Genomic DNA, 57,671 nt, shown 5'->3' with positions numbered 1-57,671 from the left:
GAGGAAATGGCATCCTATGGCTCAGGATTTTCAAATTGGCTCGATTTAATGCTCAATTACACAAATCCATATTATGAAGTTGTTGCAGTAGGAGAAAAAGCTTTTGAAAAGCTCTCTGAAATCAATCAATTCTACATTCCAAACAAGCTAGTTGCCGGAAGTACTACACCAAAAGGCTCGCCATTATTAAAAGATCGATACCTTGACGACAAAACAATGATATATGTCTGTGTGAACAAGAGCTGCCAACTACCTGTAACAGACACCAACGAAGCATTAAAGATGATTTCAAAGTAAATCACTCAAGTTGGAAACAAATTTTAAATTTCCGTTACCCTCACATTAACACTTTCAGTTTTAAATGATTATCCATACATTTGATTAATAATTTAAAACACACTTATATGGAACTACAAAAATGGGTAGACAAGGGATATGACTTAATTGTAAATTTTGGCCCAAAGGTTATTGGAGCAATTGCCATTTGGCTCATTGGATCTTGGGTGATAAAGATTTTGTTCAAAGCCACCAAGAAAATTTTAGACAAAGGCGATTACGATATCAGTCTCAAAAAATTTCTTTTAAACCTTCTTAATTGGGCATTAAAAATAGTTCTTATAATTGTTGTTCTGGGCACTGTTGGTGTTGAAACCACATCTTTTGCTGCCATTATTGCAGCAGCAGGTTTAGCTGTTGGTTTGGCACTTCAAGGATCACTCGCAAATTTTGCAGGAGGTGTTTTAATCATGATTTTCAAGCCCATTAAAATTGGGGACTTAATTGAAGCTCAAGGAGAAATAGGAGTTGTTAAGGAAATTGAGATTTTCACCACAAAACTTATTGGCCTTTCCAATAAAGAAATCATCATCCCGAATGGTTCATTGTCCAACGGAAACATTATCAATTACACCTCTTTGGGTACTAGACGTGTGGATTTGGTTTTTGGAGTGAGTTATGATGCCGATATCAAGGCCACCAAGGAGGTCCTAATGAACCAATTGACTTCCCATCCAAAAGTAATAAAAGATCCGGCACCGTCTGTAACCGTTTTGGAGTTAGCAGATAGCTCGGTGAATTTTGCCGTGAGGCCTTGGTGCAAAACCGAAGATTACTGGACTGTATATTTCGATGTTATGGAAAGTACGAAAGAAGCACTTGATGCTGCAGGTATTGAGATTCCTTACCCACACAGTGTGGAAATTCACAAAGAAGGCTAAACTAAGATTTAGGCTTTAAAGCAATAAAATCCTTTAAATAAAAAGGTTCAAAATAAGCGACATCTTCGATGTCGTTTTTTTTGAGCTTATCATGAGCTAACGCCCCCATTTCCTTGGCCGATGGCAACTTCCCTTCTACAAAAACTGCATTGGGATGCGAAATCAATTCCTTTGTTTTGGCTACGCCATTACCGACAAAGTAAACCGGTCCCTTTTCTAAATATTCTGCATAGGAATCGGCATTTAAAATTTCTGCTTGTACTTCTCTAACAACTTGGTGATCTTTATCTAAAATAGCAGAATACACTTCCAACCGGCGCGCATCCAACATGGGGACAATCATCCCTTCATCTGTCTGCACCTGTCTTGACAAAGCTTCTAAAGTAGATACAGAAATTAAAGGTTTGTCCAAAGAAAAACATAGACCTTTGGCTGCCGAAACTCCAATTCTAAGTCCTGTATACGATCCAGGCCCTTTGCTAATTGCTATGGCATCCAATTGGGAGGAGGTAATTTCTGCCGATTTTATAACCTCATCAATAAACACATGTAGCGATTCGGCATGGGAATAACCTGCTCCATTATCTTCCTTTAAAACCACGGTTTTCCCTTCCTTGGAAATTGCCACGGAACAATTTGTGGTTGTGGTTTCTATACTTAATATCAACGACATGTCTTCTTCTACAATAATTATTCTACAGGCTTCCCTTCCCCTCCTTGGATTTCTATTTTATCTCCTGGCTTTAGGGTTTTGGAAACTATATTATAAGGTCCTGTAATGATTTCTTCTCCTTCTGAAAGCCCTTCTACAATTTCGATATTGGAATCGTCCTGAATTCCAGTTTTTACAACTTTCAATTTGGCTTCATCCTTGTTTCTAATAAAAACACATTCAAATTTTTCATCCAGAATACTGCTTCCCATTTTTGGCGCATCAGGCCCCTTAGTTGAACTCGTGTCCGTTTTAATTACGATGGCACTAATAGGCACTCCAACCACTTTGTTTTTTTTGGTTGTAATAATGTCTACCGTTGCGGTCATCCCAGGTCTAAATGGCGAAAAATGCTCTGGCTTTCCTTCAGTTAAATCTTGATAGGATTCCTCCAAAATTCTCACCTTTACCTTAAAATTAGTAACTTGGTCTGCGGTTAAATCACCTTCAGCTGAATTGGCAATTTCGGTCACAATCCCCCTAAATTCCTTTTTAAGATACGCATCTACTTCCACGATTGCAGAATCCCCGATTTGAACTTTTACAATGTCATTTTCATTCACATCGACCTCAACTTCCATGTTGCTCAAATTGGCTACCCGCATAATTTCAGTACCAGCCATTTGTTGGGTTCCCACAACGCGTTCTCCCAATTCAACATCCAACTTAGAGATGGTTCCACTCATAGGAGCATAAATGGTGGTTCTGCTTAAATTATCCCTGGACTCATTAACTGTGGCCGCTGCACTTTGCACATTAAAGAAAGCCGACTCTTTACTGGCCTGAGCTACTTCATAGGTAGAAATGGCTTTATCCCAATCGGACTTGGATATGATTCCTTTTTCAAAAAGAATTTTATTTCTATCGTAGTTGGCCTTGGCTTCTTTTAAGGATGCTTCCGCTTGGCTTAAACCTGCTCTGGAATTTTGTAGTGTTGCTTGCGAACGGTTTAAATTAGACTGATAAATATCTGGATTGACGCGCACCAAAAGGTCTCCTTTTTTCACTTGTTGACCTTCTACTATTGGCAATTCGATAATTTCTCCAGAAACCTCACTAGACAGTTTCACTTCAATTTCTGGTTGGATTTTCCCTGTAGCCGAAACGGTTTCTACAATATCCATTAAGGCTATTTTTTGTGTTTCCACAATTTTGAAATTTCCCTGCTTACCAAACCAGCCCATTTTTTTTCCAACGATTAAAACGACGGCTAATGCTATGATTGCAAGAAGAGCAATGAGTCCTTTTTTACTCATAAAATCTAATTAATTTGGGTGATTGGAATCCCAAAATAGAATTCCAGAACTTTGAGTTTAAATATGTAATCGTATTTGGTTCTAATAACTTGCGATTGTGAATTTTCATACTGCGTTCGCGATTGGTTAAAATCAAAAGCGTTAGACAGCCCTACATTATATCTTTCCTTAGAATACTCAAAAGCCAATTGTCTCGCCTCTTCCGTTTTTTCCGCCGCTTCATAAGCCTTTTTGGCATTCTTGGCATCATTATACGCTTGATAAACGTCAGATTCCAAATCTAGCTCTGTTTGCTCCAATTGGTACTTTGCTCTTTCAACATTCACCTTACTGCGCTTGACATTATTTCGAGTTGTAAATCTATTAAAAATTGGAACATTTAATTGAAACCCGATAGCAGTACCATCGAAAATATATAGCTGATCCAAAAATACAATTTCTTCTCCAGTAAATGGATCTATTTGGGTACTTGACCAACGCGTATTATAACTTAAAAAACCAGATAGTGTTGGGTAATAGTTTGAACGAGCTAAAGCTAGATCCTTCTCTGCAATGAGCAAACTTGTCTCGGCAATATTAATATCGTTAAGTTCTACTTTTGCCTTATCCGCAATGGTTTGTGCGTTTTCATTTAATATTCCCTCAGAAATAATATCATATTCATCATCAATGATATCAAAATTCTGATAGTCCTTTATTTGCAATAATTGTGCTAATCCTAGTTTTGATATAAACAATGTATTTTCTGCCGCAATAATTTCTTGTTTTTGCGTCGCATCGGTGGCTTTAATCTCCAAAAGATCTCCCTCTGGCAAGGTTCCCGCATTGACCATTTCCTGTGTACGCTGCAAATTTTCTTGGGTAATCACATTTTGAGCTTGAAGCACTTTGAGCTGTTCTTTATTAAAAAGAATTTGCAAAAAGGCGTTTGCTACAAACAAGGATATGTCATCCTTCATCTTATCCAAGGAATATTGGGTGGACAATTGGTTCAATTTTGCTCTTTGAAGACTTTTCCAATTTTGCAAACCTGCAAAAATATTCACACCAGAACTTACACCTCCTGAAGCTGATTTAAACGTTTCATTTTCGAATTGGTTGGTTGCTGGGTTAATGTTGGCCCCTGTATTAATATTATAGGAGGCCGATGCGCTCAAGTTTGGAAAAAAGTCTGAAACAGCCTGACTTTTATTAATATCGGCCACTTCCAGGTCTAATTCTGATTGTTTAATTGAGATATTATGCTCTAGTGCATATTCTACACATTCCTCTAGCGTCCATTTTTTGCCTTGGGCTTGCGCTAAAATTGAAATGAGTGCTATAAATAGGAAAAACTGTTTTTTCATAATCGAGATATAAGTCTAAGTAAATGTTAAAGTGTTACAAAATTTTCGAATTAATTTTGAGCATATTGTGGCGCCCCCTGTAATTGGTTCCACACCTTAATTTTATCCTTTTTTGCAACACCGCTTTTCACTTCAACATATATACCATCGCTAATCCCCAATTCTACATCTTTCCGTTCAAACTTCTGGTCTCCCGTTTCAATTTCCACGTAAGGTAATTTTGTTTCTTTATCATACTGCACCAAGGCCTCCTTTATAGCCAATACCTTTTCGGCCTTATCCAAAATAATGGCCGCATTGGCGCTCAAACCTGCCCTAATAAAAGTAGAGTCCATTTTTGTGAGAGTCCCTTTAATCTCAAATTGAATAGCGCCATTTTCTTCTACACCTTTTGGAGCAATATAATCCAAAACAGCATCGAATTCCTCATTCTCAATCGCGCCAACCGTAATCTCTAAAGGCAAGCCTTCTTTTATTTTTCCTACCTCGCTCTCATCCACCTTTCCTTCAAAAATCATTTTCTTTACATCTGCCAAAGAGGCAATAGAAGTTCCTTCGTTAAAATTATTGGCTTCAATTACCTGATTCCCCACTTTTACCGGCACATCCAGAACCATGCCCGAAACTGTCGCTCTCACCTGTGTTTGGGCAATATTCCCCAAACCACTGGTTGTTCCAGTTTTGATGATATCGTAATTTTGCCTGGCCGATGTTAAATTGATCTTAGCCTGCTCAACACTCTGCTTGGTTTGCAGGTAGGTATTTTTTATGCTTTCAAAATCATTGGCAGAAATCACGCCTTTGTCAAATAATGCTTTCTGCCTGTCATAATTGGCCTGCTGGGTTTCTAAATTGATTTGAGCCGTTTGCAGAGCCGTTTGGCTAGTAGCAATACTATTTTTGGCACTTGTCAAAGAAGACACATTTGGAATGACACGAATTTGGGCTATCAAATCACCCGACTTAACGTATTCGCCCGCTTCAATGAATATCTCCTCAATAACCCCAGAAATATTGGGCTTTATCAATACTTCTTCCTTTGGAACAATACTCCCTGTCGCCACCGTTTTTACAACTATTGTCTGCTCACTAGGCCCCTCGGTAGTATATTTTATAGGATCTTCCTGATTCTTTTGCCATAAGTAATATAAGGCTGCAGAAAACGCAACCACTATAAACATGAGTATAATTACGGTTCTTGTTCTTTTCATCTTTTAATGAATTTATTCGGTTTGTTAGGATGTTTCAATTTTATTCTATTCTCAATGCATCAACTGGCTTCATTTTAGTGGCACTATTGGCAGGAATTAAACCAGCCAATATTCCAGATACAACCAATATGATCAATGCGGTAAATACCACGGTCATGTTTACACTTGGATTCGCGAAATTCTCAACGGGTCCACCGCTGTCCAACAAATAATTCAGTAGCCAAATCATAAAAGCGGAAAACGAAATTCCAACCATACCAGACAAAATCGTTAACAAAAGGCTCTCCTGAAGTATTTGCCCCTTAATGGTCCAAGGGCTGGCTCCCAAAGCTCTGCGCACCCCAATCTCTTTGGTACGTTCCTTAACCACAATGAGCATGATATTACTAATGCCAATAATTCCAGACATGAGAACCAAGGCACCAACAAAATACCCTACAACGGTTAGAATAGTAAAGAGCCCATTTACTCGCTCAAACTGTTCCGACAAATCCCAATGCCCTATCGCCCTATCGTCCTCAGGTGCAACTTTATGTCTTGATTTCATTAAATCGAATATCTGCTGTTTTACAGAGGTAATGGTAATACCATCAACTGCTGTAATAGCCATCCAACCTACATTATCTCCCCTATTAAACGCGTGACCAAAAGTGGTAAAAGGGATGTAAACCGTATTGGCATCCTGTTCGCGATCGCCTTGGCTGTTGCTCATTTTAAAGGTCCCCACCACCATAAAGTTCACTCCATTGATTTTGATATAGGACCCCAAGACTTCCTCCCCTTTATCATATAAACCTTTTACAACGTCTGTCCCTATTACGCACACCTTGCGTTTGGTATTGATATCGGAATAGCTAATGAACCGACCCTGCAGGATATCCATGGGTTGTTGTTTGATGTATTCAGGATAATCACCATAAATCTCAAAAGCTCCTGTTTTGGTACCTCTCGTTACATTATTGGAGCCCCGAAACCCTCCCAATTGATTTCTTGGAGACACATACTTTAAATTGGGCACTTGGGTCTTTATGGCCTCGACATCTCCCAATTTATAATTAAAGTTACGCCCTTTAGGCATTCCTTTATAGGGTATGGAGGTTGTCTGGGTCCACATAAACATGGAATTTGTGGCAAAGTCCCCAAAATCTGCAGTGACCCCATTTTTGAGTCCATTGGTTAAGGCCAGTAGCAATACCAATATAAAAATACCCCAAAAAACCCCGAAAGCCGTTAAAAAAGTTCGGAATTTATTGGTAGCAAGCGCCTGTAATATTTCGTCCCAACGATCTTTATTAAACATATTATTCGTCCCTTAATGCCTCTATAGGTTTAATTTTTGCCGCTCTATAGGCCGGTATGAATCCAGCCAAGGCTCCCGCAAATACCAGAATAAACACGGTAGTAATGGCGATATTGAAATCTACTTGAGGATACTTTATAAAATCACTCTCTACCTGTGGACCGACCGCCTCTAACAATGTTAGACCTAATATCAGCCCAAACAATCCGGAGAACATCGTTACAAAAACAGCTTCCTGAATGATCATGCCAATAATAGACCATGGCAATGCCCCCAAAGCTTTTCTAATTCCAATTTCCTTGGTGCGTTCCTTTACAATAATGAGCATGATGTTGCCCACACCCACAATGCCCGCAATAATGGTCCCTATTCCAACAAACCAAAACACCGCTTTAATGGTATCAATAAGTTTATATATCTTTTTGGCTTCCTCGAGGGTATTATAAACTCTGACTGCTCCGGTATCATCTGGAGCTACCGTGTGCATTTGTTTGATTTGCGATTCAATTTCTGTGGAAATATTTTGCGACAAGGCAACCGCCTCAGAAAAATTATCGGACATCTCTACAGTGAACAACATGTTTCGAATATTGTCACCTATATTAAAGACCTTTTGCGAAGTAGATATCGGTATGTAGGCCTGATCTTCTTCCCTATCTCCACCAGGATCTGAAAAGACACCAATCACTTTAAAATTCATACCATACATTAAGATGTTCTTATCTATGGGATCCTCATCCTTAAATAAATCCCGTTTGAGTTTATTCCCAATGACTGCGACCTTTTTGGCCTCTTCAAGATCTGTTTGATTTAAGAAACGTCCATTTAAGATATCGGCATTTTCAATAAATTGATGATCGGGCATCACTCCCCTTATACGATAACTTCCCGTCTGGTTTCCATAAGTCATAGTTACCCCCCACATTCCGTGAAGTGACGATTCATATTCCAAGTAATCTTTATACTTGGCGGAAACCATATTAAAATCGTTGTTCTTTAATTGGACATAACGCCCAGGATTTAGGCCTTTGTATTCTTTTGTAGTTCTATTGGTCCACACGGTTATCATATTGGTAGCATCCCTTTGGAATTGGGACGTCACCCCATTTTCGATGCCTTTACTGAACCCTAATAAAATGACAAGTATGAAGATTCCGGAAGCTACCGAAAGCCCGGTTAAAAACGTACGAAGTTTATTTTTTCGTAACGTTTCAAAAATTTCCTGCCACCGTTCAATATCAAACATATTAAGAAGCTCTTACCTGTTTTACCAAACTATCGTCTATAATCACGCCGTCTTTAAGGTTCACAATTCGCTTGGTCATATTTGCGATATCGTGCTCGTGGGTCACCACCAGAATTGTTTTGCCCTCATCGTTGATTCCCTGAATCAATTCCATAACCTCATAGGAAGTCGTGGTATCCAAGGCCCCTGTAGGCTCATCGGCCAATAACACCTTAGGATCACTAGCCAAGGCCCTAGCAATGGCCACCCGTTGTTTTTGCCCTCCAGAAAGTTCACTTGGCAAATGGTTGGCCCAAGGGCCCAAACCAACTTTCTCCAAATAATGTCTGGCCTTATCTATGCGCTCCTTCCTTTTCACACCTTGATAGTACAAAGGCAAGGCAACATTGTCTAAAGCTGTCTTGTAATTTATCAAGTTGAAGGATTGAAAAATAAACCCAAGAAATTCGTTTCTGTATTTGGCAGCAATTTTCTCGTTGAGATTACTGATAGGAAAACCATCCAAACGATATTCACCTGAATCTGCTTCGTCAAGCATTCCCAAAATGTTCAGTAGCGTAGACTTCCCAGATCCCGAAGACCCCATAATGGAAACAAGCTCTCCCTCTTTTACGTTAAAATTGATTCCCTTTAACACATGAAGACTATTGCTCCCCATGTGGTAAGACTTGTGAATATTATTTATTTCAATCATAAACAGACAGTTAACACCTATACAATGTTACATAAAAGTTAAAACCTTTTATACTAACAAACTGTTAAGAATTACTTAACTAAGTATACTATTAAGACTGAAATGATTAAAAAATGTTACAGTAAAATGAAACTATTTTGATTTTTGGGTACGAAAGAATTTATAATAGATAATAAAACCAAGCCCTCCTATTAAGATATATGGAATGGCCATAAGATATACAATCCCATTGTTAACGCCTTCCGCCGCCGATAGACCTTCCTCACTTTCCAACACAGCGCGACACATGGCACATTGTGCAAAGGAGTCTAACGACAACAACAAACCAATACAAAAGATTGTCCATTTAGATTTCATAACTACGCGTAATATGGTGAAATCATTACATACACCACTACCCCCGTAATGGCTACATATAACCACATAGGAAACGTGATTTTAGCTATTTTCTTATGCCTTTCAATATTATTGGTAATCGCCCTTACATAAGTAATCAAAACAAATGGAATGATCACTATTGAAAGGATTATATGCGTTATCAAAATAAAATAGTAGACATAAGCTATGGGGCCTTCCCCTCCAAATTTTGTAGAATCGCTGGTCATGTGGTAAGCTACATACATTACCAAAAACAGTACGGAAAGAATGATGGCAAACTTCATTAATCCTTCATGCAAGCTCACCTTTTTCTTTTTAATGGCTAAAAATGCCAATACCAACACCAAAGCGGTTACCGCATTGATAGCTGCATAAATAGGAGGCAAGAAGGTTAAAGGCTCCACGTCGAACCCCATTTTTCTAAGGTTGACACCAAAAAGGGCCGCCACTGCCAAAGGAATCGCAACCGATAAAATTACAATCCACTTATTATATTTCTTTTCCTCTAAAACTTGTTGATTACTCATATCTAACCACTAATTGATAGCTATATTCTATTCTTGTAATAATTGTACGATGTCTTCCTTAAGCATTGTGATTTGTTGCTCTTGCCCCTCATCGTCTTTTTGTTCTGTCTCAGAAATTATCCCGTTGTAAAAAATCAATGGGTTTCCAGCAACCACTCTTGAACGGATAAACCCATTTTTGTCGATCAAAGCAAAATTGCCTGAATGTTCAAAACCGCCAGCCACGTCATCATTTTGCCCGGTATACAGGTTGAACCCAATATTGGCCAAGTCGTAAATAGCATCCTTATCTCCTGTCATTAAATGCCAATTTGGATTGGTAATACCGTAATTATCTGCATATGTCTTTAAAACTTCAGACGTATCGTGCTCTGGATTGATGGTAAAGGAAGCCACTCCAAAATCTTCAAATTCCCTGAATTCATTTTGAATCTGAACCAAGTTCTTGTTCATTTTTGGACATATGGATGGGCAGGTGGTAAAGAAAAATTCCACCACATACACCTTTCCTTCATAGTCCTTATTGCTAATTTGCTTCCCATTTTGATCCACAAAACTGAAATCTGGCACCTTTTTAGGCGCTCCATTAATGTTCAAAAAAGCCAATTCGGAAGTTGCAACTTCTTTTTCTTTGGTTTTAGCATGATCACTTCTACTCTCGTGTCTAGTGATATCTTCATTGCTAATTCTATCCACAATTTTTGGAACAAAAATGATTCCAAAAACCAAGATGATAAAGGCGATCCCTACATATGAATAGTTTGTTTTATTGCTCATCGTCATGTTCTTTTAAATCGTTGGCGCGTCTTTGGGTAGAATCGTAATTCCCCTTTCGGCGCTCGCGGTATTCTGTAAACAAAATTCGTAAATCTTCGGCACTTAACTTGTTTTTCAACTCAGCAACTTCAATTGCATTGTAAGAATATAAGGGATAAGGCTCTAAATTCTTTTTATTTTCCCAATCTTCCCGGTCATCCATTCTACCGCGCTGTTTTAGATCAGTATCTACAATAAAAACTTCTTCTGTTGAAAGGTTTTCATTCAACTGCAAATCCGATTTCAAACTACTAAACACCTTTTGGATACTAGGTTCGTCAAGTGTTACAAAATGCCAAAAACGCATATCTTCGTAGCTCGCAATTTCCTTGAACAATTCTTCGGCTTCGTTTTTGGCTTCTGGTGTAACCAAAATAACTATTTGAAACTTTTTAAACCCCTTGAATTTGTCATAGACCAATTCCTTAAGGTTTAAGGCAGGCGTAGATTGTTCCTTTGGATGCTTTCCAAAGAATCCCAACACTGTTAAATGACCTTTCAGTTGGATATCTGAATCGCTTCTTTGAGGTAAATCCACAACATTCTCATGAACGATTTCCAAAGTATTGTAATTATCGTTTGAAAGCGATAAAACCAGAACAAACATCACTGGAAGCAAGAAGAGAATTCCCAATACCAGATTACGCTTTACTTGATTGTTTTTCATGGGTGCAAAAATAAAAAAGACGGTTGAATAACCGCCTTTTTTATATCTATTTAACGTTAAGCAACGTTCTTAAAAATCATTTTTGATATAACCTGAAGAATACACCCCTTGAATGTAATCTCCTTCGGTTAAAAGGATGAAAGCCAAGTAGCAAATCAAGAATACTCCCGTCCAAACTACCGCTCTCCTCAATCCCGAAGTTTCATCTCTCATGTGCATGAAATCCCATGTAATGTAATACGCTTTCACAAGGGTAAGGATGATGAATACCCAGTTTAGGAGTTTCATTCCTATAACCTTCACCATGAACATTTCAGGCTTATAGATACCTAAAACAACTTCTACAGCTGTAATAATGGAAAGCAAAATCAATACTCCCCAGATCTTTTGGGTGTTAGATTTAAACTTAACTAATCCTCTTAAAATCTCTAATTTATGTGCGTGTGCCATTGTAACTATTTTATCTAAATTAAACTAGGTAGAAGAATGTAAATACAAATACCCAAACCAAATCTACAAAGTGCCAGTAAAGTCCAACTTTCTCAACCATTTCGTAGCTTCCTCTTCTCTCGTAAGTTCCCAAAATAACATTGAAGAAAATTATGATGTTAAGTACTACACCAGAGAATACGTGGAATCCGTGGAATCCTGTAATAAAGAAAAAGAAATCGGCAAATAATGGAGATCCATATTCGTTAACGTGAAGGTTAGCTCCTTCAACCACCATTTTACCATTAGTTTTAAGTGCTTTTAAAGACGCTTCTCTTGTTAACACTGTCTTGTGCCCGTGTTCATCAAGTGTTTGGGTTCTTACCAAAATATCACTGTGAGATTCCAATCCTTTTACGACTTCCTCTACGGTATAACTTGGCAAAGAAGATTCTCCAACAAACCAAAGTCCATTTTTGTTTTCATGAGTTGTACGCTCAGAGTGTTCTGCCACCACAAAGTCACGCAATGCTACACGCTCTCCTTCAGCATTTACAAATTGAAGAATGTTTCCTCCTTTTGTTTGTACTGCTCCATAGTCCCCTTGAATAAAGGTCGCCCATTCCCAAGCTTGCGATCCAACGAAGATCAAACCACCAATAATGGTCAAGAACATATAAATAGTCACTTTAGACTTCTTCATATGGTGCCCAGCATCTACAGCCAATACCATAGTTACGGAAGACATAATCAAAACAAAGGTCATAAAAGCAACGTAAATCATTGGCAATTCCTGACCGTGTAAAAACGGAACGTGAGTAAAAACCTCATCCGCTATAGGCCAAGTCCCAATGAATTTGAATCTTGAAAATCCATAAGCTGCCAAAAATCCAGAAAAAGTTAAAGCATCCGAAACGATGAAAAACCACATCATCATTTTACCATAACTTGCCTTAAGAGGCTCATTTCCACCTCCCCAAGTTTTGCCTTCTGTACCAGTATTCACTACTGTAGTATTCATATTAAGCGTTTATTTTGTTAAAATTTGCACAAAAATAATCATTTTATCCATCTAACGAAACTTCGCTTTCATATTTTCAAAACAAATGCTTGATAAAGAAAGGGAATTCCTAAAATGGGATAAAAGTCAAATATATACTATCCTATATAATTTAAAAATAAAAATAGGAATATCCATAAGATATCTACAAAATGCCAGAAAGTTGCAGACAGTTCTACCCCTAGCATTTCCTTTGAAGAATACTTTTGTTTAAAATGGTTATAAATTACCACCAAAATTGAAAGTAAGCCAGCCAATACGTGTGCAATGTGAGCAGCGGCAATGATGTACACAAAGCTCATAGTTACGTTGCTAGTAGGACCTGTAAAATTATAACCTAAATCGATGATTTGGGAAAACCCCAATATTTGACTGTAAATAAAAACTACGCCCAACACAAAAGTTAAACATAGCATTAAGGTAGCCAAGCCCCTATTATCCTGTTTTAAGGCTCGTTTCGCCAAAATGAAGGAAACACTACTTAATACAATAATTACAGTACTTACAATAAATGCACTTGGCAACTGAAAATCATTGAGCCAATCGGGGCGGCTCTTACTCACAATTACAGCACTTGTTAGACCAGCAAACGACATAAACAATGAAATGATACCAAACCATAGCATCATTTTTTTGGCTCTTGCGTTTTTCTCTTGAAAGGTTCCTTCGGTTAAATCCATTTATCTTAAAAATTTGTCTATAACGTAAACTATCTGTAATAAAGTAATGTATGATACACTGGCCAACATTAAATCCCTGGCCGCTTTTGCCGTTCTTTTCTTAAATAGGTCGAATGCAAAATGTAACATTACAAGACCTAACAACAACACAACAATGGCCGCGACTATGGAAAGTTTCAAATCCCCTGTAAACCCAAACACCGGAATAATAGACACTAAAATGGTCCAAACAGTATACATGATGATTTGTACGGCCGTGCCTTTATCGCGTTTCCCGGTTGGCAACATAAAGAAGCCTCCCTTTTTGTAATCCTCAAATAAGAACCAACCAATGGCCCAAAAGTGAGGAAACTGCCAAAAGAACTGCAAGGCAAATAAAGTACCTGGCTCAATTCCAAAGTGATTTCTAGCGGCTACCCACCCCAACATAAACGGAATGGCACCCGGTATGGCCCCAACAAAAACCGACAATGGTGTTTTAGTTTTTAAAGGTGTATAAACACTGGTATATAAGAATATGGAAATGGCCCCATACATAGCAGTTCTTGGATTGATAATATATAAGGTGATAATCCCTAAAATGGTAAACAATGCTGCTATTACAAATGCCGTATTAACAGTCATACGCCCGGCAGGAATGGGTCTATTTTTGGTACGGTCCATCTTGGCGTCCAAATCGCGTTCAATAATCTGATTAAACGCATTGGAAGCTCCCACCATAAAATACCCACCAAAGGCCAAAAGTATTAAAGTGGTCAATTCTATCCTTTCGGCACCCAACAAGTACCCTGCTATGGAAGAAAAAACAACACTAACCGAAAGTCTTATTTTGGTGATTTCCTTAAAATCAGAAAATACTGAACTTATTGAAACTGAAGAATTTTTAATACTCAAACCCGTAAAATTTGTCGCTGTAATTTTTGCGTGGGCAAAGATACTTTATTAATTCTTATTGGACAATGCCGTTCTTTGGTTTATTTTGAAGCCTTTAGAATGGGGAATCGGAAAGTTCTATAACCATATTTTTGCCATAATAAGTACAAAAGAAAAGCCAACAAAAACAAGCATTGGCTTTAATCTAGCTTTAGGGAGCTCTCCTCGCTTTATCAAAAGGGTAGAAATACCCAATACAAATACTAAGGACAAAAACGAAATGATGAGCGTTGAATTGCCTTCTCCAAAATTGGAAGGAGACACTGCAAACATATTAAACATTACGATGCCGAAAATTAGCTTTTTTAGGCTTGAGGAGGAAGCGTTGGTTAGTTTTATCATAAGGGAAACGAATTACATTTTCAATGATACAAAAAATTTAGAAATCGTAATACCAATTGAACAAATCTGTTCTCACCCCTAGACTAAACCAAAATGTATCTCTATTGGCTAAGTCTGCCGAATTGGTTTCAGGATTGAAGTTTCTAAAACTAATATTGGTAAACAACTTCAAATTACTCACCGGATTGATAATGTATCCTGTTTGTAATTCGGCATTGAAACTATTGGTTGTAATCCCCTGCCCCACTTCCACGCCTGTATCAAACGGCCGTTCATTGTAATTGCGATAGATATCACCCCCATAGCTAAAACTGTCTTCTTCGGTATTGTAATCGAACCCACGCTTTCCAATAATGAATTTGGCATCTGCAAACCAACGTCTGTAGTTATAACGACCTATGATGACAAGCTCACTAAAATTGGCTCCCCACAGGTGGGCCATGGATTGGTTGTTATGACCGTAGTTCAATACAATGGTGTTATGTGAATAGGTATAAGGTCTCACACGGTTGTATTCCAACTGAACCATTAAATTATCTACTTTGAAAGCGTTGAAATATTTCATCCCTATTTGATATCCGAACTTGTTTTTCCAGCTTTTGTTTCCGCCCTTAACGTCTCCTAAGGAAAATTCGTCAAGAATAAACTGGCTGTAAAGATTCACCTTGTTGTTCCATTTGTATTTGGCCGAAGCCCCTACAATAGCATTCCCAGCACCTTGACCCGATTCAAACTCAAGCGCCCTAAAAAAGATAATTGGGTTTAGATAGTTGATATCAAATCCACGTCCGTTGGTATCGGTCCACAACACCGATTCAAAAAAACCAAGGTTCAATCGTTTGGACACATTCCAACTCAAATAATGGTTGGCCATATATTTGGTCAAAAAAGACTTATCCTCAATAATCTCAGGACGCACATCTTTTAACCACATCCAAGTATTGGTATATTTTATTTTCCAAAACTTCGTATTCAGCTTAAAAAAGGTATGCGGACTCGCCACATCACTTTGGAAAAGGGAGCGATACCCATCTCCTATAAAATTCTTTCCGTGCCCAAACTGCACATTAATGAACTTTGCAGGCGCATAGGACAAGTATGCTTCGGCCACAGGGTAATCATAGCCTCTATCCTTAAAGGCTTTTCCAATACCCCTACCCGGAACAATGGCGGGATCAGGCCCAAAAGCTTTTAAGCTTTCGGCATAATCATTAAAATATTGCGCAAATCTCCCTTGACTTTCATAGACTGAAGTTGAAAAGTTCAAGGTCTTCCCTAAACCTCCCTGCACAATCAATCCACGCGTGTTGTTATAGGTAGAATTGAAATCGGCCTCAGTGTCTTTTCCTACTTGCAAATCAAAAATTGGATCGATGACAAACCAATAGTCCTTTCCCTGCACCTGAACCAAATGCTCATCCCAAAGTTTTCTACCCCACCAACCATCACTTCCTTTGGCCAAGGATTCCTTTTCAGCCTTAAAATCATAATAAGGCGCCACCTCAGCATATACAAAAGGCTTAGCTGCCGTATGACTGTTAGTTCCCAAGACATTCATTTGACCATCAAAACGGGCATAATAGGCATGGGTAAAAGGAATGTTTAACTGACTGCTGTATTCCAACTTTTCATACGGTACAATATCATTATTGATGCTATCGTATTCTTTGGAAATGGTTTCGTTTAAATCGACCGCACTATGTAACTTTTCCGTCTGTGTGTAAACCTCATTTGAGATTCCTTGAGGGTTTACCAAAGGAATTTTTACAGAAATGGAATATTGAAAATAGGTTGGATTACCATTATAAGTTCCAGGAGAAACTTTTGGCAATTCCCCAAATACACGCTTCACTTCTTCCTCCAAACTTTCATACACGGCATCTACATACAGTACTTTAAATTCCCCTTCAGCATTCACTTCAAACAAAACTTTAATATCACCTTGATAGTTCTCCTCCTGAACTATTTCAGGTACCTGAAAATTATCGAAGATATACTGGTTGATTTTATTGTTGAAACAAATTTTGAGATTGTCTATAGGTTCGGTTTCACATCCAGGAAAAACGGGAGATTTTTGATAGGCTTCTGTATTTTGGGAAAATCCATAAACACAGAAAAACATAAAAAAACAGAGTGTGATGCGCTTCATAAAATTCGGTCGGCCTTTGATGGTCGAAATATACTACTTTTTCAAAAAACGCCATTAAAAAACCGTTACCCAATACGGAGTAACGGTTGAACAACATACTAACAACTATTTAATTTTTCACCTGAAATATAATGGGCAAAGAATATATAACATCAACAGGTTTGTTCCTTTGCATTCCAGGTGTCATTACAGGAATTTTATTAATCACTCTTTTGGCTTCATTTTCCAATTCCATACGAGGGGCCCTTGCCCTGATATCCTTAACTTTTCCTGTCTTTCCCACTTTAAATTCAACATAAATCTTTTGAATACCATTTAATCCCAAATCCCGAGCAATATCAGGAGAGAACTTTCTGTTTACCAATTTGGCTATTTTCTCCGACATGCATTTTTTCCGGGCATCATTTCCTTTAGCTTTTTCACACCCAGGGTACACAGGCACCGATTCTATAAATTCGAAAGGCAAAGGAATGTCATCAACAACCTTATAAACATTAAGAGATTTTGCATCCACAACCTCATCACCTACATTTTGCTCTGAAGTTGTTAAAATTTGCACGGGAAGATCCTTAGACATATTATCCTCAATTTTGGGAGGCTCAGTGATTAACCTAGTTTCCACTTTAGGCTTCTCCTCCCTTTGCTGAACAGGCTCTTGGTACACTTTAAATTCCTGCATGACGAATTCGTCTGGAGCTTTCTCCTTGACCATTGCTTTTTCATACTTTGGAATCTTGGTTTCGAATTCCATTTCAAAAAGGCCATATACCCCCAAAAGACATAGAATTAACCCGATTTGAAAATACAGGGTTGAGTTTTTTTGTAAATTTACATCGTGCTTTTGTGATTTTGCGACACTTGAAGTGCTCTGGCCAGCACTACAAGTCTTTTTGTTAAAATTTTTCATAATATTGAATTTAAGATGTTAATATTATGCAAAAACACAATAAGCATACCAAAAACAAAAAACCCGCCTAAAACTTAGACGGGTTTTTTAATATTTTAAAATTAAGTAGTCTTAATCCTGAACTTGGAACAAGATAGGTAAGGAATATGGTACTGTTACCGCTTTACCTCTTTGCATTCCTGGTTTCATTTTAGGAAGCAAACCAATCACACGTTTTGCTTCTTTTTCCAAACCTGGGTGCGGCGCTCTTGCCATGATATTTGTAATCTCTCCGTTTTTGTCGATCTTAAAGATTACGTTGATACGCTGTCTTCCTGAAAGCCCAAGCTCACTAGCTAAATCTGTATTAAACTTCTTATTTACAAACTTGCTAATCTTTTCAGACATACAAGCCTTTTTAGCATTGTTTCCTTTTTCTTTTTCACATCCAGGAAATACAGGTACGTTTTCAATTACAGCAAAAGGAACCTCGATATCCTCTTCTACCTCTTCAACAAATACCTCTTCAACTTCAACAATCTCCTCTTCTTGACTTGATTCAGAAGATTCAATTACCGTTTCCTCAACTTCCACTTCATCCTCTACTACCTCAATAACTTCGGGAGCTGCTGGTGGTGGTGGCGGTGGTGGGGGTGGTGTTTTAAGCTGATCAGTAATTGGAATTTCCTCCTCCAATTCCTCATCCATGGTCAATTGACCTATGTCAATTGCTGCCTTATCGTACGTTTTGTAGTTAATTGCCAAATTGGTTAGCAACAACATTAAAGCCAAGCCCACTGCGAAATAAATCGAGCTATTTCTGCCTACGTCGGCCTTGGTATTTTTTTTCGGTTCCATATCTTAAAACATTTAAGAATGCTAAAATAACCAATTAATAGTTAAAAAAGCAAGCGATTATTTTAATTTAACTTAAGGTTCACCATAAGCTTTATGATGATTGCTCCTACTACAACTCCAATAAAATTGGCTAACATATCATAGACATCTAAGGTTCTAGTAGTTGAAAGCGTTTGTTGTAACACCTCAATAATAATGCCATAAAGCACAATTATTGCACCTGACACCAAAATTTTGTGTTTTAGTTGCGTTTGCCTGAAAAAATTAAAACTTATCAGCATAAAAACAACATAAGCTCCTAGGTGGTACAACTTATCATCAAAAGATGAGCCTAGACTTGGCATTTTGTGAATGTTCATCAGGCTCAAAGAGGTTAATGCCACTACATAAGCCAGCAGTAGTATTAACGCAATTGGCTTAGGCACCGATGAGCGCTTTATAATCTTCAGCAGTCATCAATTCTTCTAATTGGGCAAGGTCTGAGCATTTTACCTTGATCATCCATCCGTCTCCATAAGGATCGCTATTCACTAGCTCTGGAGCATCTTCCAAGACTTCGTTGAACTCGATAATCTCACCAGACACTGGTAAAAACAAATCAGATACAGTTTTAACGGCTTCAACAGTTCCAAAAACTTCTTCCGCTTCCAAAGTTTCGTCCAAGGTTTCCACTTCAACATAAACAATATCTCCCAATTCGCCTTGCGCAAAATCTGTAATTCCTACAGTTATAACATCGCCTTCTACTTTAACCCATTCGTGGTCTTTAGTGTACTTTAAATCTGCCGGTATATTCATTTTGTGTGTAATAATTAATTGGCACAAAAATAATTTTTTAAAACCTGAATCACCTAATTTTCTCTGACTTTTTTCAGCAGAAAGGAACTATGTTAACTTAATTTCCGAAATTATACCTCAACGTGATTCCAGACCTAATGGTTGTTTGTGGGAATGCTGTTGAAATAGCGTAGTCTGAGAATGAATAATCAAAATAGAAAATACCTGTAAGGTATTTACTAAAGGCATAATCGGCCTTATACTTTACCCCCCACAAGGTCTGTCCTGAGGTTACTTGATTATTATCTAAATCCAGATATCTTATAATAGTCTTGTTATCTCTTACAGACACATCCAAAGACATATTTAAATCACTTTTAATAATCTGTTGTGGTCCTGCAAGTTTAGAACGTATACGCACATCCTTGAAACGGTACCCTAGTCCAACTATATATTCCTGACCTTGGATTTCTGTCATCAAATTATTGTCAAAACTTAGGGAAAGGATGCGGTCCTTCTTAATCTCTCCCAAAATCTTCACCGAATTCTTCATTTCAAAATCAATACGAACCAAAGGACTAAACTGTTCCTCTAAATTGATATTACTATATAACGTTTTGCTCTTGAAGTTGCCCGATTGGTTAAATACATCCGGATCTTGACTATCATATTCCAAAGTTGGATCGGCAGCGACATAATCTAAATTGGTTCGGAATTGGTTAATTGTATAACTAGAGCGATAACCATGAGTAATTGAGAAACGCTTGAAGTTCTTCTTGAACCACTTCATCTTCATAAACCCTGTATACTTCAATTGCCAATTTGGAATTGGGAAATCCCTAAATGCCGATAGTTTTACATTATCTGGATTGGATCCTGTATAGGCAGATACAAAGGCAGGCAACAATACAGCCTGACTGTTCTTACCAAAACCTAATGGATAGCCTTCTGCATCCAATTCATACGTATTGTTACCATAAAACTCCTGTGCCAATCTATGAGCAATCACCATACGATTAGCTCTAAAATCGTTAAAAGCATCCGACTGAGTCTCGTCACTGGTGCTAAAGGCTGTTTTTATAAGCGCTGTGGAAATATTAAAGTTTCCATAGGAGTTTTGGATCAAGGAATTATAGTCTAACTCTCCATCATTATCCATGTCTTCAACCCTAAAGTTTTCGGTCATGTTTTCAGAATAGAGTCTTCCTCCGGTGATATCAATCTTTAAATCTGGAATCAATTCTACATTGGCAGAATAATCTAAGGTCTGGTTTGTCAACTCTGTATACTGCTGATTGAAGTTAGGGAATACAGTCAACCAACCATTTCGCGCCGCCATGTCCCTAATGTCTCTTTGACTTCCAAAAGTGTAACCAAAAGTAGGCTTGGTGGTCCCAATAAAACCAGGTGTTCTTGTATAACCCGGTAAATAGGTTCCATTATTTTCAGAATAATTTATTTGAACTCGTTTCACCATAGTCAGCACATCCACTGCAGCTCCCACTACTTTACTTTGCTTCTTATTGGATTGGTTACGGGCGTCGGCTCCATTCACAACCCTCTTACCATCCTTGCCTCTTGTTTGCGGCTGCCTAGTGGTACGTCTGGAGCGCTTTTTAACCAAGCCCAAATAACTGTAAAGTTTCTCCATATTAAGGGAGGAATTTATAGCATGGGTATTGGCGTTTTGTATAGAGTTCCCCAAATCGTAATAGTTGGTTACACCATCCTCATTGGTATACTCAAAATTAGTGTTCAAATCCGAGCCTTTTTGCCATTGAAAATCGCCTGTATAAGAATAGGTAGCATTCAAGAAGCTCAAAGTTGGAATTTTATTCAACGGAATTTCATAGTTCAGCTGGAACTGTTGGTTCTGGATATTTGGATCTCCTAGATCGAAGAAGCCATCCCAAACATTTAAACTTGAGTCTTGTCTTCCGTTGATTTGATCATCAATAAAATAATTTCGTACAATGTTGTTATTGGATGCATTGAAATTAAAACTCAAATTATCGGTAACATTATAATTTAAGGCATACTGAAAATCGAAGGTATAGTTTCTTCGATACAATTCTTCAAGTCCAATATTATTACCGGTAAGTTCAACCTCTCTAAATTTCTGCTTATTGAACTGGCGGATAATATCTGTATTCACCGAGAAACTTGTTGGCATTACATTCAAGTTGAAATCTTTAAGAATCCTCCAATACTTTCCTGTAAACAAGGAATCGTTCTTTTTAAAAGGCTCCACTTTTTTAGGGGCAAAATTGTAATTGTAGTTCACTCCGGCCCTTACCCTTTGGTCTAAGGAATTCTCAATCTCAAAATCCCGATGCTCCACTTTATTGTAAGAGTAATTGAAAGTTAAGTTCTCAGGATCATACAAATGAGGCTTGGCCTCTGCCGCCCGTTGCTTCTTCACCCCAATAAAATTGATGCTCTTACGCTTGGTATAATCTTCAGACTGCTCCCTGATCTGTTTCTTTTCATCTTCGGAAGTGGCAGCATCCAAACGTGACTCCAAGGTAAGGTCGTTGTAATATTGATCATATTTAGGGGTAATCATTTCTTCTTCTTGCCCATAATTGAATGGTACCTGAATCCCCCATTTTTTAGGCAGCAACTGTCCAAGGTTCACATTAGTCACCACATTGTACTGCTGAACATCTTCCCTACTTCTTTCATTCGGTCTTTGTTCCACCGAACCAAAACCAGAAGTACTTTGTCTTCCCGTAGCACTTACATTGGCAAAATCGGCCACATTACCATCCACTCCAACAACGGCAGCCCAACCACCTTCGTTATGTAAATCGGATAGGCGAAGCTCATTGAACCACACCTCACCGCAGACATCATAACCGGAACCTCCAGTTTGTGCCGAGCTAATGTTTTTAAGCCCTACCATTAACACCCTAATGTCTCCAAAATTAGGATTTCCTTTAATGGCGATACGCTGTTGCCCTGCTGTATATTCAGAAAACTCAGGAACCGGGTTCTCACTTACCTCACCATTATCTACATTATAGAATGTTGGATCGTCATTACTTAAAGACCCGTCAAAAATTCCTTTAGATTTAATTTGTTGCAATAGCTCCAAAGGCAAATTGATCTCATTTTCTTCCGGCCATACTTCTGTGGCCGAAATACCTCCCGAAGATACTTGCAACGGTACTTCAATTTGATAGAAGTTATCGGTAAAATCATTACCCATCCTGATGAATCCAACCAAGTCGTTATCATTCAAAGTACCGGATTCCCCATTTTCGGCATGCATAAACATTCGCAGTTTTTTGTACTGACGCATGTCTATATTAATATTTTTGAATACCCCTTTGGAATCTGTTGCCTCCAATTGGCATGTCTTTACTACAAGCGACTGCTCATTTTGGCGTACAATATTGTTGTTGTTATTCAACTCTTCCAATTCCACTCCTGGTGGCAACACATAGTTACCTTCGTTTTCTTGAAGGCCAACAACTCCTGTACTAAATTCCAAGTTTGGACTTTCATTGGTTGGATCATTATCCAAGTCTCCCGTAAAACGACGCCAATCACTACGCACCAAATCCAAGGTAGCAAAACGCAATACAGTAGGTTGGGTAAATTCCTTTAAATACATACGGGCAAATCTCACCGATCTAATATCGGTAATACCACCAACGGCAACTCTATCAGACGCGTTGATAGGAATTCTAAATTGATACCAAACCACTTCTCTGGTTTCACCATTAGGCAAGGTTACTTCACGGGTTTTGATATCGTTGATTTTTTCGTTGTTCTCGTTTAAAGTGGAAGGCTTGATATCAATGTTATATTCAAAATAACTATTGATCGTGTTCATGGTATTATCCCTATTGATATCCTCCACATCTGGTTGGGTTGTTGAACCTCTATTAGTATCGGTAAAGGTTTCCGGTGAATTCCCTTCTGTACCGTTATACTTTTTATAGCGCTCAAAAATATCTCCTTCCGTATTTAGGAAGTAAGTATAGTTATCCTTCGCAGGATCTTCCCCAAAGTTTCCAGCTACTCCCAATTCACTCAACATTTGGGCTTCTTCAATATCGTCGTAACCATCGTACCCAACATCTTGGTTGGTACGCTCCTGGCCTGTTGTGGCAAATGTATAGATCAAGGATTGGTTCTGCGGAACGACGTATGGTTTGTCAACAGACAAGTTGTTCTGAAGAAATTCAATATTCCCATCTTCCGGCAATCCATTCTCAAATTGCTTTTTACCGTCCTTAAGAATATCCTCGGAAATATTCCCCAAGTTGATACTTAAGGTACCTCCCGGATTTGATGGGTTATCCAAGAATGGATCCTGAACCCAGAATTCTATATATTCAACATTCGCCTGCTCAAAATCGGTAGAAGTAATCTGTCTGGTAATCCCCGCCCAAGAATCCATCGGGTTATCCAATTCTCCATCGGCAGCAGAATCTTCAAAGTTATACGGTCCACGTTCCGAAGGATAGTAAGCCAAATCCAAGGTATAGATTACCGTACTTTGGCCCTGGACCAAATCTACTTGAGGGAACACCTCATCTATAAATACCCTTCTGGTGTAAAGGTTAGAGATATCGTCGTCATTAATTCCGCTAGGCCTCTGTGTGCTATAGAAAATAGGGTCAATGGTATACCAGTTCAAAAAGGCACGGTCAAAACCATTTTGCAAGCCGTTGTCATCTTCACCTCCAAATCCAGGGTAGTTGCGACCAAGTCCAACAGGCCTACTCGACAGGTACCATGTCAATGGTGACAATAAATCGATAGCGCCTTGTGTCCCTTCAAAATCATCTACATATGAAGTTGCTTCATTGTTGAAATCGGTTCCCTTTGGAGCCCCTGGCAACAAATAGGCGAACTCGCCCCTTACCGACATATTGGATGGCACATCCGTATCGATGTTTGGTAATTTGTTAACCATTCTAGTCAAAAATGGCACTTCGGTAGAATAGTTACCGTTAAGCCCCAGAATAGTATTATTGATAGGCTCTGTATTGTAATTGGCCTTTTGGGTAATTGGGCGCTCACTTAAATTCAAGAAAGTTCCACCCAATACAAAATTTTCATTGAATTGATGCTCCACATTCACCCCTGCAAAGCGTCTTGTTTGTTGTCCAAAAACCGCATTGTTTTCAACGGATACATTGATAGGCGTATTCGACGCTTTTAAGGCCTCATCCAAAATTTGAACACGCCCCAATTGGTAGTTCACCGTATAATCGATTCCTTCCACTAACACACGTCCACCGGCAGTTACCACTACAGAACCTCTTGGCACATTGAAAGCTCCCAATGGAATTCCGTCACCCCCCGAAGACTTAAAACGCCCTTTAAGCTGGAACTTGTTCTTTTCAGATTCGTCCAAGGCAGCCGTTTTGGTTTGCTTATAGAGAATATCATATACATATTTCTCTTGGTTAGGGTTAGTATAGGTATCCTGTTCGTAATCTGCATCGTTGTTGTTAGGGTTGTTGTCATCATCCAAGACATCAAACAGGTAGCGTCCAAAAGGCTCCACTTTGGTGAAGATGATTTTTCCATTTTGTGTCAATACGGTTAGCCCTGGCACAAAATCGAAGAACCCATCCCCGTCAAGTTGTGGATCATTATTATAATTCAATCGGTCTAGGTGGAATAACCTAATTAAAGGGGTTTCACTTATTGCCGTATCGTCAGTTGGATCTGTTGTATTGTTATGGAATGGCGGGAATGTAGTCCCGTCCACAGGTAAAATGTAGTTGACAGGAGAAGCTTCGGTGTAAAAAATGTTCAGTTTAAAATCTTCCTGACTTAATTGAAAAGCACCTGTATCATAGATGTTTTTCATCATCAAGTCCCAAATAGGCTGTTCAACACTAGTAATGGCACTCTTCAGCATTTTCAACACCAAACTATTGTTGTTCACTATTTGGTTTTCTGAATTTACATCTTGGGAAACATCTGTAGCTTCCACACCATCATTGGCAAATTCCCCTACTTGGTAGACCTCGCCGCCCACAGTATATTGGTAGGCAACTGCTAATACTTCATCGTTTAAAAGTCTTTGATTTAAGGAAATATACCCCAACTGTGTATTTAAAATATAGTCTGATCCCTCTTGAAGTTTCTTGGCATTTTCCAACTTACCAAAATCGAACCCTTCATTGGCAGGTGTCAAAATACCTTGTTCTACTGTGGTGATATCCCTTACCGCATCTGTTAATTGAGACCCTGCTCCGCCAATATTCAAAGGATCGAAATCATTGTTCCCATTATCAGGATACGCGCCTCCGGGCACATTCACAAACCCCGCAGGTGGGGACGCAAGCCCTATAACATCCGATTCTCCCAAATCCTGGAAGGCCACAATATTTCTGACATTATCCGTTTGATTGCTTCTGTTGGTCACCCAAACTTCAATTCTGGTAATTTGAATATTGTTGTTGATATACGGATATCTATTTAAGGCCTCATCATAATGTTCCCTAAAATATTGTGACAAGAAGAAGTGTCGGTTTTCATCATAGTCCCTTGCGAAGAATTCAAACTCTTCCAAAGTACCTCCTCCTTGCGCTACAACAGACTGCGATTGTGATTTTTGTTCGGAGAAGACAGCGGTTACGGTAGTTTTCCCAAATTGCAATTCGGTTTTTACCCCAAATAAACTCTGGGCTCCTGTAATCAAAGAACTGTTTAATGGCATACTTACATTACCCACCTCAATTTTTCTGATGATATCATCCTCGGTAGGTGTGTATTCCAATTTTATCAAGTTTTGGAAATCAAAGGTAGACTCAGTATCATAATTGGCAGTTACCTGAAGTCTTGTCCCCACTTTCCCCAATAAACTCAAGCTGATTCTTTGGTCAAAATCGAAGGTAAAATTACTTCGGTTCCTTGGCGAAAAGGTTGGATTGTCCTGCTTGGTATAAAGCACCCCTAGATCCATTTCCACCGATCCCTGAGGCACCACCTCAATAGTATTGCCTCCAAACACCGATTCAAAAAAGCCCGAATTCACATAAAATTCCGGCAATAGATTTTTTTGTTCTTCTTCACTTCCCTCTTTTTTACCTTCTGCCGCATCAATTTTCTGTTTGTAGTATCCCTTTTGCTGTTCCTGAAGCACCAACTTATAATATTCTGCCGGCGTTAAAATAATAGGGTAATTAATATTGAATTCCCCCACTTTTTCGGTGTAGATGTACCTATCAGTTAACGGGTCGTAAGTATATTTTGAAACAATGCTATTAGGATTGGGAAGTGTCATCCTTCCCATGGAAAAACCTGTTTTGGTAGTATCTTGTTCTTCTGCTTCCTGCGCAAAACCGAAAAGGCTAAAAAGCATTACGATACTAAAAAGCAGGTATGATCGGGTTGAAATAGTATAAATCGGGTTATTTGTACTCAAATCTCTGTTATAATTTTTTTAAAGCCTCCTTGATAAGGGATTCCACACTTGCATCGGCTTGTTCTGCTAAAATCTTGTCAATCACCTTCTCTGCCTGCTTCTTATTAAATCCTAGAACTTCTAATGCTGATAACGCTTCATCCTTGTTGGTATTGCTTTGCGGGGCCGAAAGTTCATCAATATCATAGACTTTCAAAATTTTATCTTTCAAGTCCAAAATAACTCGTTGTGCGGTTTTGGCTCCAATTCCTTTGATAGACTGTATCAAGGCCACATCTCCAGTGGCGATGCCTTCCCTAACTTGTTTCGGCGTTAAGGAGGACAACATGGTCCTTGCCGTATTGGCCCCAATCCCACTTACAGAGATCAACAAGCGAAAAATTTCTCTTTCAGAAATAGAAGAAAACCCATAAAGGGTATGCGAATCTTCCCTTACCTGAAGATGCGTATATAACTTTAAATTTTCTTGATCTGGAATTTTGGAGAATGTATGTAAAGAAATATGGAGTAGGTAGCCCACTCCATTACAATCTATGGTGACATCGGTTGGATTCTTTTCAACAAGTTTCCCCTGAATATGTGTAATCATTAAATAGCCTCATTTAAACCTCTCAAATGTAATAAAATTATTTACAACGAGAGGAGGTTACTTTTCTTCTGACGCCTTGAGTTCCTGCTCCCTTTTTTCCTTCTGTTGGGCATCAATTACTGCAATGGCTGTCATGTTTACAATTTCGTCCACACTAGCCTCCAATTGCAAAATGTGCACTGGTTTTCGCATCCCCATCATGATAGGCCCAATGGAATCTGCTTGATTGAGCTCTTTCAAGAGTTTATAGGTAATGTTGGCAGCCTCAAGATTTGGAAAAATAAGTGTATTTACTTTTTTACCGGCTAATTTTGAAAACGGAAATATGTCCTGCAACATCTCACTATTAAGAGCGAAGTCTGTTTGCAATTCTCCATCCACAATCAAATCTGGGTAATATTTATGCAGATACTCTACGGCATCTCTTACTTTGGTGGTACGTTCATTTTTGGAGGAACCAAAATTGGCATAGGAAATCATGGCCATTACTGGCTCCATTCCAAACATTTTCACAATTTTGGCTGTCATTTGTGCAATCTTCGCCAAATCTTTTGAAGATGGGTCCATATTGATTGCGGTATCACTCAAAAACATTGGGCCACGGCGTGTCATCATCAAGTTGGTGGTAGCGACACGGGTAGCGCCTTTGGCCATCCCTATAAGCTCCAACATAGGCTTAACCACTGAAGGATAACTACGTGAATACCCAGAAATAAGGGCATCGGCATCTCCTTCGTTTACCATCATAGCCGCAAAATAATTGCGTTCACGCATTACTTTTTGAGCCGAATACAAAGTCACTCCTCTACGCTTGCGCTGTTGCCAATATACCTCTGCATATTTGTTCAGACGGTCTAACTCCTCATCCGATTTTGGATCGATGATTGGCACATCCGCATCAAAATCAATCTCCAACTTTAGCTTTTCAATCTCTTCCCTTCGACCTAAAAGTATTGGAAAGGCAATCCCTTCTTCGTGGGCTATCTGTGCTGCCTTCAACACATCCAATTGATCTGCCTCGGCAAAGACCACACGCTTAGGATTCATTTTGGCGCGATTCAACAATAATCGAACCACCTTATTATCCGAGCCCAAACGCTCCATAAGGGATTCTTGATATTTTCCCCAATCGGTAATTGGCTCTTTGGCAACACCACTATCCATAGCGGCTTTTGCCACTGCTGGAGGTACTTCGGCAATCAATCTTGGATCGAATGGCTTCGGGATGATGTAATCCCTTCCAAAAGTTAGGCGAGTTTCGCCGTAAGCTATATTCACTTGTTCCGGCACGGGCTCTTTAGCTAATTTAGCCAAAGCTATTACCGCAGCCATCTTCATTTCTTCGTTTATTTTGGTTGCACGCACATCCAATGCTCCCCTAAAAATAAAAGGAAATCCAAGTACGTTGTTTACTTGGTTAGGATGATCACTCCGTCCTGTAGCCATAATGATATCATCCCTTGTGTCAATTGCCAGGTCATAGGCTATTTCAGGATCCGGATTGGACATTGCAAACACAATAGGATTGCTGGCCATTGCCTTTAACATTTCAGGAGAGACAATATCTGCTGTTGACAAACCGATGAACACATCGGCATCTACCATTGCTTCATCAAGGGTATCTATACTTCTGTGAGTGGCAAATTCAGCTTTTTCCGGGGTTAAATTGGCGCGGTCCTTTCTTATCACACCTTTACTATCCAACATCACCATGTTTTCAAGTTTGGCTCCACAAGCCTGATACAATCTAGAACAGGAAATAGCGGCAGCTCCCGCACCACTAATTACAATTTTAACGTCCTCTATATTTTTTTCTGCTAATTCCAGAGCATTGATCAATGCTGCTGCAGAAATTATGGCAGTTCCATGTTGGTCATCATGCATTACTGGAATGTCCAACTCTTCCTTTAAACGACGCTCAATCTCAAAAGCTTCTGGCGCCTTGATATCTTCAAGGTTGATACCTCCAAAAGTTGGCGCAATATTTTTTACGGTTTGGATAAACTCGTCAATATTTTCCGTATTCACTTCGATGTCGAACACATCGATATCCGCAAATATTTTAAACAACAAGCCTTTGCCTTCCATTACGGGTTTGGAAGCTTCCGGACCAATATTACCCAGTCCCAAAACGGCTGTCCCGTTGGAAATTACGGCTACCAAATTTCCTTTGGCTGTATATTTATAAACGTTATCTGTTTTTTTAGCGATTTCTAAACATGGTTCCGCTACCCCGGGTGAATAGGCCAAGGACAAATCTCTTTGGCTAGCGTATTTTTTTGTAGGAACTACTTGAATTTTCCCTGGAGTTGGCTTGGCATGATACACCAAAGCCTCACGGCGTTTGCTTTCTTTGCTCATATAAAAATTGGATTAATATGAATTACAAATGTAATAATCCTATGGATGAATCTCTAATCTTTTAGAAACTGAATATTTCTTTTCAATCCAGTCAACTTAGTACGCTTAACTGCAGACTTTTTAAAGACTTTGTTGAAGGTTTCCTCGGTGATTTCTTCCCAATCCTTTTGGGTCATGGAGAGCAAATCTGGGTGTGGATTGAAAAGCGGCTCACTATGAGACTTTGAAAATCGGTTCCAAGGGCAGACATCTTGACAAACGTCGCAGCCAAACATCCAATCGTCAAATTTCCCTTTGAATTCTGTAGGAATATTGTCTTTCAGTTCAATAGTGAAATAGGAAATACACTTACTACCATCTACCACATAGGGATTGACAATGGCTTCCGTAGGACAGGCATCGATACAGGCGGTACAACTTCCGCAATGATCGGTTGTTGGTGTGTCATATTCCAATTCAAGGTCCACAATCAGTTCTGCAACAAAATAGAAGGACCCTACTTGTTTGGTGAGCAAATTGCTGTTTTTTCCAATCCATCCCAAACCAGATTTGGCCGCCCAAGCCTTGTCGAGCACTGGCGCCGAATCTACAAAAGCACGTCCATTTACTTCGCCAATCTCTTCATTTATAAACTCAAGTAATTGTTTTAATTTATCCTTGATGACAAAGTGATAATCTGTTCCATAGGCATATTTGGACAACTTAAACGAAGTATCTTCCTGTGTTTTTTCTGGGAAATAATTTAGTAATAAAGAGATGACACTCTTGCTGCCCTCTACCAATTTTGTAGGATCCAAGCGCTTGTCGAAATGGTTTTCCATATAACGCATTTCTCCGTGCATATTACTGTTAAGCCATTGTTCCAATCGAGGAGCTTCGTCTTCCAAAAATCCAGCCTTACTAATGCCACAGGACAAAAATCCAAGTCGTTTGGCTTCGTCTTTAATACTTTTTGTATGGGCCTGCGGGGGTTTCATTGGGCCAATGTACAGCGAAAAAACCAAACAATAAAGCCGACCAAAGTCGGCGATATTAATTACTGTCCAATAGTCTATTTACTTTTCCCCCTTCCTAGTTGCCATAAGGTCCACTAGAAACGTTATCCACAGACCAAATTTCACCATCACGAGTTACGACATAAGCAGTGTTTTTCACAATCTCTAGAGATGTTGGTCTATCCAGACCTGTCGCTACATCAGAAAAAGTGCCATTTTGATTTGCTTTGACCAATGCTCCCGTATTTTCAAAAGCTTCAGAACCTTCTCCAAGTCCATTCCATTCTCCTTGAGAAAGTGCAAACAAACTTTGACCACGACCTAATTTCACATCAACCAATAAAGGTGACCCCGACGCTACAGGTGGCGCATAGGTTGAATTTTCGGTAAAGTAAACTACCTTGCCATCTTCGGGGTTGTGAGGCACAGGTCCCGCCTCTGCCATATAAATAGTATTCCCTGATACCGCTATGCCCGTAGGTACGATATTTGCAAAAGCTTTCATTTCAGAGATGATCCCGTCAGTAGTCACATGCAATACCCGGTTGTGGTGTCCATCGGTAACTAAGAAACCGCCTTTATACGTTTCTATGGCATATTGCAGGCCCATTGGCAAAAAGTAGCTTGTATTTGGAGGATTTGCCTCAGAAAATGCTCCGAGATCTGCAATCACCGTAAAGCTATTGGGACCATCTATTCTATAAATCCCAACCAAATCAGTAGTTCCGAAAAAAGGACCGACCAAGGAAACCAACACATAGCCTGTTCCCCCAATAAAAGCAATGTCCATAGCACCTCCTATCCCCACATCGGGAATCATGGTTGGCAAACCACTGGCAAAGGTTGTTTTTTCCCAGGTTTTCAAATTAAATCGAGAAATTTCTCCTGTTAGGGTTTCTGTCACAAATAAATCCCCGCCAGGACCAATAGCACTCCCTGCTCCGCCAACAATTCCCTCATACATCAATTGGGGAACACCTGGGGAAGAAGAAGCTTTAGCTGAAGAAGTAGACATAACAGATTCAGGTTCCACATCTGTTAGTTCATTGGAACTGCACGAAAACAACAACCCAAGTAGCACCAAAAAAGAAATAAGCTTGGTTGCAGCGAGGATAGGGTTCTTAAAAAAATAAACTGGAGCTTTTAGTGAAAGGCATTTGGTTAACATAATGATACGTTTTTAAGTTATACTTATTGCTATCAATCAGTACCAAGTGGCTTTAGGAAGAAATTGTTTTAAAGATACATTTTGCTCCTCTCCTACAATTGGAAATTTCATTCAATTATTAGTACGAATCATTCAATACACATGAATAGTCTTATGAAAGCTCCTACTTTTCAACCTTGCTTACTGAAATTTTGTGGGGGTTTCACCAAATTCATTCTTGAAAACTTTAGAGAAATAGGACGCATCGTTAAAACCAACTTCATATGATATTTCCGTAATTGACTTAGTAGTATTACCCAATAATATTTTGGCTTGCTTAAGTCTATAGGAACGAATGTATTGCACTGGGGACACTTTGAACGCCGACTTAATTTTTCGATATAATTGGGAATCGCTCATAGCCATATGTTCAGCCAATTCCTTGGGTCCAAACTGAGTGTTTTGATAATGATACATTAAGGTTTGGTTGACCTCTTCCACAAAATTAAGCTGTGAGTTTTCTAAATATCCGTTTTTTGGGGATGACATTAATCCAACAGTCTTATTCTCCAAACACTCTTTTGTTTTAATAAGACTTTCTATCAAAGCGAATAACTCTTTTTCATCAAATGGTTTGGTTAAGTAAGCATCGGCCCCTTTATGTAAGCCATTTAATTTACTAGAATGTCCTGCCTTTGCCGTAAGCATAACAATTGGAATATGATCTGTTTTAGTCACTTTTTTTAAATTTTCAGTAACTTGAAAACCGTCTATATCCGGCAGCATAACATCACAAATGATAAGATCTGGGATATAGGTAGTTGCCAATTCGATTCCTTCTTCTCCATCTATAGCCGTAATTACATCATATGTTTTATTTAAGATTAAACGCAAATAGTTCCGTACATCTTCATGATCCTCAATAACCAAAATATTCGGCTTTTCCTTATCCAATCCCTGAAACTGTTTTAAATTCTCGTTTTTATGATGATCTACCATTTCCTTGGGCTCAAATGCATCTTGTACAAACTGGGCTGAATTATGGATTGGTATTATCAATTCTACCTTGGTTCCAACATCTGGTAGACTTTCCAAATTGATGTTTCCCTTTAAAACTTCAACATATTGTTTTGCTAATGACAATCCAATTCCAGAACCTTTCTCTGATATTTTATTTGCATTTTTGGATTGGTAATATTTTTCAAAAATCTTGCTCTGCTCCTCTATAGGGATTCCTATCCCAGAATCTGTAATCGCAATGTGCAACTTATTAGCGTCTCTGGCTAAAACTAAAGAAACCGTCCCTCCATTAGGTGTGAATTTTATAGCATTGGACAGAAGATTTCCCAAAATGCTTTTGATATAGTTTTTATCAAAATCCATTACTATAGATCGTTCCTTAATTTCTACATCGAAATTAATATGCTTCAATTCGGCCAAAGTCATGTAGCTGGAAGAAAGATAACGTATATAAGAAACTATGTCTCCCTGAATCATTTGCTGGTCCATCAAACCCTTTTCATTTCTTGATAGCTCAATGATATTATCCACCATATGCACTAGATTGGAAGCATTTCTTTCTATCAAGTTTAAATTAGGATTATGTTCTTTAGGTATCAATCCTTTTAAATATTTTGTAATTCCTAAAATTACAGTGATAGGGGTCCTAAAGTCATGGGTAATTCCAGAATAAAAATGAGCCATGGAATCATTGACCTCTTTCAATCTTCTGGATTCCTCTAGGGCTAGTTTTCGTGAGAGTAAAAATCGATATAACCATAAAACACCTATAATTATGAGGAATAAATAAACACCCTTTGCCAAATTTGAATTCCACCAAGGCCCTGTGATATCCAACTGTACAGTATAAGAAGGCTTATCCCAAAGACCTTGAAAATTACTCCCATTAACTTCTAAGGAATAGTTTCCAGCAGGCAAATCTATAAGTTGTAAATCGGTGCCTACCATTTTACTCCAGCCATCGTTCCCTGGTGTAATGCGATAATAAAGGTTTTCAAGCTCTTCTGACGAATACCCTAAAGTAGAAAAATGCAACTGCAATGGAAATTCGTCATACCTCAGATTAAATTGTGGTGCACGTTCAAAATTATTAAGCATCCATTGGCCATCTGCCTTACCTCCCTTAATATCTGACAAATAAATATGTTTCTTCGTAACGAACGCATCTACCTTTTCTGGATCAAAATAGGTGATCCCAAAATCCCCGGCAAAATATAATTGTCCGTCGGCAGTTTTAAACTTACCACTGGACCAGTCAAAATTCTTAATACCCTCTGTGGCTCCATATTGTTGAAAATTGTCGGTTTTGGGATTGTACTTTATAAGCCCTTCCCCATAGGTGGTAAGCCAAATATTGTTTTGTTTGTCGCTCAATAAACTAGGAAAAACAGGATTGCTAATACTTGGCACATCTGTCCAAGACTTAAACTTCCCTTTCCCCAAATACTTACTAAGCCCTCCAAATGTTGAAATCCATAAATTTCCTTGAACATCCAACTCCACATCCAAGATAAAATCTGAACAAATGGATTGTGGATCTTCACTTTTTGTATAAAGGCCAACAATTTCAGCCGCTTTGTTATCTGGAGACACCTCCAAATGCAAGAGCCCTCCTCCCACAGTGCCTACCCAAAGGGTTTTGTCATTTACTAAAAGGGACGTTGGATAATTGGTAAGTTTATTGTGTATGGATTGAGCGGTAGCCTCTAAATGGTTAATTTCAAAATTTCCATTTTCCAATTCAAAAATATTATAAATACCCTGTCCGGAAGTTCCAATCCAAACCATCCCCTTTGTATCTACCTGAATACACGAAATTCTATTTGAACCAAGTATAGACCATTCTTTACTTGAACCAGAAAAGGTATTGAGTTTTGGGAATTCGGGATTAAATGTATCCAGATCTATAAACCCCAATCCAAAGTTCCCTCCAAACCATATCTTATTCCGAATGAAATCCTTAGCGAGACACAACACTTGCGGATAGCCCTTTTGTTGTTTACCATGTACATCATCTAGGCTGAAATAATACTCCTTACCATCACGCCTTAAGCCTAGACCTCCCTCATATTTCCCGTACCAAAGATCTCCCGAATCTCCCAATATGGAAAGTACAGCCCCCCATTCAGAAGCTTCATTATTGAGGTCGTAGATACCTATATTCCCAAAAGTGGATGGATTCAAGTCAAACAAATACAGGCCCTTTCTAAATACAGATATAATTTGATTGTTTCCAAAATTGAGCAACGTACCATACCCAGCAAAGGGTAAGTTGTTACTCTCTGTAGTAATATTATCTTTAAAACTCTCGGTCTTAATATCAAATTCCAAAATCTTACACGCAATAGAAATCCAAAATTTATGGTCCTTGGCATGTACTATGCCATTTCTTACAATTCCTGGGCTATTTTGATAAAATGGCAATTCAATTTCCTTCAACTTTAAAGTTTCTAGATTGTAAATATAAAATCCAGTAGTAGCTCCCAGTAGCACCTTATTCTGATAAATTTCTATTGAATGAATTGCTCCCTCGAAATCCAGTTCTTTTTTAAAGGTGCCTTCAATATCTTTTGGATTTGTAATAGTGTAAACCCCTTGACTGGTACCAAGCCAAATCTTCCCTTGGCGATCTATCTTGGCTGAAAAAAAACTTAGATCCTTAAAATGGTATTTCAATAAGCTATTTGGCTTACCAAAATTAGCAAACTCCACTAAGCCAGCCCCTCTAGTAAGGAGTAGTAATTGGTCTTCAGCTCCTAAAATAATGTCAAAAACATGCCCTCCCATTTCCTGAAAGCCATCCAAATCTACTTTGTTGAAAGTATCAGAACTTCTATCTAAATAAGCCAAATCAAAATCGAAACCGGCCACCCAAAGACGATTGTATTTATCCTCGCAAACAGTATAAATAAGGTTGTTAGGAAGTGTATTTGCCTTACGGGAATCCCTTGCGTAGCGCTTATATTCTCTACCATCAAACCTATACAGCCCAAGCGAAGTTGCTAGCCACAAAAAATCATTGTGGTCCTTATGCATATCGTAAACCCGCGCCCACGGCTCTTTTTTAATGTCAAAATAGCTTATTTCAAAATCGCTTTGAATATTTTGGCCATTAGCCATCGAGAAAATGATTAGGAACAAAATTGTGAAGAAAGATGTTCTATTGGCCCGCATAATACCCTAGTTTTTGTTGTCTTATAAAACCGAAAGGGGCCATTACTAAATATACAAAATATTGAACATTCATTTTCAACAATAGATTTTCAAATAAAAATCGCCTAGGAAAAAGGCGATTTTTATTTTTAATTATAATTCTCTACCAGAGGTGTCAAGGCTAATGATTTTTTTCTGTTTGTCCCTTACTATCTGTACATAATAGATTCTTTCAACATCTTCTTCTAAGTGATATGACACCTCATAGGATGTTTTCTTAAGCGACCAGTTTGGATATAGTTTCTTTATATTACTTCGCACAGCAAAAGGCAATGCAATATCCTTAAACTTTTCAATCGATCTTAAAATTATCCCATCTTCATTAAATGTGGCAAATATTTTTCCGTGTCTATACTCAAACTTCAATGGAAAAACCAGGGATTCCTCATCATACCATTCTGAAGCTTTTAGATCGAAAGTAGCAACCTCCTTCTGTAAATTAATAATTCCTGTAGCGGCATTGTTATCAATTACCTTATTAGCGTAATTTAAATTGATGGTTGTAATTTCAACAGGCTTTAGGTGAATTCCATGCACCCCTTCTTCAAATTGAGCCTGTACTTGGCTGGCGAGACCAATAAACATTAAGCCGATAATGATTTTTTTCATAATTGTCCGTTTTTTGATTAAATGATTTATTTTGATGATGATTCTTAACAATTACACCTGAAAAGGATAAAACACTACCGGCTTAACTAAACCTAAATGCCAATACCACAATGCTAATAATGTATAATGCTGCGCTAAGGAAGAAATAACACTGATAAAGACTTACAAACCTTTACCTTCAATTTTCTAAGATAAAATTACAATGATGATGGAGAAAAGACCATGATAAAATCTTCAATAAATTGTAATTTTCAGTCATGTACTGGCTGACCTCTCCCTTTTGAATCTTTAGGAAATGGGATGAAACGCCATTTCAACATCCACAGGTTTCAAAGTGATAAGCGGATTGATTTTCACTTCAGTTTTATTAGTGGAAATTTGAAACTTTTGAAGAATGGCATTGATGGTCAGCATCATTTCAAACATGGCAAAATTGTTCCCAATGCACAAACGTGGACCAGCACCAAAGGGCATATAGGCAAAGGCCGTTGATTTTTTATTATCTTCTGAAAATCTATCAGGATTGAAGACTTCAGGAGTATCCCAATACTTGGGATTCCTGTGCATTTCATAAATGGAAACGCCCAACAAGGTTCCTTTTTTGATATGAAATTCCCCTAAAGTGTCATCTTCCAAAGCCAGCCTATCGGTAATCCAAGCCGATGGATACAAGCGCATACCCTCTTCAACACATTGTTTGATGTATGTAAGTTTTGGAAGGGCATCAAAAGCTTGGGTAGCATCCGTGATAGGCAATGAATTAACTTTAGCCTTTTCCAATTCCTTAGGATTTGTAGCCAATAAAAACAACGTAAAGGTCAAGGCATTGGCTGTAGTTTCATGGCCAGCCACAAACAAAATCAAAATTTCATCAATGAGCTGGTCGTTAGTCATGTTTGAGCCGTCTTCATATTCGGCCTTCAACAACATGTCCAACAAATCATCATGATGCTCCTTTGACGCTCTTCGTTGGTTAATTATATTTTCAATAATCCCCCTACTCTCTTTTACCAATTTCAAGTGATATTTCATGTCACCTTTTAAGTGATACCACAAACGTTTATGGGGTTGGCGTATTTCCTTTACAATGAAATTTTGAAGTTCTGCGATAATGAACTGGAGTCGTTTAAGAGTATTTTGATCGGCTGAATAATTAAACAAAGATTTGGCAACCACTTCAAAGGCCAAGGTGTTCATCAAAGGATACAACGCTTCCATGCTACCCGTTGGAAAACTGTTGACCTGTTCATTGATGGTCGTATCAATAATAGCCACCAACTGTTTTAATTTATCCTTATGAAATGCCGGCTGGATCAATCGGCGTTGCTTTAGCCAATAACTTCCAGTAGAGGTTAAAAGTCCATAGCCAACGTATTTCGAAAGAAACTGGGTTTGCAGTTTTGACTTCTCATAAAGCTTGTGCTGCTTTTGAAGAATATGTTTGGCAATCTCCGCATCTTTAGTCAAGATAATAGGCGGATTGAATGGCGTTTTAATACTGAACGATTCTCCACTAGCGGCAAACATTTCCTTATGAAATGGAATTGGGTTCTTGGCAATTTCGGATGACTTGAGCACAAAATTTAAAAAAGAAACTCTTTTTGGATATTTGTATTTAGTCATGAAAAATGAATTTGAGGAAATGTAAATCTACTAAAACAATCCCCCCTGAATACCTCCTTTAACTCTTCCGAGATGTTTATAGGCCAATTCGGTGACTTCTCGTCCTCTTGGAGTTCGAATGATAAAGCCTTGCTGAATCAAAAATGGTTCATAGACCTCTTCAATGGTTTCTCCACTTTCACTTACTGCCGTTGCCAAAGTGGTAATTCCAACAGGTCCGCCTTTAAACTTATCGATAATGGTGGTCAAGATCTTATTGTCCATTTCATCCAAACCATGAGCGTCCACATTAAGCGCTTTTAAGCTGAATTTGGCAATTTCTATATCAATCCTACCATTTCCCTTTATTTGGGCAAAATCACGCACCCTACGCAGCAATGCGTTGGCAATCCGAGGTGTTCCTCTACTTCTCCCAGCAATCTCTATAGCTGCTTCCATAGAAATTGGGACATTTAAGATATTGGCACTACGTTCAACAATGGTAGATAACAATTCTGTGGAATAATATTGCAGTCTACTGCTAATACCAAAACGGGCCCGCATTGGGGAAGTCAACAATCCAGATCTTGTAGTGGCACCAATAAGTGTAAACGGATTTAAGTTGATTTGAACGGTTCTGGCGTTAGGGCCAGATTCAATCATAATATCAATTTTATAATCCTCCATGGCCGAGTACAAGTATTCCTCCACAATAGGACTTAAACGGTGGATTTCATCAATAAACAATACATCCCTCTCATCTAAATTGGTCAACAAGCCCGCAAGATCACCAGGCTTGTCCAAAACAGGTCCAGAAGTTACTTTGATACTTACCCCGAGTTCATTTGCCAAAATATGGGCCAAGGTGGTTTTACCCAAACCTGGAGGGCCATGAAACAACGTGTGATCTAGAGCATCACCTCTAAGGTTGGCTGCCTTTACAAAAATCTTGAGGTTTTCCAATACTTGATCCTGACCCGTAAAGTCATCAAAGGACAGGGGACGTAAGGCCTTTTCAACATCCATTTCCTCTGGGGAAAAGTGTTCATTGGAGGGGTTTAAATTGTCATTCATACAAAAGCAAAGATAAACAAAAAGCCTTTCTGAAAACTCAGAAAGGCTTGTTATGATTTATAAGAAATGAATTCTCCTAGTGTTGTAATTCTTCTTCTCCGTCCATTAATGGAACATTTTGAGGTACGAAATCTGCCTCGTGACCTGGCTTGCTATAGTCGTAAGCCCAACGGTGTACGTGAGGAATTTCACCTGGCCAGTTACCGTGAATGTGTTCTACTGGAGTTGTCCATTCAAGGGTGTTGGATTTCCATGGGTTTTGTTCAGCTTTCTTACCAAAGAACATGCTGCTAAAGAAGTTGTACAAGAATACCAACTGGAACGCTCCACCAATTAATGCAAACACAGTAATTACTACGTTTACGTTTGCCAAATCGTCAAACAATGGGAAGTTAGAGTTAGTATAGTAACGTCTTGGTAAACCTGCCATCCCGATAAAGTGCATTGGGAAGAATACCCCGTAAGCACAGATTGCAGTAATCCAGAAATGTAAATACCCTAAGTTTTTGTTCATCATACGACCGAACATTTTTGGATACCAGTGGTAGATACCAGCAAACATTCCATACAATGCAGAAATCCCCATTACCAAATGGAAGTGAGCCACTACGAAATATGTATCGTGAACGTTAATATCCAAAGCACTATCCCCTAAGATGATTCCGGTAAGACCTCCAGTGATGAACGTCGATACCAAACCAATAGAGAACAACATGGCAGGGTTCATTTGCAAGTTACCCTTCCAAAGTGTAGTGATATAGTTGAATGCTTTTACAGCCGATGGAATTGCAATCAATAATGTTGTAAAGGTAAATACAGACCCTAAGAATGGGTTCATACCTGATACGAACATGTGGTGACCCCATACGATAGTCGATAAGAATGCAATTGCCAAAATTGACACCACCATGGCACGGTAACCAAAGATAGGCTTACGTGAGTTGGTAGAAATAATTTCCGAAGTAATCCCTAATGCAGGTAACAATACGATGTATACCTCTGGGTGCCCTAAGAACCAGAACAAGTGCTCGAACAATACCGGAGACCCTCCTTGGTAATGCAATACTTCACCTTGGATAAAGATATCAGATAAGAAGAATGATGTTCCAAAACTTCTATCCATGATTAATAATAAGGCTGCAGATAATAATACAGGGAATGAAATAATACCGATGATAGCAGTTACAAAGAACGCCCAAATAGTCAACGGTAAACGTGTCATAGACATTCCCTTTGTACGCATATTGATAACCGTTACAACATAGTTCAAAGATCCTAATAAAGAAGAGGCGATAAAAATAGCCATAGCTACCAACCAAAGTGTCATACCAGCTCCAGAACCTCCCTGTGCCATTGGCAATGCAGAAAGTGGTGGGTAGATGGTCCATCCTGCTGCAGCTGGGCCAGCTTCAACAAACAAAGACAATACCATGATAACACTTGACAAGAAGAACAACCAGTAAGATACCATGTTAAGGAATCCTGAAGCCATATCTCTTGCTCCAATTTGCAATGGAATTAATAAGTTACTGAAGGTACCACTCAAACCGGCCGTCAATACAAAGAATACCATAATGGTTCCGTGAATAGTTACCAAAGCCAAATAAATATCGGCATCCATAACGCCTCCTGGTGCCCATTTTCCTAATAAGGCTTCAAAAAGTACGTTTGGTTCTTCCGGCCATGCAATTTGCATACGGAACATAAGCGACATAACAATTCCGATAATTCCCATGATAGTACCTGTAATCAAGTACTGCTTGGCAATCATCTTATGGTCCATACTAAAGATGTACTTAGTTACAAAAGTCTCTTTATGATGATGCCCGTGATCGTCGTGAGCGTGAGTATCTGCGTGTGCTGACATAATCTTATATCGTTTTAATCTTTTTTTAGTTAGCTGTTATAGTATTCTTAAAAGTTGCTTGCTCCTTAATCCAAGCGTCATATTCCTCTTGTGTTTCCACAATGATCTTCATTTGCATGTTGTAGTGAGATTTTCCACAAATCTTGTTACACAACAACAAATAATCAAATTCATAAGGATCTAAAGCTTCATCGCCACCAGCAACTAACTCTTTACTTTTCTCTGTTCTAATCTCATTGATGTTTTTCACTTTATCAACGATATCTGGGTTTTGACGCATTTCAGCAGTCGTAATCGTTGGAGTAAATGCAAACTGAGTAATCATACCAGGAACACAGTTCATTTGTGCTCTAAAGTGTGGCATGTATGCTGAGTGCAATACATCCTGAGATCGCATTTTGAACAATACAGGCTTTCCAACCGGTAAGTGTAATTCTGTAGTGATCACATCATCTTGAGCATTTGGATCAGATTCGTCCAAACCAAGGATGTTAGCACGGTCGTTATCAATTAATCTTACGTTAGCCATACCCAATACATTGTCTTGACCAGCGTAACGAGCTTTCCAGTTAAACTGTTGTGCATACAATTCAACCACTAAAGGATCGGCATCTTCATCTACATTCATGATGCTTGTCCAAGTGAACAAACCGTAGATAATCAAACCTGCCAAAGTAATTACAGGAATAATAGTCCAGATAGCTTCCAACTTGTTGTTATCGGCATAGAATAAAGCCTTTCTTCCTTTTTCACCTTTGTATTTAAATGCGAAGTAGTGTAGTAAGAACTGAGTAATCGTTTGTACGATAAAGATAATTACCAATGAAATGGTCATTAAGTTATCGATTTGTGGTCCGTGTTCTGAGGCAGAATTGGACAATAATGGCAAGTCTCCCCATTTAACGATACTAACGATCGTTATAACATAAATGAAGACTAAGAAACCTATCATTAAATAGCCATTAAGTTTGTTGTCCTTATCATCGGCAATTTGAGAATTCGATACACCCACTTGGGCCAAATCAAATATCTTCACCATTTGCCAAATTGCAATAGCTATAAATAGTACTATTATAATTGTTAAAAAAGCAGTCATTGTCGTTTCTCTTCTTTATTTAGTTATATTAATAATGGAAATGTTCACTTTCTTTAATGTATGGATTTCCTTTGGCCAATAACGGTGCTTTTGTCAAGGCAGTAAAGACTACAAAGATGAACAATCCACCAAATAACAATACCGAACCAATTTCTGGAATTCCAATAAACCATCTGTCACCAACAGTTGCAGGCATGATCATGTTGAATATATCTAGGTAGTGACCTGCAAGGATAACTACACCAGCCATAACAACAAACCAAGGAATACGTTTGTAATCACTGTTCATTAACAATAATAATGGGAACAAGAAGTTCATGGCAACCATACCTAAGAATGGTAATTTGTAATCTTCTAAACGCGTTACGAAGTAAGTTACCTCTTCTGGAATGTTAGAATACCAAATCAACATGAACTGAGAGAACCATAAATAGGTCCAGAAAATAGAAATACCGAACATGAATTTAGCTAAGTCATGCAAATGGCTATCATTTACAAATGGTAATAAACCTTTGTTTTTAAGATAAAGTGTAATCATAGCAATTACAGTAATCGCACTTACAAACATACTTGCAAACACATACCATCCAAATAATGTAGAGAACCAGTGAGGGTCAACACTCATAATCCAATCCCAAGACATCATGGATTCTGTGTAGATGTAGAATACTAGGAACGCTGCAGAAATACGGAAGGACTTTTTAAAGTTTTTGTTATCATCCGCGTTATCTTGAGCGATAGAGAATTTACGAGCAAAGTGACGGTATAAAGACCAACCTGCAATAAAAATAAATCCTCTAATAGCGAAGCCCCAAGTGTTCAACCATCCAGCTTTGCCTTGGATCAATTTATCGTGAGCTACTACTTCTGGATCCATCCATACAAATAGATTGTAATGACCAATAGTTCCAGAGGCTACACCAATCAATACCACTATTACTGCACCAGGTAATACATAGGCAGTAATACCTTCCATAACTCTAAACAATACTGGAGACCATCCTGCTTGTGCTGCAAACTGGATAGCGTAAAACGCCAAGGCTCCAAGTGCTATCATCATAAAGAAGAATGCTGCTACGTAAAGTGCAGACCAAGGTCTGTTGGCAATTTGGTGTTGCACATGCTCTATATGCTTTTTGTGTGCATCTTCATGGTGAACTTCTTCACCGGCATGTCCTGCTGCAGCATGTGTGTCATGTGAAGCTGCAGGCGCTACATGAGCTGCTTCGGCATCATGTCCTCCACCGTGGTGGGCACTTTCAGCAGCAACTATGGCTTCTACCTCTTCAAAAGATTTATGAGATGTCATAAAACCAATAACAACTCCTATCGCTCCGATAATCATTAATGCGATAGAGAATGTCTTTAATCTATTTGAGAATGTATACATGTCTTTATATAATCTTTATCAATCTTATTTTTCTAATTTCGCTTTTAAGTCCATAACGTAAGCAACCACATGCCAACGCTCTTCCTCACTTAACTGATTGGCATATGAACCCATCGCATTTTTACCGTAATAGATAGTGTGGTATACACTCCCATCTGTAATGGCACGTCCAGCGTCGTCATATCTTGGGATACCCAATATCTTTTCGCGCTTTACCAAGTTCCCTTGGCCATCTCCTTTATTACCGTGACAGATTCCGCAGTAGATATCGTATAGTTCTTTTCCTTTAGCCAAATCTACTTGAGTAGAATCCAAAGGACTCATTAAATTAGCTTTTGCTAGGGCATAGCCTTCTGCAGTATTGTCAAAGTCGAATGGTAAATACCCTCTTGCCACGGTTCCTTCTGCAGGAACTTGAGCTTCCACTCCGTTTGCAAAGGCATCAGACTCTGAATAGGTCTCATATCCTACCGACTCGTACATGTTTGGCATAAACTGGTAGTTTGGTCTTGAATCTTTTTGACAAGACACAAACGCCACTGCTATAATTGATAAAACTGTTATTTTTATTAAGCCTTTCATCTGTAAATTTCTGTTTTTTATTGTCCTCAGATGCAACTCACAAAGCGTTTAAGAAACTTCCAAAACGCTCTGTTCATTTCATATTAATGTGCTTCGTCTTTGTTAACTATATTAATTTCTACTGCACCGGTTTCCTTAAGTAGTTGCTCCAATTCAGCTTCATTACCGTGAACTGGGATTTCCATTAAGAAATGGTCATCTGTAGTTCTTGGATCCGGGTTCTCAGCGTTCTTGAATGGCCACATTCTACTACGTAGGTAAAACGTGATTACCATTAAGTGAGCTGCAAAAAATACGGTCAACTCAAACATGATAGGCACAAATGCAGGCATGTTTTCTATATAACTAAAACTAGGTTTACCACCAATGTTTTGTGGCCAGTCCTCGATCATGATGAAGTTCATCATTGTGATGGCTACCGTTAAACCAATACATCCGTAAATAAAAGCTGCAATAGCTATACGTGTTGGTGCCAATCCCATCGCCTTGTCTAGCCCGTGAACCGGAAATGGCGTATAAACTTCTTCTATATGATGTTTCTCAGCTCTTACCTTCTTCACTGCCGACATCAACACATCGTCGTCGGTATATATTGCGTGAATTACTTTTGATGAAGATTCCATATGCTGCAATTAGTTTTTAGAGTTGTTAACTTGACTTCCAGAAGTACGTGCGTCCGCTCCTGTTCCTACTAGGCTTTCACCTGCTTCTCTTATCTTCTTGTAACGCTCACCAGATGACTTCATGATAGTCTTAACCTCTGCCTGTGCAATTACTGGGAATGTTCTAGAGTATAACAAGAACAATACAAAGAAGAATCCAATAGTTCCGATAAAGATCCCTATATCCACAAATGTTGGTGAGAACATCGTCCAAGAAGACGGAAGGTAATCTCTGTGCAATGAGGTCACGATAATTACGAAACGCTCAAACCACATTCCTATGTTCACCACAATAGAGATAAAGAAAGAGAACATGATGCTTGTTCTAAGTTTCTTGAACCACATGAACTGTGGAGAGAATACGTTACAAGACATCATCATCCAGTACGCCCAAGCGTAAGGACCTGTTGCTCTGTTCAAGAAGGCATATTGCTCATACTCAACTCCAGAGTACCATGCAATAAATAACTCAGTAATATAAGCCACACCAACGATAGATCCCGTAATCATGATTACGATGTTCATCAATTCGATGTGCTGTACAGTAATATAATCTTCAAGGTTACATACCTTTCTCATGATGATAAGAAGGGTATTTACCATCGCGAATCCAGAGAAAATCGCACCCGCAACGAAATACGGAGGGAAGATGGTGGTGTGCCATCCAGGAATCACCGATGTTGCGAAGTCAAACGATACGATGGTGTGTACAGAAAGTACAAGTGGTGTTGCCAAACCAGCCAATACCAAAGATACTTCTTCAAAACGTTGCCAGTCTTTAGCTCTACCTGTCCATCCAAAACTTAATAATGAATAAATTTTCTTTTGGAAAGGCTTCACCGCACGGTCACGGATCATTGCGAAGTCAGGTAATAAACCAGTCCACCAGAACACCAATGATACCGATAAATACGTTGAAATCGCGAATACGTCCCAAAGAAGCGGAGAGTTAAAGTTAACCCATAACGATCCAAATTGGTTTGGGATTGGCAATACCCAGTATCCTAACCATGGACGTCCCATGTGAATAATTGGGAACAATCCCGCCTGAACTACCGAGAAGATAGTCATCGCCTCTGCAGAACGGTTAATTGCCATTCTCCATTTTTGACGGAATAACAATAATACTGCAGAGATCAGAGTTCCTGCGTGACCAATACCTACCCACCAAACGAAGTTGGTAATATCCCAGGCCCAGCCCACAGTTTTGTTTAATCCCCAAGTACCGATACCTGTGGATACTGTATATAAAATACACCCGATTCCCCAAAGGAAAGCCACAAGTGAAATACTAAAAACTATCCACCATTGTTTGTTTGCTTTACCTTCAATTGGCTTGGCGATATCCACGGTTACATCGTGGTATGATTTCTCGCCTGTAACTAAAGGTCTTCTAATAGGTGCTTCGTAATGAGACGCCATAATCCTTTTATAATTATTTCTTAGTTTGTTTTATTATGCTTCTGTTGTGTTTCTCACCTTAGTTTGGTAGATCACGTTTGGTTTTGTTCCAATGTGCTCTAACAAGTGATACATACGGTTATCCGCTTTAAGGTGGGCTACTTTACTATCCTTATCATTGATATCTCCAAATACCATTGCACCACTGCTACAAGCTGCAGAACATGCTGTTTGGAATTCACCATCCTTAATCACACGTCCATCACGTTTAGCGTCAAGAACCGTTTTTTGTGTCATTTGGATACACATAGAACATTTTTCCATAACACCACGAGAACGTACCACTACGTCTGGGTTCAATACCATACGACCTAAATCGTCATTCATATGATAATCGAATTCATCGTTTCCATTGTAAAGGAACCAGTTGAATCGACGTACTTTATAAGGACAGTTGTTTGCACAGTAACGCGTACCAACACAACGGTTATAAGCCATGTGGTTTTGACCTTGACGACCGTGTGATGTTGCCGCAACTGGACATACAGTTTCACAAGGTGCGTGGTTACAGTGCTGACACATTACTGGTTGGAAAGCAACTTGAGGATTGTCGGCTGGATGCTCCATTTCTCCAAATCCTGTCAATGAACTTCCAAGTCCAGCGATATTGTCTTTCTTCTCATTATCCCCTTCGAAAGAGTCCTCAGAAGAATAGTATCTATCGATACGTAACCAGTGCATATCACGGCTACGACGTACTTCTTCTTTACCTACCACAGGAACGTTGTTTTCGGCGTGACATGCAATTACACAAGCCCCACAACCTGTACAAGCGTTCAAGTCGATAGAAAGGTTAAAGTGATGACCTATAGAACGATCGAACTCATCCCATAAATCAACATCTGGAGATGTTACAGGCGTTTCTTCGTGGTTCAAAGACACTACAGGAATAGCATTCCAATGAGATTTATCTTTAGTATTGAAAATCTCTAAGGTAGTTTCCTTAACAATGTCTCCACGCCCCATCAAGGTATTGTGCAACTGGATACATGCAAACTCATGCATTCCTGCAGCTGCAGCAACCGTTACATTTTGAACTGTATTGAAATCTTGGTATAAAGTAAAGGCGTTAACACCTGTCTTCATTTCTTCTTTCAATCCTTCAGTTCTACCGTAACCAAATGCTAAACCAACAGTTCCTTTAGCCTGTCCTGGTTGGATCAACACAGGAACATTCTTCAAGGTCGTTCCGTTTACGGTTACATCGGCATAACTACCATCTAAAGCTCCGGTAGCTACGTGTACGTTTTTCAAGTTTAAGCTTTCTGCATCTGCCTTGGATACCGTTAGGTAGTTATCCCAAGACACACGAGAAATAGGATCTGGGAACTCTTGCAACCAAGGGTTGTTGGCCTGTTGACCGTCTCCCATTCCAGTTTTAGAATAGAACACCAATTCCATTCCTTGAGAAGTGGCACCTGCCAAAGCTCTTGCTGCCGCAGCTCCAGAAGTAGCTGTAGTAGTTTCTACAGTACCTTCCTCTTCATTTTTAAGACCTAATCCTTCAGCAACATCTTCAATGATACCACCAACAAAGGTCTTGTCCTCATGGTGAGCACCTTCTGGAGTTTCCACTACAACACTGTGGTTAGTAGTAAACACACCATCATGCAATGCTTGACTGAAAGAAGCTCCTCCTAATACACTCGTATTCCAAGTTTGCTTGATATAGTCGTGGTAAGTTGTTGCACTTCCATTCCACTTCAATAAAGCTTCTTGGAATTGTCTTGTGTCGAACAAAGGACGTATAGTAGGTTGTGTTAACCCATAGTATCCTTTCTTCATTTCTACATCACCCCAAGATTCTAAATAGTGAGGTGCTGCAGCGATATATTGTGCCAATGCAGAAGTTTCATCTTTCTTCAAAGAGAATGCTATTGACAAATCTGTTTGTTTTAATCCTTCAGCAAAATCGGCAGCATTAGGTAAGCTATACATTGGGTTTACACCACTCATGATGATAGCTCCCACTTTACCAGCTTTCATATCTGCTACCAAAGCAGCTACAGCCTTATCGTTACCTTGTCTAGTTTTGATAGTTGTTTTAGGATCGAATGCTTTACTCTTCAAGTGGCTATTGATTTCCAATACCACAGTTTGAGCATTTACATCTTGAAGTCCTGTTACAACTACAGCATTAGCACCAGCGCTCTTAATTTGAGCTGCAGCATTTGCAACTGCCTGAGCAACGGCTTCTGGCAAATCTGCAGATACAGATCCACCAACTACCAATGTATATAGTTTTGCTAAAGCTTGTTTTTGTTGTGTTGCTGTTAATGGTACACGCTTATCGGCGTTGGCACCAGTTAACGACATGTTAGATTCAAATTGAATATGTCTTGACATTTTACCGTGGTTAGGTACACGTCCTTTAGCATATCCAGAATCAAATCCTCCACCTTGCCAATCTCCTAAGAAATCCGCACCTATCGAAACGATAGTTGACGCTTTGGAAAAATCGTAGTTAGCAAGACCTCTTTCACCGTATTTAGCTTGGTAAGCATCTAATGCCGCAGATTCAGAAACCGCATCGTATTGCACGTGCTTAACGTTTCCAAACTTGGCAGCAAACTCAGCAATCAACGAAGAAGTAGAAGGACTGGCAAACGTTTGAGTCAATAACACAATTTGTTTTCCAGAAGCTTTAACTTCATTAAGTTTTTGATTTGTTTGCGCATCAAATTCATTCCAAGTGATCGCAGCATCACCTTTCATTGGTCCTTGCACCCTTAAACTATCGTACAATCCTAAAACAGATGCGTTCACTCTTGCGTTGGCACTACCATTTACAGCAGCTAAAGCATTGTTTTCGATTTTAATTGGACGACCTTCACGGGTTTTAACTAAAACGCTTGCAAAGTCATATCCATCTGCAATAGTCGTTGCATAGTAGTTGGCAACACCAGGAACGATTTCCTCTGGTTGCACTACATAAGGGATAGACTTAATTACCGGCCCTTCACAGGCTGCCAATGAAGCAGCAGCTGTACTAAAGCCAACGTATTTTAAGAAATCACGACGTGTTGTAGAAGAACTCTCCAAGGAGGCCTTATCTCCTAAAAACTCATCAGTTGGAATCTCTTCAACAAATTCGTTTTGTTTTAGCGTCTCAACAATAGAGCTATTCTCGTTAAGCTCTTCAACACTTTTCCAGTATTTCTTGTTTGATGACATATTATATAATTGAATTACTTCTTAATAAATTAATAATGACACTTACCACATTCTAGACCGCCCATTTGAGCAGCAGTAAGTTTTTCCACTCCGTACTTTTTAGACAATTGCTCATGGATTTTAGCATAGTACTCATTATCCTGAACTTTCACCTCTGTCTCTCTGTGACAGTTGATACACCAACCCATTGTTAAAGGAGCATGTTGGTACATTACTTCCATTTCCTCAACTGGTCCATGACAAGTCTGACATTGGATTCCTCCAACAGAAACGTGTTGCGAGTGGTTGAAATATGCGAAATCTGGTAGATTGTGAATTCTCACCCATTTTACAGGTTGCGACTCACCAGTATATTTTTGGTCCGCATCGCTCCATCCAGCAGCTGCATATAGCTTTTGGATTTCTCCATCGTAAAATTCCTTGCTGTGCTCAACAGTCGTCTCTCCATTATATTCGTAGATAGACTTGTGACAGTTCATACACACATTAAGAGATGGAATCCCTGAAGTTTTACTTACACGTGCAGAGGAGTGACAGTATTTACAATCGATACCGTTATCACCTGCGTGAATTTTGTGTGAGAAGTGAATTGGCTGAACCGGCTGGTATCCTTGATCAACACCTACCTGCATCAAATATCCGTACACAAAGTACGCACTAGCCAACAATAAAAAGATAGCAGTAACCAAAACCAAGAATTGGTTTTTAGCAAACGCCTTCCATAATGGCAGCCTAACTTCACCTTCGGTAATATCTACACCTTTAGCCTCTGCAAACCTATTTAAGGTTTGTCTCACCAAAATCAAGGCCATTGCCAATAAGGCAAACAATAACGCTAAGGCCCCTAAAATAATCTCATTTGAAATACCAGAACCAGCAGCTTGCCCACCTGCTCCACCTACTGGTGTCACTTCCACTTTAGGCTCTACTTTTTCTTGCGCAGTATACGCTAATATATCTGCGATATCTTGATCGCTTAACGTAGCGAACGCCGTCATTGGCGTATTGTTGAATTCTGCAAAAATTTGGTTAGCGTAAACATCACCAGATTTGATCAATCCAGCACTGTTACGTATCCATGCACTTAGCCACTCACGGTCCAATCCATGATCATCTGCCAATCTAGTTTCTACATTTCTCAAGGCAGGCCCTGTCATTTGCTTGTCTAAATTATGACATGCAGCACAGTTGGTGTTAAACAAGGATTTTCCTTTGGCAGGATCTCCTTCTTGTGCCTTCAGAGACGCTGAAAACGTGAGTAAAATAATAAACCCTAATCGAATAATCTTTGAGGTCAATTTACGGTATATCACCTGTTTCATATTAATAGTTGAATTATCTTCCAAACTTTGGTATGATTTTTTCATTCAAAAAAGAAAAAAATACAGTTATAAAAATCTCGCACAAAAGTAACATTTAAAGTGGATTCTAAAAATGTTACAGAAGTGTTAACTGATAATTTATACGCATTCTAAATAAGCTGATTTACCTATATATAATAATGTATATGACGGCCTATTTCTAGAAATTATTTTCATATTTTAGCCGCAAGTAAATCCATAATACTAAATCATTTACACCCAAATAAACCATTCATTTTAAACCATTTTAGAATCATGACTCACAAAAATACGAAAAAAGCGCTACTAGGGTTCTGCTTATTTTTAGGAGCTGTTTCCTACATACATGCCCAACAAGGAATTGTAACGGTAGACAAGAGCAATGAAATTACCAAACTTTTGGAATTCAAAAAGGACATTAACACTGTTCGCTTGTATAAAATTCAAATATTTTCCGGAAATCGTTCCGGAGCAGAAAAGGCGAGATCCGAGTTCAAAGATTCCTATGAAGATTGGCCGGTGACGATGGAATATGATACCCCACATTATAAAATACAGGTAGGTACGTTTAGAAGTCGTTTGGAAGCAGATAAGGCTCTTATCAAGGTTAAAGCCAACTATCCAAATGCATTTATCTTCCAGCCCAAAAACGAAATCAAATAATCGTAATACATACAAAAATAAAAAGGCGACCAAATGGTCGCCTTTTTATTTCATTATATAATATTGAAATCCTATTTCAATTTCTTCTTAACTTCTACTTCTTGGAATGCTTCTATAATGTCACCTTCTTTAATGTCGTTATAATTCTTAATCTGCATACCACAATCGTATCCTTTTGCTACTTCCTTAACATCATCTTTAAAACGTTTCAAGGAAGCCAATTCCCCAGTGTAAACAACTACACCGTCTCTAATAAGTCTAATTCCAGAGTTTCTAAATATCTTACCATTGGTAACCATACACCCTGCAATACTACCAATCTTAGAGACTTTAAATATTTCTCTAATTTCAGCAGTACCCGTAATCTCCTCTTTAAGTTCAGGAGACAACATGCCTTCCATAGCATCTTTAAGGTCATTGATGGCATCATAGATAATGGAGTACATTCTAATGTCGATTTCTTCTTTATCGGCAATCTGTCTAGCATTACCCATTGGTCGAACATTAAATCCGATAATGATAGCATCTGAAGCAGTTGCCAATAACACATCACTTTCTGTAATGGCTCCAACTCCTTTATGTATGATATTAACTTGAATCTCTTCCGTAGACAGTTTCTGGAATGAATCGGTCAATGCTTCCACAGAACCATCCACATCCCCTTTAAGGATGATGTTCAACTCTTGGAAATCTCCAAGTGCAATACGACGTCCAATTTCATCTAGAGTAATATGACGTTGTGTTCTTACAGACTGCTCTCGTTGTAACTGTGTACGTTTAGCAGCAATTTGCTTGGCTTCTCTTTCGTCTTCAAATACGTTGAATTTATCTCCTGCCTGAGGTGCTCCATCCAATCCTAAAATAGAAACTGGTGTCGACGGTCCTGCTTGGCTAACGTCATTACCTCTTTCATCATGCATTGCTTTTATCTTACCACTGTTTTTACCAGCAAGTACATAATCACCTACTTTTAAAGTACCGGCCTGAACTAAAATGGTTGACACATATCCTCTTCCTTTATCCAAAAAGGCTTCAACTACAGTACCATTAGCTAATTTATTGGCATTTGCCTTAAGCTCCAATAATTCGGCTTCCAGTAATACCTTTTCTAATAATTCTTTAACACCCTGACCTGTTTTTGCTGAAATATCATGGGATTGGATTTTACCTCCCCAATCTTCCACCAATAAGTTCATATTTGCCAATCCTTCTTTTACTTTATCAGGGTTAGCACCTGGCTTATCAATTTTGTTGATTGCAAAAACAATTGGCACATTAGCCGCTTGGGCGTGAGCGATTGCTTCTTTTGTTTGTGGCATGATGGCATCATCTGCCGCAATTACAATAATGGCCAAATCCGTTACTTGAGCACCACGCGCACGCATGGCAGTAAAGGCCTCGTGACCTGGTGTATCCAAGAAGGCAATTTTCTGACCTCCATCCAAGGTTACTCCATATGCTCCAATATGCTGAGTGATTCCACCAGACTCTCCTGCAATTACATTTTCTTTACGAATGTAATCCAATAGCGACGTTTTACCGTGGTCTACGTGTCCCATCACTGTTACGATTGGAGCTCTTGGCGTCAAGTCTTCCGGTCTATCTTCTACTTCTTCTATTGACTCTTCAATATCAGCAGTAACAAACTCAACCTCGTAACCAAATTCATCTGCTACTACAGAAAGTGTTTCTGCATCCAAACGTTGGTTCATGGTTACCATCATTCCAAGAGACATACATGCCGAAATAATCTGTGTTACCGACACATCCATCATTGTAGCAACTTCACTTGCCGTAACAAATTCAGTTACTTTAAGGATTTTACTTTCAGCTTGTTGTTGCTCAAGACTCTTTTCAGTCTGCTCTCTATGCTGTTCTCTTTTCTCTCTACGGTACTTAGCTCCTTTACCCTTACTGGATTTACCTTGAAGTTTTTCAAGAGTTTCACGAACTTGTTTTTGTACTTCCGCTTCGCTAGGCTCCTCCTTAACAATAGTAGGACGTTTACCCTTACCTTTAAATCCGCCACCTTTTTGGTTTCCACGATTGTTCTGGTAATTAGGCTTATTATCTGTTCCTGCTTTGCTTATACGACGGCGCTTCTTTTTATTGGCATCTTGCGACGACGCAGCAGGTTTTTTATCTTCTTTCTTCTTTTTAGGCTTATCAAACTGAGATAAATCTATTTTTTCACCGGCAATTTTAGGACCTGTTAACTTTTGATACTTAGTTTCAACACGTCCTTCTGGGAATTCTTTAGGTTTTTCAGCTGTGGCTTGCTTCTTCTCCTTAACTGGCTCCTTTTTAGGTTTAATATCCTGTTTTGGCTCAGGTTTGGATATTTTTTCCTCTTTTTTGGGAGTTTCTTGTTTAGGAGCTGGGGCTGGTTCTGGAGTTTTCACTTTTGGCTCAACTGGTTTTGGTTTCTCTTCCTCTTTAGGTGTCTCTACCTTAGGAGCTTCTTCTTTAGGAACTTCAACCTCTTTAGGAGCTACTACTTCTTTAGGGGCCTCTTCTTTCTTAACTTCTTCAGCTTTTGGCGTATCCAAGTCAATTTTCCCAACCTGCTTCGGTCCACTAAGTTCAACTTTGGCTTTCACCACCTGTTGCCTGCTTTCCTCAGCTTTTCTTGCCTTCTCCTCCAATTCGCGCTCACGAATTTCGCGAAGTTCTTCTTTTTCCTTCTGCTTAGCCTCGCTTACTTCCTTGGATGCCACCTTTTTACTGGCATCGGTTTGAAATTCACTGGAAAGAATCGCGTAGACCTCTTCTGAAATTTTAGTATTCGGGCTTTTCTCTATTTCCACGTTTTTTGATTCCAAAAAATCAACCGCACGGTCAATAGAAATATTGAGTTCTCGTAATACTTTATTTAATCTAATTGTTTGAGCCATAAATTGCCTGTAATATAAACTTATATCTGTTATTCTTCAAATTCTTCCTTAAGAATTCTTATTACTTCTAGAATTGTTTCTTCCTCTAAATCTGTCCTCTTCACCAAGTCTTGAACATCTTCTTCCAATACACTCTTGGCAGTATCCAATCCAGCCTTATTGAATTCTTCAATAATCCATCCTTCTATCTCATCAGAGAACTCTGTTAATTCAACATCTTCCTCTGCGCCTTCTCTATACACATCAATTTCATAACCTGTCAATTGACCCGCCAAACGAATATTATGACCTCCACGTCCAATAGCCTTACTCACCTCTTCTGGTTTAAGCAATACTTCTGCGTGTTTGGTCTCCTCATTAACCTTAATAGAGGTTACCCTTGCAGGACTTAATGCTCTTGTAATAAAAAGCTGGATATTGTTGGTATAGTTGATTACGTCGATATTTTCGTTTCCAAGTTCTCTTACAATCCCATGAATTCTCGATCCCTTCATACCTACACAGGCTCCTACAGGGTCAATTCTATCATCATAAGAATCTACGGCTACTTTGGCCTTTTCACCAGGAATTCTCACCACATTTTTAACAGTGATCAACCCGTCAAAAACTTCTGGTATTTCTTGTTCGAACAATTTCTCCAAGAAAACAGGAGCCGTTCTAGACATGATAATGGCAGGCTTATTACCTTTTAATTCCACACTTTCAATGATTCCACGAACATTTTCTCCCTTACGGAAAAAGTCTGATGGGATTTGTTTTTCCTTTGGCAAAATAATCTCATTTCCTTCATCATCCAAAAGAATAATAGCTCTATGACGGATGTGGTGTACTTCAGCGGTGTAAATTTCACCCTCCAACTCCTTGAACTGCTTGTAAATATTGGTATTGTCGTGCTCGTGAATTTTAGAAATAAGATTTTGTCTCAAAGCTAAGATAGAACGTCTACCTAAATCCACCAGCTTTACTTCTTCGGCCACATCTTCCCCAACTTCAAAATCAGGTTCAATTTTACGTGCTTCAGAAAGGGCAATTTCCTGGTTTGGATCCTCTACTTCCTCATCGGCCACTACCACACGGTTTCTCCAAATTTCTAAATCTCCTTTATCTGGGTTTATAATTATATCAAAGTTGTCATCGTCACCATACTTCTTCTTTAACGCATTTCTCAACACATCCTCTAAAATCGCCATCAGCGTTACACGATCAATTAATTTGTCGTCTTTAAATTCTGAAAAAGAATCAATTAACGCAACATTTTCCATAACTTCTATGAATTAAAATTTTATAATAACTTTTGCCTCTAAAATATCGTCGAATTTTAGCTGAGCTTCCTTTTTAACCGTCACTTTTCCTTTTCCTACTGGCTTAGCTTCTCTTGCTTTCCATTCTAAAACAATTCCTTCAGAATCTACATCGGCCAGAGTGCCCTCCAGCTTTTGGTCGTCCTTGGTCTTAATCTCTAACACTCTACCAAGATTCTTTTTGTATTGCCTGTTGTGCACAAAGGGAGTCGTAGCTCCGGCCGAGGTTACTTCCAGTGCAAAATCCTGCTCCTCTCGGTCTAAATTGTGCTCCACAGCCCTGCTCACAAACATACAATCTTCTACAAGAACACCATTGTCTCCATCAATCACAACTTTAATATCATTGTCCCCAACAATTTTAAAATCAATCAAAAACAAGTCCTCGCGTTCTTGAAATGCCTTGTCCAATAATTCCTTTACAGTGTCTTTAAACATTTTCAGTATAAAAAGAGGGGACTCCCTGTCCCCTCGTTAATTCCTTTCCATATAACGCGGCAAATATACAACATTTATATTGATTTTCACAACCCATAGCATGTCGAATTTTATTCTTAATTTTATAGGAAGAACAACTAACATGCTAACAATGAAAAAAATACTTGTCCCAACCGACTTTTCCCCAGAGGCAGAAAACGCCTTGAAAGTCGCGGCCCAATTGGCCCGAAGACGTGATGGAGAAATTTTTTTACTCCATATGCTTGAGCTTCCTTTGCAACAAGTGGACGTCATGAATACCCCTAGTGAACTGCCCGAAGCCATGTTTTTCATGAAACTTGCCCACCAAAAATTCGAGGAATTACTCTCTAAAGATTATTTAAAAGGCCTCACAATCCACGAGACAATAAGAACCGATGGCACCTTTAGCAATCTAGTGGAAAAAGGGCACGAATTTAAGGCGGATTTAATCATTATGGGATCCCATGGTACTTCAGGTATCAAAGAGATGTTTATAGGCTCTAATGCCGAAAAAGTAGTACGTACATCGGATATCCCAGTTCTTGTGATAAAAAACCACCACGAAAACTTCCTCGTAGAGAACTTTGTATTTGCCTCCGATTTTAAAAACGATAATAAGGAAACCTACAAGCAGGCCCTAACTTTGGTAAAGGAATTCAACGCCAAAATGCATTTACTAATGGTAAACACAGCAAATAATTTCATACCAACTTCAGAAGCGAGACAGCGCATTTTGGATTTTATCAAAGATTATGAATTCGACAATTATACGTTGAACATTTATAACGATACCTCTGTAGAAAATGGCATTCTCAATTTCTCAAAGGAAATCAATGCAGATTTAATAGGTATCAGTACCCATGGACGGCAAGGCATTGCCCATTTCTTTAATGGTTCCATAAGTGAAGATTTGGTCAACCACGCAAAACGTCCAGTTATTACTTTTAAAATATAAACAGACAGCCCAAATTTAAGGGTTATCTAGGCTGAATATTCACTGAAGTTTTTATTTGTCTATAGAAGAAATACCGTTATTTATATTAAAGCTTCTAAAAGAGCCTTAAAACCACTTTTAAAGCAACAAAAAAGTTGAATACCAAACCCCAACTTGAACAGTAGGGGTTTTGTGTTATTTGAAGGGTATTGTTTTGGCAAGGTATATAAAACAAAAAGCCCCCAGCAAAATAATGCTGGGGGCTTGCAAACCTGCCGCCTGGCAGGCAAAAAAGGCGACGACCTACTCTCCCACGGGTGCAGTACCATCGGCGCTAACGGGCTTAACTTCTCTG

45 protein-coding genes and 1 pseudogene (1 of these 46 running past the window's edge) are annotated in these 57,671 nt (G+C 38.9%); 4 read left to right on the top strand and 42 right to left on the bottom strand.

Annotated elements, in window-relative coordinates:
• Nucleotides 1–297 carry the 3' end of a thioredoxin domain-containing protein gene (locus ZA05_RS17455; RefSeq protein WP_053992969.1) on the top strand. Its footprint begins 1,740 nt before the window's first position, so only the last 297 of its 2,037 coding nucleotides appear in the window; the start codon falls outside the window, past its left edge; its stop codon occupies nt 295–297.
• Nucleotides 298–404: 107 nt separating this feature from the next.
• Entirely contained in the window at nt 405–1,217 is an 813-nt protein-coding gene (locus tag ZA05_RS17450; protein WP_053992968.1) for a mechanosensitive ion channel family protein, read from the top strand.
• Between the two features lies 1 nt (nt 1,218).
• Here ZA05_RS17450 and tsaB read toward each other — a convergent pair whose 3' ends face one another.
• The 38 genes and pseudogenes from tsaB to ZA05_RS17260 all read right to left on the bottom strand — a co-directional run bounded on the left by tsaB (nt 1,219) and on the right by ZA05_RS17260 (nt 51,047).
• Nucleotides 1,219–1,890 (bottom strand): tRNA (adenosine(37)-N6)-threonylcarbamoyltransferase complex dimerization subunit type 1 TsaB, encoded by a 672-nt coding sequence (gene tsaB, locus ZA05_RS17445; RefSeq protein ID WP_053992967.1) that lies wholly within the window; start codon nt 1,888–1,890, stop codon nt 1,219–1,221.
• A gap of 17 nt (nt 1,891–1,907) precedes the next feature.
• Nucleotides 1,908–3,185: an efflux RND transporter periplasmic adaptor subunit gene (locus ZA05_RS17440; protein WP_053992966.1), complete on the bottom strand. Its 1,278-nt coding sequence runs from the start codon at nt 3,183–3,185 to the stop codon at nt 1,908–1,910.
• Nucleotides 3,186–3,190: 5 nt separating this feature from the next.
• Entirely contained in the window at nt 3,191–4,531 is a 1,341-nt protein-coding gene (locus ZA05_RS17435) for a TolC family protein (protein WP_053992965.1), read from the bottom strand.
• A gap of 50 nt (nt 4,532–4,581) precedes the next feature.
• On the bottom strand, nt 4,582–5,742 hold the full coding sequence (locus ZA05_RS17430; protein WP_053992964.1) for an efflux RND transporter periplasmic adaptor subunit: 1,161 nt from the start codon (nt 5,740–5,742) through the stop codon (nt 4,582–4,584).
• A 40-nt stretch (nt 5,743–5,782) separates the two neighbouring features.
• On the bottom strand, nt 5,783–7,042 hold the full coding sequence (locus tag ZA05_RS17425; protein ID WP_053992963.1) for an ABC transporter permease: 1,260 nt from the start codon (nt 7,040–7,042) through the stop codon (nt 5,783–5,785).
• Nucleotide 7,043: 1 nt separating this feature from the next.
• Nucleotides 7,044–8,288 (bottom strand): ABC transporter permease, encoded by a 1,245-nt coding sequence (locus tag ZA05_RS17420; RefSeq protein WP_053992962.1) that lies wholly within the window; start codon nt 8,286–8,288, stop codon nt 7,044–7,046.
• A 1-nt stretch (nt 8,289) separates the two neighbouring features.
• Nucleotides 8,290–8,982, bottom strand: coding sequence for an ABC transporter ATP-binding protein (locus tag ZA05_RS17415; RefSeq protein WP_053992961.1), 693 nt, complete (start codon nt 8,980–8,982; stop codon nt 8,290–8,292).
• Between the two features lie 132 nt (nt 8,983–9,114).
• Nucleotides 9,115–9,339, bottom strand: coding sequence for a hypothetical protein (locus ZA05_RS17410; protein WP_053992960.1), 225 nt, complete (start codon nt 9,337–9,339; stop codon nt 9,115–9,117).
• Between the two features lie 2 nt (nt 9,340–9,341).
• On the bottom strand, nt 9,342–9,887 hold the full coding sequence (locus tag ZA05_RS17405) for a DUF420 domain-containing protein (RefSeq protein ID WP_053992959.1): 546 nt from the start codon (nt 9,885–9,887) through the stop codon (nt 9,342–9,344).
• 27 nt (nt 9,888–9,914) lie between these two features.
• Nucleotides 9,915–10,664 carry an SCO family protein gene (locus tag ZA05_RS17400; RefSeq protein WP_053992958.1) on the bottom strand — a complete coding sequence of 250 codons (750 nt, stop codon included), beginning with the start codon at nt 10,662–10,664 and terminating at the stop codon, nt 9,915–9,917.
• Complete coding sequence (locus ZA05_RS17395) at nt 10,654–11,370, bottom strand: hypothetical protein (RefSeq protein ID WP_053992957.1); 717 nt, start codon at nt 11,368–11,370, stop codon at nt 10,654–10,656. Before ZA05_RS17395 ends, ZA05_RS17400 begins: the two co-directional genes overlap by 11 nt.
• A gap of 69 nt (nt 11,371–11,439) precedes the next feature.
• Nucleotides 11,440–11,820, bottom strand: a complete 381-nt coding sequence (locus tag ZA05_RS17390; RefSeq protein WP_053992956.1) for a cytochrome C oxidase subunit IV family protein — start codon at nt 11,818–11,820, stop codon at nt 11,440–11,442.
• A gap of 19 nt (nt 11,821–11,839) precedes the next feature.
• The gene (locus ZA05_RS17385) at nt 11,840–12,820 is read right to left on the bottom strand and encodes a cytochrome c oxidase subunit 3 (protein ID WP_053992955.1); all 981 of its coding nucleotides are present in this window, start codon (nt 12,818–12,820) and stop codon (nt 11,840–11,842) included.
• Between the two features lie 137 nt (nt 12,821–12,957).
• Nucleotides 12,958–13,539, bottom strand: a complete 582-nt coding sequence (locus tag ZA05_RS17380) for a cytochrome c oxidase subunit 3 (RefSeq protein ID WP_053992954.1) — start codon at nt 13,537–13,539, stop codon at nt 12,958–12,960.
• Nucleotides 13,540–14,427: a heme o synthase gene (cyoE, locus tag ZA05_RS17375; protein ID WP_053992974.1), complete on the bottom strand. Its 888-nt coding sequence runs from the start codon at nt 14,425–14,427 to the stop codon at nt 13,540–13,542.
• Nucleotides 14,428–14,550: 123 nt separating this feature from the next.
• Nucleotides 14,551–14,814, bottom strand: coding sequence for a hypothetical protein (locus tag ZA05_RS17370; protein ID WP_053992953.1), 264 nt, complete (start codon nt 14,812–14,814; stop codon nt 14,551–14,553).
• 37 nt (nt 14,815–14,851) lie between these two features.
• Entirely contained in the window at nt 14,852–16,936 is a 2,085-nt protein-coding gene (locus ZA05_RS17365; RefSeq protein ID WP_231632518.1) for an energy transducer TonB, read from the bottom strand.
• A gap of 136 nt (nt 16,937–17,072) precedes the next feature.
• A complete protein-coding gene (locus ZA05_RS17360; protein WP_053992951.1) occupies nt 17,073–17,870 on the bottom strand; it encodes an energy transducer TonB in 798 nt (265 codons plus the stop codon).
• A 111-nt stretch (nt 17,871–17,981) separates the two neighbouring features.
• Nucleotides 17,982–18,707, bottom strand: a complete 726-nt coding sequence (locus ZA05_RS17355; protein WP_053992950.1) for an energy transducer TonB — start codon at nt 18,705–18,707, stop codon at nt 17,982–17,984.
• A gap of 62 nt (nt 18,708–18,769) precedes the next feature.
• Entirely contained in the window at nt 18,770–19,132 is a 363-nt protein-coding gene (locus ZA05_RS17350; protein ID WP_157514740.1) for a VanZ family protein, read from the bottom strand.
• Nucleotides 19,125–19,505, bottom strand: coding sequence for a glycine cleavage system protein GcvH (gene gcvH / locus ZA05_RS17345; RefSeq protein WP_053992948.1), 381 nt, complete (start codon nt 19,503–19,505; stop codon nt 19,125–19,127). Before gcvH ends, ZA05_RS17350 begins: the two co-directional genes overlap by 8 nt.
• Before the next feature lie 97 nt (nt 19,506–19,602).
• Nucleotides 19,603–26,820, bottom strand: a complete 7,218-nt coding sequence (sprA, locus tag ZA05_RS17340; protein ID WP_082333832.1) for a cell surface protein SprA — start codon at nt 26,818–26,820, stop codon at nt 19,603–19,605.
• Nucleotides 26,821–26,890: 70 nt separating this feature from the next.
• Nucleotides 26,891–27,472: a Holliday junction branch migration protein RuvA gene (gene ruvA / locus ZA05_RS17335; RefSeq protein ID WP_053992946.1), complete on the bottom strand. Its 582-nt coding sequence runs from the start codon at nt 27,470–27,472 to the stop codon at nt 26,891–26,893.
• A 57-nt stretch (nt 27,473–27,529) separates the two neighbouring features.
• Complete coding sequence (locus ZA05_RS17330) at nt 27,530–29,833, bottom strand: NADP-dependent malic enzyme (RefSeq protein ID WP_053992945.1); 2,304 nt, start codon at nt 29,831–29,833, stop codon at nt 27,530–27,532.
• A gap of 53 nt (nt 29,834–29,886) precedes the next feature.
• Nucleotides 29,887–30,810, bottom strand: coding sequence for a tRNA epoxyqueuosine(34) reductase QueG (gene queG / locus ZA05_RS17325; RefSeq protein WP_053992944.1), 924 nt, complete (start codon nt 30,808–30,810; stop codon nt 29,887–29,889).
• Nucleotides 30,811–30,904: 94 nt separating this feature from the next.
• Nucleotides 30,905–31,996, bottom strand: coding sequence for a hypothetical protein (locus ZA05_RS17320; RefSeq protein WP_053992943.1), 1,092 nt, complete (start codon nt 31,994–31,996; stop codon nt 30,905–30,907).
• 180 nt (nt 31,997–32,176) lie between these two features.
• A complete protein-coding gene (locus ZA05_RS17315) occupies nt 32,177–36,115 on the bottom strand; it encodes a response regulator (RefSeq protein ID WP_053992942.1) in 3,939 nt (1,312 codons plus the stop codon).
• Between the two features lie 186 nt (nt 36,116–36,301).
• On the bottom strand, nt 36,302–36,817 hold the full coding sequence (locus tag ZA05_RS17310) for a hypothetical protein (RefSeq protein WP_053992941.1): 516 nt from the start codon (nt 36,815–36,817) through the stop codon (nt 36,302–36,304).
• 288 nt (nt 36,818–37,105) lie between these two features.
• Nucleotides 37,106–38,440: a cytochrome P450 gene (locus ZA05_RS17305; RefSeq protein WP_053992940.1), complete on the bottom strand. Its 1,335-nt coding sequence runs from the start codon at nt 38,438–38,440 to the stop codon at nt 37,106–37,108.
• A 30-nt stretch (nt 38,441–38,470) separates the two neighbouring features.
• A complete protein-coding gene (gene ruvB / locus ZA05_RS17300) occupies nt 38,471–39,493 on the bottom strand; it encodes a Holliday junction branch migration DNA helicase RuvB (RefSeq protein ID WP_053978114.1) in 1,023 nt (340 codons plus the stop codon).
• 76 nt (nt 39,494–39,569) lie between these two features.
• Entirely contained in the window at nt 39,570–41,360 is a 1,791-nt protein-coding gene (locus ZA05_RS17295; RefSeq protein ID WP_053992939.1) for a cbb3-type cytochrome c oxidase subunit I, read from the bottom strand.
• A gap of 25 nt (nt 41,361–41,385) precedes the next feature.
• Nucleotides 41,386–42,456, bottom strand: a complete 1,071-nt coding sequence (locus ZA05_RS17290) for a cytochrome c oxidase subunit II (RefSeq protein ID WP_053992938.1) — start codon at nt 42,454–42,456, stop codon at nt 41,386–41,388.
• A gap of 28 nt (nt 42,457–42,484) precedes the next feature.
• On the bottom strand, nt 42,485–43,846 hold the full coding sequence (locus ZA05_RS17285) for a hypothetical protein (protein ID WP_053992937.1): 1,362 nt from the start codon (nt 43,844–43,846) through the stop codon (nt 42,485–42,487).
• A 24-nt stretch (nt 43,847–43,870) separates the two neighbouring features.
• On the bottom strand, nt 43,871–44,338 hold the full coding sequence (locus ZA05_RS17280) for a cytochrome c (protein ID WP_082333833.1): 468 nt from the start codon (nt 44,336–44,338) through the stop codon (nt 43,871–43,873).
• A 173-nt stretch (nt 44,339–44,511) separates the two neighbouring features.
• Nucleotides 44,512–45,051 carry a DUF3341 domain-containing protein gene (locus tag ZA05_RS17275; protein WP_053992935.1) on the bottom strand — a complete coding sequence of 180 codons (540 nt, stop codon included), beginning with the start codon at nt 45,049–45,051 and terminating at the stop codon, nt 44,512–44,514.
• A 39-nt stretch (nt 45,052–45,090) separates the two neighbouring features.
• Nucleotides 45,091–46,512, bottom strand: a pseudogene (gene nrfD, locus ZA05_RS17270) (NrfD/PsrC family molybdoenzyme membrane anchor subunit); the annotation flags it as partial.
• Nucleotides 46,513–46,545: 33 nt separating this feature from the next.
• On the bottom strand, nt 46,546–49,725 hold the full coding sequence (locus ZA05_RS17265; RefSeq protein WP_053992934.1) for a TAT-variant-translocated molybdopterin oxidoreductase: 3,180 nt from the start codon (nt 49,723–49,725) through the stop codon (nt 46,546–46,548).
• 29 nt (nt 49,726–49,754) lie between these two features.
• Nucleotides 49,755–51,047: a cytochrome c3 family protein gene (locus ZA05_RS17260; protein ID WP_053992973.1), complete on the bottom strand. Its 1,293-nt coding sequence runs from the start codon at nt 51,045–51,047 to the stop codon at nt 49,755–49,757.
• Nucleotides 51,048–51,341: 294 nt separating this feature from the next.
• Here ZA05_RS17260 and ZA05_RS17255 point away from each other — a divergent pair, with 294 nt between their 5' ends.
• A complete protein-coding gene (locus tag ZA05_RS17255; protein ID WP_053992933.1) occupies nt 51,342–51,728 on the top strand; it encodes an SPOR domain-containing protein in 387 nt (128 codons plus the stop codon).
• 71 nt (nt 51,729–51,799) lie between these two features.
• On the opposite strand, the gene infB is transcribed toward ZA05_RS17255, so the two are convergent.
• From infB to rimP, 3 genes are read right to left on the bottom strand one after another with little or no spacing between them, the layout of a single operon-like run.
• Nucleotides 51,800–54,622 carry a translation initiation factor IF-2 gene (gene infB, locus ZA05_RS17250; RefSeq protein WP_053992932.1) on the bottom strand — a complete coding sequence of 941 codons (2,823 nt, stop codon included), beginning with the start codon at nt 54,620–54,622 and terminating at the stop codon, nt 51,800–51,802.
• 29 nt (nt 54,623–54,651) lie between these two features.
• On the bottom strand, nt 54,652–55,884 hold the full coding sequence (gene nusA / locus ZA05_RS17245) for a transcription termination factor NusA (RefSeq protein WP_053992931.1): 1,233 nt from the start codon (nt 55,882–55,884) through the stop codon (nt 54,652–54,654).
• 12 nt (nt 55,885–55,896) lie between these two features.
• The gene (rimP, locus tag ZA05_RS17240; RefSeq protein WP_053992930.1) at nt 55,897–56,361 is read right to left on the bottom strand and encodes a ribosome assembly cofactor RimP; all 465 of its coding nucleotides are present in this window, start codon (nt 56,359–56,361) and stop codon (nt 55,897–55,899) included.
• Nucleotides 56,362–56,512: 151 nt separating this feature from the next.
• On the opposite strand from rimP, the gene ZA05_RS17235 reads away from it, so the two are divergent.
• On the top strand, nt 56,513–57,337 hold the full coding sequence (locus ZA05_RS17235) for a universal stress protein (protein ID WP_053992929.1): 825 nt from the start codon (nt 56,513–56,515) through the stop codon (nt 57,335–57,337).
• Between the two features lie 80 nt (nt 57,338–57,417).
• Here ZA05_RS17235 and ZA05_RS18515 read toward each other — a convergent pair.
• A partial coding sequence (locus ZA05_RS18515) for a hypothetical protein (protein WP_231632517.1) occupies nt 57,418–57,671 on the bottom strand: 254 nt, incomplete at its 5' end.

Origin of the sequence: Mangrovimonas sp. TPBH4 (assembly GCF_001280505.1) — a bacterium.
Taxonomy (GTDB): Bacteria; Bacteroidota; Bacteroidia; order Flavobacteriales; family Flavobacteriaceae; genus Mangrovimonas_A.
Note: the sequence above shows the minus strand (reverse complement) of the source record. Positions and strands in the feature narration are given on the sequence as shown.

Excerpts from the sequence above, each read along its gene's own strand:
- ZA05_RS17295 (WP_053992939.1), bottom strand. The coding sequence starts at position 41,360 with ATGTCAGCACACGCAGATACTCACGCTCACGACGATCACGGGCATCAT.
- ZA05_RS17400 (WP_053992958.1), bottom strand. The coding sequence starts at position 10,664 with ATGAGCAATAAAACAAACTATTCATATGTAGGGATCGCCTTTATCATC.
- ZA05_RS17395 (WP_053992957.1), bottom strand. The coding sequence starts at position 11,370 with ATGAAAAACAATCAAGTAAAGCGTAATCTGGTATTGGGAATTCTCTTC.
- ZA05_RS17310 (WP_053992941.1), bottom strand. The coding sequence starts at position 36,817 with ATGAAAAAAATCATTATCGGCTTAATGTTTATTGGTCTCGCCAGCCAA.
- ZA05_RS17265 (WP_053992934.1), bottom strand. The coding sequence starts at position 49,725 with ATGTCATCAAACAAGAAATACTGGAAAAGTGTTGAAGAGCTTAACGAG.
- ZA05_RS17405 (WP_053992959.1), bottom strand. The coding sequence starts at position 9,887 with ATGAGTAATCAACAAGTTTTAGAGGAAAAGAAATATAATAAGTGGATT.
- ruvA (WP_053992946.1), bottom strand. The coding sequence starts at position 27,472 with ATGATTACACATATTCAGGGGAAACTTGTTGAAAAGAATCCAACCGAT.
- sprA (WP_082333832.1), bottom strand. The coding sequence starts at position 26,820 with ATGCTTTTTAGCCTTTTCGGTTTTGCGCAGGAAGCAGAAGAACAAGAT.
- ZA05_RS17380 (WP_053992954.1), bottom strand. The coding sequence starts at position 13,539 with ATGGATTTAACCGAAGGAACCTTTCAAGAGAAAAACGCAAGAGCCAAA.
- ZA05_RS17360 (WP_053992951.1), bottom strand. The coding sequence starts at position 17,870 with ATGAAAAATTTTAACAAAAAGACTTGTAGTGCTGGCCAGAGCACTTCA.
- ZA05_RS17425 (WP_053992963.1), bottom strand. The coding sequence starts at position 7,042 with ATGTTTAATAAAGATCGTTGGGACGAAATATTACAGGCGCTTGCTACC.
- ZA05_RS17435 (WP_053992965.1), bottom strand. The coding sequence starts at position 4,531 with ATGAAAAAACAGTTTTTCCTATTTATAGCACTCATTTCAATTTTAGCG.
- nusA (WP_053992931.1), bottom strand. The coding sequence starts at position 55,884 with ATGGAAAATGTTGCGTTAATTGATTCTTTTTCAGAATTTAAAGACGAC.
- tsaB (WP_053992967.1), bottom strand. The coding sequence starts at position 1,890 with ATGTCGTTGATATTAAGTATAGAAACCACAACCACAAATTGTTCCGTG.
- ZA05_RS17260 (WP_053992973.1), bottom strand. The coding sequence starts at position 51,047 with ATGAAACAGGTGATATACCGTAAATTGACCTCAAAGATTATTCGATTA.
- infB (WP_053992932.1), bottom strand. The coding sequence starts at position 54,622 with ATGGCTCAAACAATTAGATTAAATAAAGTATTACGAGAACTCAATATT.
- ZA05_RS17235 (WP_053992929.1), top strand. The coding sequence starts at position 56,513 with ATGAAAAAAATACTTGTCCCAACCGACTTTTCCCCAGAGGCAGAAAAC.
- gcvH (WP_053992948.1), bottom strand. The coding sequence starts at position 19,505 with ATGAATATACCGGCAGATTTAAAGTACACTAAAGACCACGAATGGGTT.
- ZA05_RS17410 (WP_053992960.1), bottom strand. The coding sequence starts at position 9,339 with ATGAAATCTAAATGGACAATCTTTTGTATTGGTTTGTTGTTGTCGTTA.
- ZA05_RS17275 (WP_053992935.1), bottom strand. The coding sequence starts at position 45,051 with ATGGAATCTTCATCAAAAGTAATTCACGCAATATATACCGACGACGAT.
- ZA05_RS17365 (WP_231632518.1), bottom strand. The coding sequence starts at position 16,936 with ATGTTTTTCTGTGTTTATGGATTTTCCCAAAATACAGAAGCCTATCAA.
- ZA05_RS17450 (WP_053992968.1), top strand. The coding sequence starts at position 405 with ATGGAACTACAAAAATGGGTAGACAAGGGATATGACTTAATTGTAAAT.
- ZA05_RS17280 (WP_082333833.1), bottom strand. The coding sequence starts at position 44,338 with ATGCCAAACATGTACGAGTCGGTAGGATATGAGACCTATTCAGAGTCT.
- ZA05_RS17255 (WP_053992933.1), top strand. The coding sequence starts at position 51,342 with ATGACTCACAAAAATACGAAAAAAGCGCTACTAGGGTTCTGCTTATTT.
- ZA05_RS17355 (WP_053992950.1), bottom strand. The coding sequence starts at position 18,707 with ATGGAACCGAAAAAAAATACCAAGGCCGACGTAGGCAGAAATAGCTCG.
- ZA05_RS17290 (WP_053992938.1), bottom strand. The coding sequence starts at position 42,456 with ATGACTGCTTTTTTAACAATTATAATAGTACTATTTATAGCTATTGCA.
- ZA05_RS17385 (WP_053992955.1), bottom strand. The coding sequence starts at position 12,820 with ATGAATACTACAGTAGTGAATACTGGTACAGAAGGCAAAACTTGGGGA.
- ZA05_RS17440 (WP_053992966.1), bottom strand. The coding sequence starts at position 3,185 with ATGAGTAAAAAAGGACTCATTGCTCTTCTTGCAATCATAGCATTAGCC.
- ZA05_RS17415 (WP_053992961.1), bottom strand. The coding sequence starts at position 8,982 with ATGATTGAAATAAATAATATTCACAAGTCTTACCACATGGGGAGCAAT.
- ZA05_RS17390 (WP_053992956.1), bottom strand. The coding sequence starts at position 11,820 with ATGGCACACGCACATAAATTAGAGATTTTAAGAGGATTAGTTAAGTTT.
- ZA05_RS17370 (WP_053992953.1), bottom strand. The coding sequence starts at position 14,814 with ATGATAAAACTAACCAACGCTTCCTCCTCAAGCCTAAAAAAGCTAATT.
- ZA05_RS17320 (WP_053992943.1), bottom strand. The coding sequence starts at position 31,996 with ATGTTAACCAAATGCCTTTCACTAAAAGCTCCAGTTTATTTTTTTAAG.
- ZA05_RS17330 (WP_053992945.1), bottom strand. The coding sequence starts at position 29,833 with ATGAGCAAAGAAAGCAAACGCCGTGAGGCTTTGGTGTATCATGCCAAG.
- ZA05_RS17420 (WP_053992962.1), bottom strand. The coding sequence starts at position 8,288 with ATGTTTGATATTGAACGGTGGCAGGAAATTTTTGAAACGTTACGAAAA.
- ZA05_RS17305 (WP_053992940.1), bottom strand. The coding sequence starts at position 38,440 with ATGACTAAATACAAATATCCAAAAAGAGTTTCTTTTTTAAATTTTGTG.
- ZA05_RS17285 (WP_053992937.1), bottom strand. The coding sequence starts at position 43,846 with ATGTATACATTCTCAAATAGATTAAAGACATTCTCTATCGCATTAATG.
- ZA05_RS17315 (WP_053992942.1), bottom strand. The coding sequence starts at position 36,115 with ATGGCTAATGGCCAAAATATTCAAAGCGATTTTGAAATAAGCTATTTT.
- queG (WP_053992944.1), bottom strand. The coding sequence starts at position 30,810 with ATGAAACCCCCGCAGGCCCATACAAAAAGTATTAAAGACGAAGCCAAA.
- ZA05_RS17430 (WP_053992964.1), bottom strand. The coding sequence starts at position 5,742 with ATGAAAAGAACAAGAACCGTAATTATACTCATGTTTATAGTGGTTGCG.
- rimP (WP_053992930.1), bottom strand. The coding sequence starts at position 56,361 with ATGTTTAAAGACACTGTAAAGGAATTATTGGACAAGGCATTTCAAGAA.
- ruvB (WP_053978114.1), bottom strand. The coding sequence starts at position 39,493 with ATGAATGACAATTTAAACCCCTCCAATGAACACTTTTCCCCAGAGGAA.